56 protein-coding genes (1 of these 56 only partly in view) are annotated in these 56,499 nt (G+C 56.3%); 25 read left to right on the plus strand and 31 right to left on the minus strand.

The genetic code is table 11. The features are described 5' to 3' along the window. Positions 1-173 precede the first annotated feature (173 nt). The 3 genes from holA to leuS all read right to left on the minus strand — a co-directional run bounded on the left by holA (position 174) and on the right by leuS (position 4,551). Entirely contained in the window at positions 174-1,211 is a 1,038-nt protein-coding gene (holA, locus tag QK296_RS07480) for a DNA polymerase III subunit delta (protein ID WP_192002552.1), read from the minus strand. A gap of 39 nt (positions 1,212-1,250) precedes the next feature. After that, positions 1,251-1,856: an LPS assembly lipoprotein LptE gene (gene lptE, locus QK296_RS07485; RefSeq protein WP_003194454.1), complete on the minus strand. Its 606-nt coding sequence runs from the start codon at positions 1,854-1,856 to the stop codon at positions 1,251-1,253. 88 nt (positions 1,857-1,944) lie between these two features. Continuing rightward, positions 1,945-4,551: a leucine--tRNA ligase gene (leuS, locus tag QK296_RS07490; RefSeq protein ID WP_032895163.1), complete on the minus strand. Its 2,607-nt coding sequence runs from the start codon at positions 4,549-4,551 to the stop codon at positions 1,945-1,947. A gap of 261 nt (positions 4,552-4,812) precedes the next feature. On the opposite strand from leuS, the gene QK296_RS07495 reads away from it, so the two are divergent. Continuing rightward, on the plus strand, positions 4,813-5,118 hold the full coding sequence (locus QK296_RS07495; RefSeq protein WP_120248784.1) for a hypothetical protein: 306 nt from the start codon (positions 4,813-4,815) through the stop codon (positions 5,116-5,118). Positions 5,119-5,215: 97 nt separating this feature from the next. Then, positions 5,216-5,977, plus strand: a complete 762-nt coding sequence (locus QK296_RS07500; protein WP_094774248.1) for a YdcF family protein — start codon at positions 5,216-5,218, stop codon at positions 5,975-5,977. Between the two features lie 112 nt (positions 5,978-6,089). Here the strand turns inward: QK296_RS07500 and lnt are convergent, their stop codons facing one another. From lnt to miaB, 5 genes are all read right to left on the minus strand, one after another. Beyond that, positions 6,090-7,613 carry an apolipoprotein N-acyltransferase gene (gene lnt / locus QK296_RS07505; RefSeq protein ID WP_003194446.1) on the minus strand — a complete coding sequence of 508 codons (1,524 nt, stop codon included), beginning with the start codon at positions 7,611-7,613 and terminating at the stop codon, positions 6,090-6,092. An 8-nt stretch (positions 7,614-7,621) separates the two neighbouring features. Beyond that, positions 7,622-8,461 carry an HlyC/CorC family transporter gene (locus QK296_RS07510; protein ID WP_003194444.1) on the minus strand — a complete coding sequence of 280 codons (840 nt, stop codon included), beginning with the start codon at positions 8,459-8,461 and terminating at the stop codon, positions 7,622-7,624. Between the two features lie 42 nt (positions 8,462-8,503). After that, positions 8,504-8,962, minus strand: a complete 459-nt coding sequence (ybeY, locus tag QK296_RS07515; RefSeq protein ID WP_003194442.1) for an rRNA maturation RNase YbeY — start codon at positions 8,960-8,962, stop codon at positions 8,504-8,506. Beyond that, complete coding sequence (locus tag QK296_RS07520) at positions 8,955-9,959, minus strand: PhoH family protein (protein WP_003194440.1); 1,005 nt, start codon at positions 9,957-9,959, stop codon at positions 8,955-8,957. The genes ybeY and QK296_RS07520 overlap by 8 nt, the downstream gene beginning before the upstream one ends. 230 nt (positions 9,960-10,189) lie before the next feature. Continuing rightward, positions 10,190-11,518 carry a tRNA (N6-isopentenyl adenosine(37)-C2)-methylthiotransferase MiaB gene (miaB, locus tag QK296_RS07525; RefSeq protein ID WP_003194438.1) on the minus strand — a complete coding sequence of 443 codons (1,329 nt, stop codon included), beginning with the start codon at positions 11,516-11,518 and terminating at the stop codon, positions 10,190-10,192. Positions 11,519-11,648: 130 nt separating this feature from the next. Here miaB and QK296_RS07530 point away from each other — a divergent pair, with 130 nt between their 5' ends. Continuing rightward, a complete protein-coding gene (locus tag QK296_RS07530; RefSeq protein ID WP_003194436.1) occupies positions 11,649-11,975 on the plus strand; it encodes a DUF1820 family protein in 327 nt (108 codons plus the stop codon). Between the two features lie 129 nt (positions 11,976-12,104). On the opposite strand, the gene QK296_RS07535 is transcribed toward QK296_RS07530, so the two are convergent. The 4 genes from QK296_RS07535 to QK296_RS07550 form a co-directional block, all read right to left on the minus strand. Continuing rightward, entirely contained in the window at positions 12,105-12,659 is a 555-nt protein-coding gene (locus tag QK296_RS07535) for a tetratricopeptide repeat protein (RefSeq protein WP_003194434.1), read from the minus strand. A 225-nt stretch (positions 12,660-12,884) separates the two neighbouring features. Continuing rightward, positions 12,885-14,168: a glutamate-1-semialdehyde 2,1-aminomutase gene (gene hemL / locus QK296_RS07540; RefSeq protein ID WP_098950283.1), complete on the minus strand. Its 1,284-nt coding sequence runs from the start codon at positions 14,166-14,168 to the stop codon at positions 12,885-12,887. 11 nt (positions 14,169-14,179) lie between these two features. Next, a complete protein-coding gene (gene thiE, locus QK296_RS07545; protein WP_034133769.1) occupies positions 14,180-14,809 on the minus strand; it encodes a thiamine phosphate synthase in 630 nt (209 codons plus the stop codon). A gap of 30 nt (positions 14,810-14,839) precedes the next feature. Next, positions 14,840-15,637, minus strand: a complete 798-nt coding sequence (locus QK296_RS07550; protein ID WP_003194428.1) for a hydroxymethylpyrimidine/phosphomethylpyrimidine kinase — start codon at positions 15,635-15,637, stop codon at positions 14,840-14,842. Between the two features lie 275 nt (positions 15,638-15,912). Here QK296_RS07550 and QK296_RS07555 point away from each other — a divergent pair, with 275 nt between their 5' ends. The 4 genes from QK296_RS07555 (at position 15,913) to QK296_RS07570 (ending at position 22,525) form a co-directional block, all read left to right on the plus strand. After that, a complete protein-coding gene (locus QK296_RS07555) occupies positions 15,913-18,312 on the plus strand; it encodes a hybrid sensor histidine kinase/response regulator (protein WP_169856606.1) in 2,400 nt (799 codons plus the stop codon). A 197-nt stretch (positions 18,313-18,509) separates the two neighbouring features. Next, the gene (locus QK296_RS07560; RefSeq protein WP_169856607.1) at positions 18,510-20,162 is read left to right on the plus strand and encodes an acyl-CoA dehydrogenase family protein; all 1,653 of its coding nucleotides are present in this window, start codon (positions 18,510-18,512) and stop codon (positions 20,160-20,162) included. Positions 20,163-20,345: 183 nt separating this feature from the next. Beyond that, positions 20,346-21,818: an AMP nucleosidase gene (gene amn, locus QK296_RS07565; RefSeq protein ID WP_161981173.1), complete on the plus strand. Its 1,473-nt coding sequence runs from the start codon at positions 20,346-20,348 to the stop codon at positions 21,816-21,818. Positions 21,819-21,889: 71 nt separating this feature from the next. Beyond that, positions 21,890-22,525 carry a pseudouridine synthase gene (locus QK296_RS07570; protein ID WP_003194421.1) on the plus strand — a complete coding sequence of 212 codons (636 nt, stop codon included), beginning with the start codon at positions 21,890-21,892 and terminating at the stop codon, positions 22,523-22,525. Here QK296_RS07570 and QK296_RS07575 read toward each other — a convergent pair. Next, on the minus strand, positions 22,520-22,729 hold the full coding sequence (locus tag QK296_RS07575; RefSeq protein WP_016773053.1) for a DUF2788 domain-containing protein: 210 nt from the start codon (positions 22,727-22,729) through the stop codon (positions 22,520-22,522). The two genes, QK296_RS07570 and QK296_RS07575, sit on opposite strands and share 6 nt — an antisense overlap. A 186-nt stretch (positions 22,730-22,915) precedes the next feature. Further along, positions 22,916-23,395 carry an Lrp/AsnC family transcriptional regulator gene (locus QK296_RS07580; RefSeq protein ID WP_003194418.1) on the minus strand — a complete coding sequence of 160 codons (480 nt, stop codon included), beginning with the start codon at positions 23,393-23,395 and terminating at the stop codon, positions 22,916-22,918. Positions 23,396-23,822: 427 nt separating this feature from the next. Between QK296_RS07580 and QK296_RS07585 the strand changes: the two genes are divergently transcribed. Next, on the plus strand, positions 23,823-24,704 hold the full coding sequence (locus tag QK296_RS07585; RefSeq protein ID WP_003194414.1) for a DUF6515 family protein: 882 nt from the start codon (positions 23,823-23,825) through the stop codon (positions 24,702-24,704). On the opposite strand, the gene QK296_RS07590 is transcribed toward QK296_RS07585, so the two are convergent. Further along, positions 24,701-25,594, minus strand: coding sequence for a cation diffusion facilitator family transporter (locus QK296_RS07590; RefSeq protein ID WP_034133765.1), 894 nt, complete (start codon positions 25,592-25,594; stop codon positions 24,701-24,703). The genes QK296_RS07585 and QK296_RS07590 overlap by 4 nt on opposite strands. Positions 25,595-25,603: 9 nt before the next feature. Beyond that, entirely contained in the window at positions 25,604-26,023 is a 420-nt protein-coding gene (locus QK296_RS07595; protein WP_003194410.1) for a hypothetical protein, read from the minus strand. Between the two features lie 253 nt (positions 26,024-26,276). Between QK296_RS07595 and QK296_RS07600 the strand changes: the two genes are divergently transcribed. The 4 genes from QK296_RS07600 (at position 26,277) to QK296_RS07615 (ending at position 33,252) form a co-directional block, all read left to right on the plus strand. Then, positions 26,277-26,747, plus strand: coding sequence for a DEAD/DEAH box helicase (locus QK296_RS07600; protein ID WP_282390737.1), 471 nt, complete (start codon positions 26,277-26,279; stop codon positions 26,745-26,747). Positions 26,748-26,786: 39 nt separating this feature from the next. Further along, the gene (gene hrpB, locus QK296_RS07605) at positions 26,787-29,309 is read left to right on the plus strand and encodes an ATP-dependent helicase HrpB (protein WP_282390738.1); all 2,523 of its coding nucleotides are present in this window, start codon (positions 26,787-26,789) and stop codon (positions 29,307-29,309) included. 137 nt (positions 29,310-29,446) lie between these two features. After that, positions 29,447-31,066, plus strand: coding sequence for a dsDNA nuclease domain-containing protein (locus QK296_RS07610; RefSeq protein ID WP_282390739.1), 1,620 nt, complete (start codon positions 29,447-29,449; stop codon positions 31,064-31,066). Continuing rightward, positions 31,063-33,252, plus strand: coding sequence for a DEAD/DEAH box helicase (locus QK296_RS07615; protein ID WP_282390740.1), 2,190 nt, complete (start codon positions 31,063-31,065; stop codon positions 33,250-33,252). Before QK296_RS07610 ends, QK296_RS07615 begins: the two co-directional genes overlap by 4 nt. A gap of 678 nt (positions 33,253-33,930) precedes the next feature. Here the strand turns inward: QK296_RS07615 and QK296_RS07625 are convergent. Beyond that, the gene (locus QK296_RS07625; protein ID WP_282390742.1) at positions 33,931-34,989 is read right to left on the minus strand and encodes a hypothetical protein; all 1,059 of its coding nucleotides are present in this window, start codon (positions 34,987-34,989) and stop codon (positions 33,931-33,933) included. Positions 34,990-35,343: 354 nt separating this feature from the next. Here QK296_RS07625 and QK296_RS07630 point away from each other — a divergent pair, with 354 nt between their 5' ends. Continuing rightward, positions 35,344-36,300: a restriction endonuclease gene (locus QK296_RS07630; protein ID WP_282390743.1), complete on the plus strand. Its 957-nt coding sequence runs from the start codon at positions 35,344-35,346 to the stop codon at positions 36,298-36,300. Between the two features lie 281 nt (positions 36,301-36,581). Further along, entirely contained in the window at positions 36,582-37,376 is a 795-nt protein-coding gene (locus QK296_RS07635; RefSeq protein WP_282390744.1) for a hypothetical protein, read from the plus strand. Positions 37,377-37,395: 19 nt separating this feature from the next. Here the strand turns inward: QK296_RS07635 and QK296_RS07640 are convergent, their stop codons facing one another. The 4 genes from QK296_RS07640 to QK296_RS07655 form a co-directional block, all read right to left on the minus strand. Continuing rightward, a complete protein-coding gene (locus QK296_RS07640; RefSeq protein WP_282390745.1) occupies positions 37,396-37,605 on the minus strand; it encodes a hypothetical protein in 210 nt (69 codons plus the stop codon). A gap of 459 nt (positions 37,606-38,064) precedes the next feature. Beyond that, positions 38,065-38,679 carry a hypothetical protein gene (locus QK296_RS07645; RefSeq protein WP_282390746.1) on the minus strand — a complete coding sequence of 205 codons (615 nt, stop codon included), beginning with the start codon at positions 38,677-38,679 and terminating at the stop codon, positions 38,065-38,067. Positions 38,680-38,919: 240 nt separating this feature from the next. Continuing rightward, positions 38,920-39,384, minus strand: coding sequence for a hypothetical protein (locus tag QK296_RS07650; RefSeq protein WP_282390747.1), 465 nt, complete (start codon positions 39,382-39,384; stop codon positions 38,920-38,922). 86 nt (positions 39,385-39,470) lie between these two features. Next, positions 39,471-39,872, minus strand: a complete 402-nt coding sequence (locus tag QK296_RS07655) for a hypothetical protein (RefSeq protein WP_282390748.1) — start codon at positions 39,870-39,872, stop codon at positions 39,471-39,473. 271 nt (positions 39,873-40,143) lie between these two features. On the opposite strand from QK296_RS07655, the gene QK296_RS29035 reads away from it, so the two are divergent. Continuing rightward, complete coding sequence (locus QK296_RS29035) at positions 40,144-40,659, plus strand: hypothetical protein (protein WP_348775205.1); 516 nt, start codon at positions 40,144-40,146, stop codon at positions 40,657-40,659. A gap of 61 nt (positions 40,660-40,720) precedes the next feature. Here QK296_RS29035 and QK296_RS07665 read toward each other — a convergent pair whose 3' ends face one another. After that, positions 40,721-42,010, minus strand: a complete 1,290-nt coding sequence (locus QK296_RS07665) for an RES family NAD+ phosphorylase (protein WP_282390749.1) — start codon at positions 42,008-42,010, stop codon at positions 40,721-40,723. 203 nt (positions 42,011-42,213) lie between these two features. Between QK296_RS07665 and QK296_RS07670 the strand changes: the two genes are divergently transcribed. From QK296_RS07670 to QK296_RS07680, 3 genes are all read left to right on the plus strand, one after another. Continuing rightward, positions 42,214-43,632, plus strand: a complete 1,419-nt coding sequence (locus QK296_RS07670; protein WP_282390750.1) for a hypothetical protein — start codon at positions 42,214-42,216, stop codon at positions 43,630-43,632. Positions 43,633-43,700: 68 nt separating this feature from the next. Beyond that, complete coding sequence (locus QK296_RS07675; RefSeq protein ID WP_282390751.1) at positions 43,701-44,177, plus strand: hypothetical protein; 477 nt, start codon at positions 43,701-43,703, stop codon at positions 44,175-44,177. Positions 44,178-44,255: 78 nt separating this feature from the next. Beyond that, positions 44,256-44,819 (plus strand): restriction endonuclease, encoded by a 564-nt coding sequence (locus QK296_RS07680; protein ID WP_282390752.1) that lies wholly within the window; start codon positions 44,256-44,258, stop codon positions 44,817-44,819. Between the two features lie 188 nt (positions 44,820-45,007). Here the strand turns inward: QK296_RS07680 and QK296_RS07685 are convergent, their stop codons facing one another. Both QK296_RS07685 and QK296_RS07690 read right to left on the minus strand, forming a co-directional pair. Then, positions 45,008-45,922: a hypothetical protein gene (locus tag QK296_RS07685; protein WP_282390753.1), complete on the minus strand. Its 915-nt coding sequence runs from the start codon at positions 45,920-45,922 to the stop codon at positions 45,008-45,010. A 77-nt stretch (positions 45,923-45,999) separates the two neighbouring features. Continuing rightward, on the minus strand, positions 46,000-46,497 hold the full coding sequence (locus QK296_RS07690; RefSeq protein WP_282390754.1) for a hypothetical protein: 498 nt from the start codon (positions 46,495-46,497) through the stop codon (positions 46,000-46,002). A gap of 183 nt (positions 46,498-46,680) precedes the next feature. Here QK296_RS07690 and QK296_RS07695 point away from each other — a divergent pair, with 183 nt between their 5' ends. From QK296_RS07695 to QK296_RS07710, 4 genes are all read left to right on the plus strand, one after another. After that, positions 46,681-47,076, plus strand: coding sequence for a hypothetical protein (locus QK296_RS07695; RefSeq protein WP_282390814.1), 396 nt, complete (start codon positions 46,681-46,683; stop codon positions 47,074-47,076). Positions 47,077-47,255: 179 nt separating this feature from the next. Continuing rightward, entirely contained in the window at positions 47,256-47,726 is a 471-nt protein-coding gene (locus tag QK296_RS07700) for a hypothetical protein (RefSeq protein WP_282390815.1), read from the plus strand. Between the two features lie 2 nt (positions 47,727-47,728). Then, a complete protein-coding gene (locus tag QK296_RS07705) occupies positions 47,729-48,118 on the plus strand; it encodes a hypothetical protein (protein WP_282390755.1) in 390 nt (129 codons plus the stop codon). Positions 48,119-48,767: 649 nt separating this feature from the next. Then, positions 48,768-49,076 carry a nucleotidyltransferase domain-containing protein gene (locus QK296_RS07710; protein ID WP_282390756.1) on the plus strand — a complete coding sequence of 103 codons (309 nt, stop codon included), beginning with the start codon at positions 48,768-48,770 and terminating at the stop codon, positions 49,074-49,076. Here the strand turns inward: QK296_RS07710 and QK296_RS07715 are convergent. The 4 genes from QK296_RS07715 to QK296_RS07730 form a co-directional block, all read right to left on the minus strand. Further along, complete coding sequence (locus QK296_RS07715) at positions 49,060-49,509, minus strand: 3'-5' exoribonuclease (RefSeq protein ID WP_282390757.1); 450 nt, start codon at positions 49,507-49,509, stop codon at positions 49,060-49,062. The genes QK296_RS07710 and QK296_RS07715 overlap by 17 nt on opposite strands. Positions 49,510-49,689: 180 nt before the next feature. Beyond that, entirely contained in the window at positions 49,690-50,061 is a 372-nt protein-coding gene (locus QK296_RS07720; RefSeq protein WP_282390758.1) for a hypothetical protein, read from the minus strand. Further along, a complete protein-coding gene (locus tag QK296_RS07725; RefSeq protein ID WP_282390759.1) occupies positions 50,048-50,830 on the minus strand; it encodes a hypothetical protein in 783 nt (260 codons plus the stop codon). The genes QK296_RS07720 and QK296_RS07725 overlap by 14 nt, the downstream gene beginning before the upstream one ends. 245 nt (positions 50,831-51,075) lie before the next feature. Continuing rightward, a complete protein-coding gene (locus QK296_RS07730; protein WP_282390760.1) occupies positions 51,076-51,843 on the minus strand; it encodes an NAD-dependent deacylase in 768 nt (255 codons plus the stop codon). Between the two features lie 74 nt (positions 51,844-51,917). On the opposite strand from QK296_RS07730, the gene QK296_RS07735 reads away from it, so the two are divergent. Then, complete coding sequence (locus QK296_RS07735; RefSeq protein WP_282390761.1) at positions 51,918-52,523, plus strand: hypothetical protein; 606 nt, start codon at positions 51,918-51,920, stop codon at positions 52,521-52,523. A 248-nt stretch (positions 52,524-52,771) separates the two neighbouring features. On the opposite strand, the gene QK296_RS07740 is transcribed toward QK296_RS07735, so the two are convergent. Further along, a complete protein-coding gene (locus tag QK296_RS07740) occupies positions 52,772-54,253 on the minus strand; it encodes a Shedu immune nuclease family protein (RefSeq protein ID WP_282390762.1) in 1,482 nt (493 codons plus the stop codon). Between the two features lie 158 nt (positions 54,254-54,411). Further along, the gene (locus QK296_RS07745) at positions 54,412-54,852 is read right to left on the minus strand and encodes a 3'-5' exoribonuclease (protein WP_282390763.1); all 441 of its coding nucleotides are present in this window, start codon (positions 54,850-54,852) and stop codon (positions 54,412-54,414) included. 14 nt (positions 54,853-54,866) lie between these two features. Between QK296_RS07745 and QK296_RS07750 the strand changes: the two genes are divergently transcribed. Next, the gene (locus tag QK296_RS07750; RefSeq protein ID WP_330205900.1) at positions 54,867-55,232 is read left to right on the plus strand and encodes a hypothetical protein; all 366 of its coding nucleotides are present in this window, start codon (positions 54,867-54,869) and stop codon (positions 55,230-55,232) included. A gap of 83 nt (positions 55,233-55,315) precedes the next feature. Further along, positions 55,316-55,651, plus strand: a complete 336-nt coding sequence (locus QK296_RS07755) for a hypothetical protein (RefSeq protein WP_282390765.1) — start codon at positions 55,316-55,318, stop codon at positions 55,649-55,651. Positions 55,652-55,907: 256 nt separating this feature from the next. Here the strand turns inward: QK296_RS07755 and QK296_RS07760 are convergent, their stop codons facing one another. After that, positions 55,908-56,499, minus strand: partial view of an arsenic resistance protein gene (locus QK296_RS07760; RefSeq protein ID WP_282390766.1) — the 3' portion only. 371 nt of this gene lie beyond the right edge of the window; the window shows 592 of its 963 coding nt (coding positions 372-963); the start codon falls outside the window, past its right edge; the stop codon is at positions 55,908-55,910.

Below are 56,499 nucleotides of genomic sequence, written 5' to 3' on the forward strand. Positions count from 1 at the left end.
ATCCCTGTCGAATTCCGGCCAGCGTGGTTTGACGGGGCGCCTGAGATCAAAAGCAAGATCAAAAGCGGCTCGCTTCGCATCGTGGTTAGCGTTGAGCGAAATGGGCCAACTGGCCCACCGCCATCGCAGGCAAGCCAGCTCCCCCAGGGGTTGTGGTGTGGGTACAGAGGTGGTTATTCGGCAGGCAACGCCAGGCGCTGGCCGGCCATCAGCAGCGACAGACGGCTCAGGCTCATCCACGGCGAGCCGGCTGCCTGGCCTTTGATTTGTGCGTCGATGCGCTGTGCTTCCAGCAGCAGTTGCGCCCAGCGTTGCGCCGAGTGCCGTTGCAGGGCTTTGCTCATCAGGGGTTTGCGTTTGTCCCACACCGGTGGCCGGGCCTGGCTGAAGCATTTGTCCAGCGGGGTGCCCTGGCTGTATTGCAGGGCAATGTTCGCCAGCACGCGCAGCTCACGGGCCAGGGCCCAGAGAATTACCGGTGGTTCCACCCCTTCGCCGCGCAGGCCTTCAAGCATGCGCAACGCGTGGGCGGGCTCGCCGTTGAGGATGGCGTCCACCAGGCCGAACACATCAAAGCGTGCGCTATCGGCCACTGCGCCTTGCACGGTTTCGACGGTGATCTGCCCGTCTTCAGCCATCAACTTGAGCTTTTCGATCTCCTGTGCGGCGGCAAGCAGGTTGCCCTCGACCCGAGCGGCGATCAGTTCCACGGCATCCTGTGTCGCCGCCAGCCCTGATTGCGACAGGCGCTGACGAATCCACTGCGGCAACTGGTTGCTGTCCACCGGCCAGATCTGGATGAACTGAGTCTGTGGACCTTCAACCAGGGCCTTACCCCACTTGGTTTTCTGCGCGCTGCCGTCGAGCTTGGGCAGGCTGATCAGCAACACAGTGTCTTCGGCGGGGCGCGAGCAGTATTCCATCAGGGCCGCCGCGCCTTTATCGCCCGGCTTGCCCGAGGGCAGGCGCAGTTCCAGCAGGCGTTTTTCGGCAAACAGCGACATGCTCGCGCCAGCTTGCAGCAGCGTACCCCAGTCGAAACTGGCGTCAGCACTGAACACCTGGCGTTCATCGAAACCTTGCTGGCGTGCGGAGGTGCGGATAGCGTCGGCCGCTTCCTGGCACAGTAGCGGGTCGTCGCCGCTGACGATGTACACAGGCGCAAGGCCACCTTGCAGGTGTTTGGCGAGTTGGGCGGGGGCAAGTTTCATAGGCAGGGCGAACGGGGCGCCAGGGGCGCCCCGTCTGGCTTACTCGACAGGGACTTCAACAGGCGACTGTTTCGGCGTGTTGTCTTCATATTCCTGCGCGGCTTTCAGGGCGTCGGCGTCAGCCTTGGCCTTGTTGTCGGCCACTTGCTGCAGCTCAGCCAGTTTTTCCGGGGTGAGCATTTGCAGGCGAGTCATCATGCGCTGGATCAGCTCACGACGCATTTCCTTGCGCACCTGGAGGGTCTCGGAGTCCGAACCCACCAGGTTGTTGCCATCGTGGCTCACCACTTTCTGCACCTGGATCTTGTCACCCATCAACGGCAACTGATCACGGCCTTGTATTTCGAACATCAGCGCCGTGTTCAATTCAACGTCGGACGCACGGCCAGCACTGGCGTAGCTGATATTGCGTTGGGTTTCGCGCTCATCCGTCAGGATCAGTTTGTAGGTGGCGCCGTTGTACACGTGCACACCGCTGTTTTCCAGGGTCTGGCGCAGTTGGGTGACGGTTTCGCCGTAGGCGTTGCGGGCGCTGACGTCGAGTTCCTTGAGCGACAGCTCATTGGTGCCGGTGCCGCGCAGCTGGAAGCCGCAAGCGCTCAACAGCACGGCAAGGCCCATAACCAGCAGATTGCGTTTGATCATTTTGTTGCTCCCCTTGAAACCAGGTGGGCCTTGTCGGGCCCTAAAGGTTTAGTTCGGCGCAGAGCCCAAGCCCTGCGCCCGATCCGATTTAGCTGGCGACGATATTGACCAGTTTGCCGGGCACCACGATCACCTTGCGGATGGTCAGGCCTTCGGTAAAGCGCAGCACGTTCTCATTGATACGTGCAGCTGCTTCAACCTCTTCACGGCTGGCGCTGGCCGGCATGTCGATCTGGCCACGCAGTTTACCGTTAACCTGGATGACCAGTTGCAGCGTGTCCTGTACCAGGGCGCTGTCATCCTGCACCGGCCAGGCGGCATCGATGACGGCACCGCTGTGGCCCAGGCGGCTCCACAGTTCATGGCTGATGTGCGGCGTGATCGGCGCGAGCAACAGGGTAACTGTTTCCAGGCCTTCCTGGATCAGCGCACGGTCTTGTTCGGTCGCCTGCGGGGCTTTTTCCAGCACGTTCATCAGCGTCATCACCTGGGCGATGGCGGTGTTGAATTTGTGGTTCTGCCCGACGTCCTGGCTGGCCTGGCGAATAGCCAGGTGGATGCTGCGGCGCACGGCTTTCTGCTCGTCGTTCAAGGCGCCGAGGTCCAGCTTGCCCGGCAGGCCCTGGCTGACATGGGCGTGGGCCAGGCGCCAGACGCGCTTGAGGAAACGGTGCGAGCCTTCGACACCCGAGTCGGACCATTCGGCGCTCATATCGGGCGGTGAGGCAAACATCATGAACAGGCGGCAGGTGTCGGCGCCGAACTGATCGATCATCGACTGTGGGTCGACGCCGTTGTTCTTGGACTTGGCCATCTTCTCGGTGCCACCGATTTCCACCGGCAGGCCGTCGGCCTTCAACTTGGCGCTGATGACCTTGGCTTTGCTGTCACGCTCAAGCTCGACATCCGCCGGGTTGAACCAGGTGTAGGCGCCATTGGCTTCGCGACGATAGTAAGTGTCGGCGATCACCATGCCCTGGGTCAGCAGGTTCTTGAATGGCTCATCGGAGCTCACCAGGCCTTCGTCACGCATCAGCTTGTGGAAGAAACGCGCGTACAGCAGATGGAGGATGGCGTGTTCGATGCCACCGATGTACTGGTCCACCGGCAGCCAATGGTCGGCTGCGGATTTCTCCACCAGGCCACCTTCATAGTGCGGCGAGGCATAACGAGCGTAGTACCACGAGGACTCGACGAAGGTGTCCATGGTGTCGGTTTCACGCTTGGCCGGCGCGCCGCATTTAGGGCAGCTGCACTCGTAGAACTCCGGCATGCGTGCCAACGGCGAGCCAGCGCCGTCTGGTACCACGTCTTCTGGCAACACGACCGGCAGTTGGTCTTCCGGTACCGGCACGTCGCCACAGGTTTGGCAGTGGATGATCGGGATCGGGCAGCCCCAGTAGCGCTGGCGGCTGATGCCCCAGTCGCGCAGGCGGAACTGGGTGCGCGAGGCACCGAGGTTTTTCTTGATCAGGGCCACTTCCATGGCGTCGAACGCACCCTGGAAATCCAGGCCGTCGAATTCGCCGGAATTGATCAGCGTGCCGTGCTCGCCGTAGGCGTCTTGCCACGGAGCAGGGTTGGTGTCACCCGAGCTGGTGCGCACGACCGACTTGATCGGCAGGTTGTACTTGGTGGCGAACTCGAAATCGCGCTCGTCGTGGGCCGGCACCGCCATGACGGCGCCATCGCCGTAGTGCATCAGCACGTAGTTGGCGACCCATACCGGCAGCTTTTCGCCGGTCAACGGGTGCTCGACGAACAGGCCGGTTGGCAGGCCCTTTTTCTCCTGGGTGGCGACGTCGGCTTCGGCCACGCTGCCGCCTTTGCATTCAGCGATGAACGCCTGCAGCTCAGGGTTGTTCTGTGCGGCCTGGGTGGCCAGCGGGTGTTCGGCGGCCACGGCGACGTAGGTCGCGCCCATCAGGGTGTCGGGGCGGGTGGTGAAGACCTTGAGTGCGCCCGCTTCGCCGATGGAGTCGACGTTGTACGGGAACTGCACTTCCATGCCCTTGGATTTGCCGATCCAGTTGCGCTGCATGGTCTTGACTTGTTCAGGCCAGCCCGGCAGATCGTCGAGGCTCGACAACAGTTCATCCGCGTAGGCGGTGATCTTGAAGTAGTACATCGGGATTTCGCGCTTTTCGATCAGCGCGCCGGAACGCCAGCCGCGACCGTCGATAACCTGTTCGTTGGCCAGTACGGTCTGGTCGATCGGGTCCCAGTTCACGGTGCCGCTTTTTTTGTAGATCACGCCTTTTTCGAACAGGCGCGTGAACAGCCATTGTTCCCAGCGGTAGTAATCGGGCTTGCAGGTGGTGACCTCGCGGGACCAGTCCACCGCCAGGCCCAGGCTGCGCAGCTGGGTCTTCATGTAGGCGATGTTTTCGTAGGTCCACTTGGCGGGCGCCACGTTGTTTTTCATCGCGGCGTTTTCTGCCGGCATGCCGAAGGCGTCCCAACCCATGGGTTGCAGCACGTTCTTGCCGAGCATGCGCTGGTAGCGCGAAATCACGTCGCCGATGGTGTAGTTGCGCACGTGCCCCATGTGTAGCTTGCCGCTGGGGTAAGGGAACATCGATAGGCAGTAGTAAGTCTCCTTGCCTGGCTGTTCACTGACTTCAAAGGACTTTTGCTCGTCCCAGAAGGTTTGGGCGGCATTTTCTATTTCACGGGGCTGATATTGTTCGTGCATGGCTACTTTTGAACTGGATAGGGGTGGCCTAATCCTCTTCGGTGCACTGTCCGGGTTGTTCGACACCAAGAAGCGGCGCGTCCGTGCCCAAACCCTGCGGGAAGTGGAGTTACAGGAAGCGCCGTAGCATACATGACCCCACTCTATCGAGGGAAACCCTGATTGCGCGGCAAGGGCCGTCTGTCGCGGCACCGGGCAGGCGCAGCAACGGGGGCTACGCTGTTTAGTGGGGAGCAAGTATTTCTTCAATGAGGTGAGGGGATGGTTGAATCGCAGCGAACTTTAACGAAACCGCAATTGTACGAGGGATTGATCGACCGTTTGGGTCGGGCATTGGATGCCGCAAGAACCGCAGGCCGATTGCGTGATGAGCGGCCTCTGGAGCTGGAGTTGCGAGGCTTGAGCCCGGCGGAGCTTGAATTGATCAATAACTACCTGGCGTTGAATCACGACCGCGCCTCCCATGGGCAGGCTTCCCCGCCCGCTCATTCGGCCAAGGTCATCTGGCTCAAAGACCTGGCGACCGGCCGCGGGCCAGAGAACTTCCGGTCCGTGCGGTGCAAGTGAGCCACGCGTTATCCGTTAGCGTTATCAAAATGTTGTCGGTAAGGATTGTTGCAAAACCCCGTTGCATCTAGGCTTCGGGCATCTTTGGAGATGCCCGATGCCTTTTCGTTATTTCATTAAACAACTGATGTTGCCGCCCGGTATTTTTCTGCTGTTGTTGGCGTGTGCCTGGTGGTTTCGCCGCAGCCGTCCGCGCCTGGCGGGCTTGTGCTTTGCCCTCGGGCTGGGCGGGATGTGGTTGATCAGCCTGCCAGTGATGGTGCAGTGGGGCGCCCGTGCCCTGGAGACAGAGCCGCCTTTGGCCCGGGAAGACTGGGCCACCTTGGCCCAGCGCGCCGACGCGATTGTGGTGCTGGGCTCGGGGCGCGAGCGCGGGGACATTGCGTGGGGCAGCGACCAGCCCACCGGTATTGGCCTGGAACGTGAGCGTTTTGCCGCGCGGCTGGCCAAGGCATCCGGTTTGCCAGTGCTGACCAGCGGCGGCTTGCACTACGGCACGCCGCCCAGTGAGGCCGAGTTGATGGCCGTGTCGATGCAGGATGACTTCGGTGTCACCGTGCGCTGGAAAGAAGAACGCAGCCGCACTACCTGGGAAAACGCCCAGATGAGCGCCGAGATTTTGTTGCCGCAAGGCATCAAGCGTGTAGTGGTAGTGACCCAGGCCTGGCACATGCCGCGTTCGGTGTGGAGTTTTGAAAAGGCGGGTTTCACCGTGGTGCCAGGGCCGGTGGGCTTTCTGGGTGTGGACCATGGCCGACCGCTGGGTGGCTGGATGCCGGAGGTCAAGGCGGTGTGGCAAAGCGGGCAGTTGATCAATGAAGCGGTGGGGCAGGTGGGGTATCGGTTGTTTTACCGGTAGGCGCAACACAGGAGATCAAAATGTGGGAGCTGGCTTGCCTGCGATGGCGGTGGGTCAGTGAGCACTTAGGGCACTGATACACCGCCATCGCAGGCAAGCCAGCTCCCACAGGTCAGAGCGTTTTGGACATTCGTGCAGCCAGCAGAGCCCAGCCAAACAATGCCAGGCACACAATGATCAACGGCCACGAACGCCATTGCAGGTACGGCGTGAGGTTATGCATCGGCACCACCTCCCCATAGAGAATGCCGCGCTCAAACTGCGGGATCTGCGCGGTGATCTGCCCGAACGGGTTGATCAGCCCGGTCACGCCGTTGTTGGTGGCGCGGATCATCCAGCGGCCAGCCTCCAATGCACGCATCTGCGCCATTTGCAGGTGCTGCAGCGGGCCGATGGAGCGGCCGAACCAAGTGTCGTTGCTGATGGTCAGCAGCAGGTCGCTCTGGGCCGACAGGCCGGCGGCGAATTCGGGGTACACCACTTCATAGCAAATGAACGGCGCAATCTGATAACCCTTGGCCTGCAGCATGGCCTGGTCAGAAGGGCCGCGGGCGAAGTCCGACATGGGCAGGTCGAAGAAGGCAATCAGCCCGCGCAACATGTCCTGCAACGGCACGTACTCGCCAAACGGCACCAGTTTCTGCTTGAGGTAGGTGCCGTCGCCTTCACCGACCACGGTGATGCCGTTGAAGTAGCGCTTCTGGTGGTGCACTTCCTGGCGAATCGGTACGCCGGTGATCAGCGCGGTGTCCCGGTCGGCGGCAAACTTGCCCATCATGCCCAGGTAGCCCTCAACGGACTCCTTGAGCACCGGCACGGCGGTTTCCGGCCACACCAGCAGGTCGACGCGCTTGGAGCTCAGGCTCATGTCGCGGTACAGCGCCAACTGTGCATTGAGCTGGTCGGGGTCCCACTTCATGCTTTGCTCGACGTTGCCCTGGATCGCGGCCACGCTCAGCGGCGCGCCAGACGGCGATGTCCAGGCGTGATGCTTGAGCGCCAGGCCAATGGCCCAGGGCGCAACCAGCAATAACAGGCCCGCGCCGATGAAGGCATTGCGCTTGCTCGCCAGCAGGCGCGGCAGGTTGCACAGCAATGCGGCAGTGAGTGCCAGGGCGAAGGAAATCAGCCACATCCCGCCCACTGGCGCGAGGCCGGTCAACGGCCCGTCGAGTTGACTGTAACCGGAGTACAACCACGGGAAACCGGTGAGGAACCAGCCACGAAAGGCTTCCTGGCCGACCCACAACGCGGCGAACGTCAATGCGTCCGCCAGCGGTGCTTCGTTACGGCGCAACCAGCGCGCCCACAGCCAGGCGGGCAGGGCAAAGAACCAGGCGATGGCGGCAGTGAATAGCAGCATCAGGAACCCCGCCAGCAACACCGAAGCGCCGCCGAAGTGGTGGATGCTGTAGTAGATCCAACTGGTGCCGGCACCAAACAGGCCGAAGCCGAAACACCAGCCACGGCCCAGGGCCTGGCGGGGTGAGAGCTCCCGCAGGCCGATATAGAACAGGCCGACCGCTACCAGCGCCAACGGCCAGATATCGAACGGCGCCAGCGCCAGAGTTGTGATGGCGCCGGCCACCACGGCCAGCAAATTACCGGGCCAGCCGGGTGCGATCATACGGCGCATGTCAGTCCTTAGCGGGCGATAGGTGTCAAACGGATCAGATGGATACGACGGCTATCGGCATTGAGGATGCGGAAGCGATACGCACCGATCTCGGTGGTTTCATTGCGCTTGGGCAAATGCCCGAACGCACTCATCACCAGGCCGCCGACGGTGTCGAACTCATCGTCCGAGAACTCGCTGTCGAAGAACTCGTTGAAGTTCTCGATCGGCGTCAGCGCCTTGATCAGGAAATCACCGCTGGGCAGCGGCTTGATGTAGCTGTCTTCTTCGACGTCGTGCTCGTCTTCGATGTCGCCGACGATCTGCTCCAGCACGTCCTCGATGGTGACCAGGCCGGCCACGCCGCCATATTCGTCAATCACAATGGCCATGTGATTGTGGTTGGCGCGGAACTCGCGCAGCAGCACATTCAGGCGCTTGGACTCCGGCACGAAGGTGGCCGGGCGCAGCAGGTCCTTGATGTTGAAGCTGTCGCCGTTCTCCTTGAGGATCAACGGCAGCAAGTCCTTGGCCAGCAGGACACCCATGACATCGTCATGGCTTTCACCGATCACCGGGTAGCGCGAGTGCGCCGAGTCGATCACGGCCGGGAGGAACTCCCGTGGGGTCTGTGTCGCCTTGATGCTGATCATCTGCGAGCGCGGGACCATGATGTCGCGTACTTGCAGGTCAGCCACCTGGATGGCGCCTTCGACGATGGCCAGCGCTTCGCTGTCCAGCAATTTGTTCTGGTGTGCATCGCGCAGCAGCTCCAAGAGCTCCTGGCGGTTTTTCGGCTCGTGGGCAAAAGCCTGGGTCAGTTTACCCAGCCATGACTTCTGCCCGTTGCTCGATCGGTCTTCGCTCATAGCGATTACTCTAAATCCTTTGATATGACAGTTGAGTGTTGATCAGCTTTCGTCGTCTGCATACGGGTCGCGGTGACCCAGTTCTGCAAGCAACGTTCGTTCCAGTGCTTCCATTTCCTCGGCTTCGTCATCGTCTATATGGTCGTAACCCAAGAGATGCAAGCAGCCGTGGATGACTAGATGGGCCCAATGGGCCTCAAGTTCCTTGCCTTGTTCCGCCGCTTCGCGTTCGACCACCGCGACGCAGATCACCAGGTCGCCCAGCAGCGGGATATCCAGCAATTCGTCGGGCACGTCGGCGGGGAAGGACAGCACGTTGGTCGCGTAGTCTTTCTGGCGCCAGGTGTGGTTCAGCTCACGGCCTTCGGCCTCGTCCACCAGACGAATGGTCAGCTCCGAGTCAGCGGTGCGCTGGCGCAAAGCCAGTTCACACCATTGGCGGAACTGGGCTTCGCTGGGGGCGGGCGCGTCGGTGGCCAGCTGCAGGTCTAGCTCAAGCATCGTGGCGAGCGTCCTTGGCGGGCGCGTCGTCGCGGTGTTCGAAACGCTCGTAGGCCTCGACAATGCGCTGCACCAGCGGGTGGCGTACCACGTCCTTGGGCATGAAATGCGTGAAGCTGATACCCGGCACGTCCTTGAGCACCTCGATCACCTGGCCCAGGCCAGACTTGGTGCCCTTGGGCAGGTCGACTTGGGTGATGTCGCCCGTGATCACGGCAGTGGAGCCGAAACCGATACGGGTGAGGAACATCTTCATCTGCTCGACGGTGGTGTTCTGGCTTTCGTCGAGGATGATGAAGCTGTTGTTGAGCGTACGGCCGCGCATGTAGGCCAGCGGGGCGATCTCGATCACCTGGCGCTCGATCAGCTTGGCCACGTATTCAAACCCGAGCATCTCGTACAGCGCGTCGTAGAGCGGGCGCAGGTACGGGTCGATCTTCTGGGCCAGGTCGCCGGGCAGGAAGCCGAGCTTTTCGCCGGCCTCGACCGCAGGGCGCACCAGCAGGATGCGCCGCACTTGCTCGCGCTCCAGGGCGTCGACGGCGCAGGCCACTGCCAGGTAGGTCTTGCCGGTACCGGCCGGGCCGATGCCGAAGTTGATGTCGTTGCCGAGGATTTCCTTGACGTACTTCTGCTGATTCAAGCCGCGTGGGCGAATCATGCCTTTTTTGGTACGCAAGGCCACGCTGGCTTCGGCCACCGGGTTATTGGCCAGGTCTTGCACAGCCGATTCCTGCAGGTACAGGTGCACGGTCTCCGGCGACAGCTCGCTACCCTTGGTTTCACGGTAGAGACGGCGCAGCAGGTTTTCTGCAGACGTGGTGTGTTGGGGTTCACCAATGAGCTCGAACTGATTGCCGCGGTTGCGGATCTCGATGCTCAGGCGTTGTTCGATCAGGCGCAGGTGCTCGTCGAACTGTCCGCACAGGTTGGCGAAACGGCGAGCCTCAAAAGGCTCGAGGATAAAACGATGGGGTTCTGCTATGGGTGCGTTCAAGGTTGCTTTTAGCCGCCCTTTGGCTGATGAGGTGAGAGAGAGAATAACGCCAGGCGCCGGTGTGCGAAAGCACTTAAATAGCCTGGCCCCACTCTCGATAACCCTGAAGAACCCCTGTGGGAGCTGGCTTGCCTGCGATAGCGGTCGGTCAGTTGGCACATAGGGCACTGATACATCGCTATCGCAGGCAAGCCAGCTCCCACATTTTGATCTTCATCCGGTCAGCGAGATCAGTTGATCAACGAGCCACGCAACGAGTGTGGCTGCGCCGCATCTATGTGCACATCGGCAAACTGGCCGATCAGCGTAGGATTATCGCAGCGGAAGTTGACGATTCGGTTGTTCTCGGTACGCCCCTGCAATTCACCCGGGTCTTTCTTTGAATAATCGGTGACCAGAATGCGCTGGATCGAACCGACCATTTGTCGGCTGATTTCAAAGCCTTGCTGATTAAGGCGATGTTGCAGCGCGTTCAAACGCTCTTTTTTCAACGCTTCCGGGGTTTCATCCAGCAGGTCGGCAGCCGGGGTGCCCGGGCGCTGGCTGTAGACGAACGAGTAGGAGAAGTCGAAACCGACGTCTTCGATCAGCTTCATGGTCTGCTGGAAGTCTTTCTCGGTTTCGCCCGGGAAGCCGACGATAAAGTCCGAACTGATGCAGATGCCCGGCACGGCGGCGCGCAGTTTGCGCAATTTGGATTTGTATTCCAGCGCGGTGTGGTTGCGCTTCATCGCCGACAGAATGCGGTCCGAACCCGATTGCACCGGCAAGTGCAGGTGCTTGACCAGCTCTGGCACTTCGGCGTGGGCCTGGATCAGGCTGTCGGAAAACTCCAGCGGGTGCGAGGTGGTGTAGCGGATGCGCTCGATGCCGTCGACGGCGGCGACCACGCGGATCAATTCCGCCAGGTCGGCCAGGCGGCCGTCATCGGTCTGGCCACGGTAGCCGTTGACGTTCTGGCCCAGCAAGGTGACTTCGCGCACGCCGTTTTCAGCCAGGTGGATGATTTCTGCCAGCACATCGTCAAACGGCCGGCTGACCTCTTCGCCACGGGTGTAAGGCACCACGCAGAAGGTGCAGTACTTGCTGCAACCTTCCATCACCGACACATAGGCGCTCGGTCCGTCGATACGCGGTTCGGGCAGATGGTCGAATTTTTCGATTTCGGGGAACGACACGTCCACCTGCGGCAGCTTGGTGACGCGTGCGGCGTCGATCATTTCCGGCAGGCGGTGCAGCGTTTGCGGGCCGAACACCACATCGACATAGGGCGCGCGGTCGCGGATCGCGGCGCCTTCCTGGCTGGCCACGCAACCGCCGACGGCGATTACCATGTCCGGGTTGGCCAGTTTCAATTCGCGCCAGCGGCCCAACTGCGAATACACACGGTCCTGGGCCCGCTCGCGGATCGAGCAGGTATTGAGCAGGATCACGTCGGCATCTTCGGCGCGGGCAGTGACTTCCAGGGCCTGGTGTTCGCCCAGCAAGTCGACCATGCGCGAGCTGTCGTACTCGTTCATCTGGCAACCGTGGGTTTCGATGTAAAGCTTCTTGGCCATGGGAATCGTCAACTGGTGGTAAAGAACCGCGCATTATAGGGGGCATGCCCATTGGTTCCTAGCGCTGTGCATCGGGTGCCATGCTATAGTTCGCGCCCTCTTTTATATCCCCATGTGTTGTTCGCCCACCATGACCAAACGTGAAGCTCCAATCTATAAGGTGATTTTCCTCAACCAGGGCCAGGTGTTCGAAATGTACGCCAAGCAGATCTATCAAAGCGATCTGTGGGGCTTCCTGGAGGTGGAAGAGTTCGTCTTTGGCGAGCGCACCCAGTTGGTGGTCGATCCGGGCGAAGAAAAGCTCAAGGCCCAGTTCGAAGGCGTGGTACGCAGCTTTGTGCCGATGCATTCGATTGTGCGCATCGATGAAGTCGAGCGCCTGGGGACGCCGAAGATCAGCGAAGCACGGGGCACGAGCAATGTGATGCCGTTTCCGATGCCGATGCCTGAGAAGTAGGGCTTTAGACCGAGTCGCGCCTATCGCAGGCAAGCCAGCTCCCACAGTTGACTGCATTCCAACATTGAAACGCGGTCGAATGTGGGAGCTGGCTTGCCTGCGATAGCGATGTAAGGTCTACAAAAAAAATCAGGGAAGGGGTGAGAACGGCGAACGCCCATCGGCGCTCTGCAATTCCTGCAGGTAGTTGCGGAAAATCTGCCCCAGCACCTGGGTCGCCACTTCCAGTTCATCGCGCTGCATGTGCTCGGCGACTTCGTCGGCGGTGTCCAGTGCGTCTTCAGCGCCGTTGACCGCGGCCATTTTCAGCACGATGTACGCCTGGACGTTGTTGGCCGGCACGCCTTCGCCTTTGAAGAACATGTTGCCCAACTGGTATTGCGCTTGGGCGTGGCCCTGCAACGAGGCTTTCTCGAAGTAGCTCAACGCTTTGTTGAGGTCAACGGCCGGGTTCTTGCTGTCGTGGTAGTACTCGCCCAACTCGTATTGCGCCTGTGCATCCCCGTCCTCGGCCTGTTTCTGGCACGCGCTCAGGGCTTCGGCCTGGCTGTCTGGCTGGGTATTGAGGGTGCAACGACCCATCGCTGGGATTAACAACGAGTTGCCGCCGGCCTGGGCATGTGCCAGTAGCGGTTGAAGGAGCAACAGGCAGCCCAGAACCAGGGTGCGGCCGGTGCGTTTCATGGGAATCGACTTACCTCTGACGGGGCGCGGGACCCTCGGGGGAGTCCAATAAGCGCGCATTATGAAATAAGCAGGCCTCTGCTTACAAAGTCTTTACTCGTTTTTCTGCTGCTTGGGCAAGTTATCTGCCGGATTGCAGGGCAATTCTCGAAAAAACCAGGAATTGTCTGTAAGCAAAGTAGCAAATCTGACGCTGCCAGGGGCAACGTCAGAGGTTGCCGTCACTTATTTCAGGGCCGCGAAGGCGCGCTCGGCAGCATCCAGGGTCAATTTCAGTTCGGCTTCGCCATGGGCAATCGAGGTGAAGCCAGCTTCAAAGGCGCTCGGTGCCAGGTACACGCCGCCTTCGAGCATCAGGTGGAAGAAGCGCTTGAACAGCTCGGCATCGCTGCCCATCACGTCATCGAAGGTGACGATATCGTCGGCGCCGCTGAAGTACAGGCCGAACATGCCACCGGCCTGGGTGGTCACGAACGGGATGCCGGCGGCGTCGGCGCGTTGTTGCAGGCCGTCGAGCATGCGTGTGGTGTAGTCGGTGAGCTCGGCGTGGAAGCCCGGGCGGCTGATCAGGCGCAGGGTGGTCAGGCCGGCGGCCATTGCCAGCGGGTTACCCGACAAGGTGCCTGCCTGGTAGACCGGGCCGAGCGGGGCGATGTGTTGCATGATCTCGCGCTTGCCGCCGAAGCAGCCTACCGGCATGCCGCCGCCGATGATCTTGCCGAAGGTGCTCAGGTCTGGCGTGACGCCGTAGTAAGCCTGGGCGCCACCGAGGGCGACCCGGAAACCGGTCATCACTTCGTCAAAAATCAGCACCACGCCATGCTTGTCGCACTGCTCGCGCAGGCCCTCAAGGAAACCCGGGGCCGGTGGCACGCAGTTCATGTTGCCGGCAACCGGCTCGACGATGATGCACGCCACGTCCTGGCCGACTTCGCTGAGCATCTGCTCGACGGCTGCGATGTCGTTGAACGGCAGGGTCAGGGTGTGCTTGGCGAACGCCGCAGGTACGCCAGCGGAATTGGGTACGCCTTGGGTCAGCGCGCCGGAGCCGGCTTTTACCAGCAGGCTGTCGGAGTGGCCGTGGTAGCAGCCTTCGAACTTGATGATGTTGTCGCGGCCGGTGAAACCACGGGCCAGGCGGATCGCGCTCATGGTCGCTTCGGTGCCGGAGCTGACCATGCGTACCATCTCCATCGACGGCACGATCGAGCAGACCAGGTCGGCCATCTCGGTTTCCATAGCGGTCGGGGCGCCGTAGGACAAGCCGTGTTGCAGTTGCTGGCGCACCGCGTCGAGCACGTCCGGATGGCTGTGGCCGAGGATCATCGGGCCCCAGGAGCCGACGTAGTCGACATAGCGCTTGTCGTCTTCATCGGTGACGTAGGCGCCTTCGGCATGCTTGAAGAACAGCGGCGTGCCGCCCACGCTCTTGAACGCACGCACGGGGGAGTTCACACCGCCGGGGATGTGTTTCTGGGCGTTGGCAAACAGGGTTTCGGAACGGGACATGGTCGGGCTCTCTAAACTGAAGATTTAAGAAGGACGTTGAACGCGCGGGCGCGGCGTGTGACTTCCTGGGTGCTGTCGGCACCGAACAGGCCGTGGACCACGGCGAGCAGGTCGGCCCCGTGGGCCACCAGCGGCTCGGCGTTTTCCAGGGTGACGCCGCCGATCACGCAGATCGGCAGGTGCAGGCGCTTGCGGGCCTGGGCCAGCATGTCAACGGTGGCGGCAGGTGCGCCGGGTTTGGTCGTGGAATTGAAGAAGCGGCCAAAGGCGACGTAGCTGGCGCCTTCTTTGGCGGCCTGTTCGGCCAGTTCGATCTGGCTGTGACAGGTAGCGCCGATGATCGCCTTGGCGCCGAGCAGTGCCCGGGCCGAGGTCAGCGGGCCGTCGGTCTGGCCCAGGTGCACACCGACGCCCAGGCGCGCGGCCAGTTCGGCATCGTCGTTGATGATCAATTGAGTCTTGTAGCGCGAGCACAGCTCATACAGCTTTTCGGCTTCACGCAGGCGGCGTGCCTCGTCGCTGCTTTTGTCGCGGTACTGCAACAGGGTGACGCCACCGTCCAGCGCCGCCTCGACGTAGGCGAGGAATTTGCCGGCCAACAGCTGGCTGTCGGTAATGGCGTAAAGGCCGCGTAGTTTCATCGGGCAAACCCCTTGCTGACGAGCGATAAGTTACGAGCAGAAATCCAGCGGCAATCGGCGCGGCACGAACTGGCCCTGGCCGAGTTGTTCGGCATCGCGCAGGGTACGCCACGTGTAGTTGAGGGCCGTTTGCACGGCGCTGGCCAAGCCTTCGCCCTGGGCAATGCGCCCGGCCAGCGCACTGGCCAAGGTGCAACCCGAACCGTGATAACTGCCGGGCAAGCGCTGGCAGGTAAAGGTGTGGCGCGTGCCGTCGCGGCTGTACAGGCGGTTGTGCACTTCGTGCTCGTCGCCATGGCCGCCGGTGATCAGCAGGTGCTTGATGTACGGCAGCAGCTTCTCGGCGCAGTCGTCGGCGCTGCCGTCGGGCAGTTCCGCAAGGATGCGCGCTTCGGGCAGGTTGGGGGTGGCGATCAATGACAGGGGCAGCAGCCGCTCGCGCATCGCATAGCCGACCTCGTCCTTGCCCAGGCTACCGCCGCCGCCGGCGCGCAGCACCGGGTCGCAGACCACCGGCAAATGCGGGTGCGCCTGCAGCAGTTCGACCACGGTGTCGACCATCGCGGTGGAGCCGAGCATGCCCAGCTTGACCGCCGCGACGTCAGAGTCGCCAAGCACGGCATTGGCCTGGGCCAGTACCCACTCACGGTCAAGCACGCGGAAATCACTGACATTGACGGTGTTTTGCACGGTCAACGCGGTGACGGCCGGGGCCGCGTGGCAACCCTGGGCGAGCAGGGCTTCGATATCTGCCTGCAGGCCGGCGCCACCACTGGGGTCGTGGCCGGAGAGACAGAGGACAACGGGGCGAGAGCAGTAGATATTCATGGTGCGCGAGCTTACCACCAAACGCTTTTTGCGTGGCTGTCTGGCGATGGCAGAAGTTTGCCGCTGCGGCGCGACTTGCCGTGGCTGCGCGCTGCACGGAAATGAGCTGAAAGCATTGCCCTAGAGCTGTCCTAAAAAAAGATCCAGCAGTGGCTAATGGCTTTTACTGGCTATGCTAAAGTGCATCCAAACAACTTACTGTATCGCCGGTGTACGTCTTCTCAAAAGGAATGGGGGGCTTTTGACACAACCGGACCAGGCTACGCTGGGGCTCTATGCGCTATTTGCTGATTTTTTTATTGTGCGGGCTGCCGATGCTCGCCAGCGCCGTCGAGTTCAACCAGGACACGCGAAGCCTCCCGTTGGGCCGGGTCATGCAAGTGCTCGAAGACCCAACCGATGTCCTGACCATCGCCGATGTCAGCTCCCCCGCCTATGCCGCCCAGTTCAAGACCCATGACAAAGACACCCTCAATGCCGGCTATTCACGCTCGGTGTTCTGGCTGAAGGTCAACCTGCACTACACCGCCACAGACCCCCGCGCGCCACGTACCTGGTTTCTGGAGCTGGCCTACCCGCCGCTCAATCGCCTGGACCTTTACCAGAACGACGGTACCGGGAATTACCGCCTCACCGCCCGAACCGGCAGCGCGTTGCCGTTTTCCAGCCGAGAGGTGAGCCAGAGCAACTACCTGTTCAAGCTCAGCTTCTTGCCCGAGCAGCAACAAACCGTCTACCTGCGCTTGCAAAGCCAAGGCTCGATCCAGGCACCGCTGACATTATGGGCCGGCACCGCCTACATGGAGGAGCAGCCGCTGCGCTTGTACGTACTCGGCGCCATCTACGGTGTGTTGCTGGGCATGCTGATCTACAACCTGTTCATCTACCTGAGCGTGCGCGACACCAGCTACCTCTATTACATCCTCTATATCGCCTCGTTCGGCTTGTATCAGCTGTCGGTCAATGGTGTGGCGGTGGAGTACTTCTGGCCGAACAACCCGTGGTGGGCGAATGCGGCGGTGCCCTTCCTGATCGGCTCGGCGGCTTTGTTCGGCAGCCTGTTCGCGCGCAGCTTCCTGCACACCGCGCAGCACAGCCGCTGGCTCAACCGCATCCTGCTGGCGCTCGCAGCCTGTGGTGGGTTGGTGATGGCGCTGGCGTTGTTGACCAGTTACGCCGTGGCCCTGCGCCTGGCCACTGCGCTGGCGCTGGTGTTTACCGTGACCATCTTCGTGGCGGCCATCAAGGCCTGGTACTGCGGGCAGCGCATGGCGCGTTATTTCATCATCGCCTGGTCGGCCTTTCTGCTCGGCGGGGTGGTCAATACCCTGATGGTGCTGGGTTACCTGCCTAACGTGTTCCTGACCATGTACGCCAGCCAGCTCGGCTCGGCCATTGAAGTGGCGCTGTTGTCCCTGGCCCTGGCCGACCGCATCAACGGCATGCGCGAACAACAGGCGCAGATTCTGCTCGATGCCAGCCAGAAACTCGAAGCGCTCAACCAGCAACTGGCCCGCAGCAACCGCCTCAAAGACGAATTTCTCGCCACCCTGACCCACGAATTACGCACGCCGATGAACGGTGTGATCGGCTCGCTGGAGCTGATGCAAACCGTGTCATTGGACGATGACCTGACGCAGTACCAGCAAACCGCCGCCGGCTCGGCGCGGGACATGATGCGCATGGTCAACGGCATCCTCACCCTCACCGAATTGCAGGCCGGTCGCCTGGTGGCCCAGCCGCAAGTGTTCAGCCTGCGCGGCACGCTCGATACCTTGCGCCAGCAATTCACCGGCAGCGCCCAGAGCAAAGGCCTGGCGTTCTCCATTGATGTGGCCGATGAGGTGCCGGACCGGCTGATCGGCGATGCCGACAAACTGCTCCAGTGCCTGGATTGCCTGCTCGATAACGCCTTCAAATTCACCCACGTCGGCGCGGTGCGCTTGCGAGTGGTGGGCGTGCCCCAAGGGGATGGCGCCTTGCACCTGAGCTTTATCGTCACCGACACCGGTATCGGCTTCGCCTTTCTCGATGAGGCCACGCTGTATCAGCGTTTCTTTCAGTTGGACGGCTCGATGACGCGTGAATACGGCGGCCTGGGCATTGGCCTGGCGATCTGCCGGCAGTTGATCGAACTGCTGGGCGGGCGCCTGACCCATCATTCTGAGCCCCGTAAAGGCAGTCGCTTCCAGTTGGAAGTGGACGTCAGCGCCGTGCCGCAGCAGGTGACGCCCGCCACGCAAACGCTGCCTGCACAGCGTGCGCCTCAGGAGTGCACGGTACTGTTGGTGGACGACAACAGCGTGGGCCAACTGGCGGTGCGTGGCATGTTGCTCAAGCTCGGTTACCGGGTCAAAACCGTGGACAGCGGCCCGGCGGCACTCGCTGCATTGCAAGGGCATAGCTTCGACGCCGTGCTGCTGGACGTACCTGAGGGTGGCTTTTCGTTGTGCTGTCAGATTCGCGCATTGCCTGGCTGCGGTGAATTGCCGGTGATCGCCCTGAGCTCTTCGCCCAATGGGCCGGAGCGTGAGCGCTGCCATGGCATTGGCATGACGGATCGGCTGGCCAAGCCGGTGCGTTTCGATGCTTTGCAGGCGGCACTTGAACGTAGCGTGCTGTGCGCGGATGAGGGTGAAAGCGCCGAACATTCGGCGCGTATGCCACTTTTTTAAGCGCGATGGCGATGCTTAACTGGAAAAACCGGCCTCAATCGATCTGTGTTTTTTTGTAGGAGCGAGCTTGCTCGCGAAGAACCTCAACGATAACGCGCCCCTCCTGGGTTAGCGCGTTGCTCTCAGGTTTTTCGCGAGCAAGCTCGCTCCTACAGGCAGCCTGAAATCGATGCGGCCTTTTTTCCAGGAGGCCTGTCATGAACCTGCATCAGTTTGCCGAAACCCACGACGTCACCAACCAGCCACCGTCCCTGGACGGCACCAACCTGTATCGCATCGACTTGCCTTTGCAGGAATGGTCGCGCCGCTTTGGCGCTGGCTGGGCCGAGTCGCGCATGGATGCCTACGGCGCGCTGGCGGGTGGGCCGTTGATGGCAGCCGGGTTCCTGGCCAACCAGAACAAACCGGTGTTCAGCAGCCATGACCGTTATGGCCATCGCATCGACCTGGTGGAGTTTCACCCGGCTTATCACGAGCTGATGCGCACCGCCGTCGAACATGGCCTGCCGTCGCTGCCGTGGGCCCATCCGCAGGCTGGCGCCCATGTGGCGCGTGCGGCGATGACCTACCTGCACAGCCAGGCCGAAGCCGGCAGCGGCTGCCCGTTGACCATGACCTTCGCCTGCGTTCCGGCCCTGCGCCTGCAACCGGAGCTGGCGGACCTCTGGCTGCCTAAAGTGCTCAGTACCCAATACGACCCGCGCAATGTCGGCATCGCGCACAAGGCCGGCGCCACTATCGGCATGGCCATGACCGAGAAGCAGGGCGGCACCGACGTGCGTGCCAACACCACCCGTGCTTACCCCGTGGGCGCGGGTGGTCCCGGCCAAGCCTACGAACTGGTGGGGCATAAATGGTTCTGCTCGGCACCGATGTGCGATGGTTTTCTGACCCTGGCCCAGACCGACAAGGGCCTGACCTGTTTCCTGCTGCCCCGGCACCGCCCGGATGACACGCGCAACGAGTTCTACATCCAGCGCTTGAAGAACAAACTCGGCAACTGCTCCAACGCCTCCAGCGAAGTGGAATTTCGCGGCGCCCTGGCGTGGATGGTCGGTGAAGAAGGCCGCGGCGTTCCAACCATCATCGAAATGGTCGCCATGACCCGCTTCGATTGCATGGTCGGCTCCAGCGCCTTGATGCGCCAGGCGCTGACCCAGGCCAGCCATCACTGCGCCCACCGCCAGGTGGGTGGCCGGGTGCTCAGCGAGCAGCCGCTGATGCAGAACGTGCTGGCCGACCTGGCCCTGGAAAGCGAAGCGGCCCTGGCCTTGAGCCTGCGCATGGGGCGCGCCCTGGATCATCTTGATGATGCGCATGAAGCCAAATTCGCCCGGCTGGTCACTGCCGTGGGCAAATACTGGATCTGCAAGCGCGCGCCCACGATGATCAACGAAGCCGCGGAATGCATGGGCGGTGCCGGGTATGTGGAGGACAGCATCCTGCCGCGCCTTTACCGCGAGGCACCGGTGAATTCGACGTGGGAAGGTTCCGGCAATGTGCAGTGCCTGGACGTATTGCGTGCACTGTCCAAAGAGCCCGGTGTGCTTGAGGTGCTGTTTGTCGAACTGGGCGATGGCCACGGCCACAAGCAGTTGGCGCGGCATATCGAACAGTTGAAGGCGGCGTTCATGGACACCCAGGATATCCAGTATCGGGCGCGGCAACTGACCGAGGACATCGCCCTGGCGTTGCAGGCCAAGTTGCTGTTGGAGGCGGGTAATGCGGCGGTCAGCGATGGGTTTATTGCCAGCCGGCTGGGTGAATCGTCGGGGCGGGTATACGGCACCTTGCCGCGTGGCGTCGACGTGGAAGCGATTGTCGCCCGCTCAACCCCGCAATCCCTCTGAATAAACACAGTCCAAATGTGGGAGCTGGCTTGCCTGCGATAGCGGTCTATCAGCTACATAATTGCTGGCTGGACCACCGCTATCGCAGGCAAGCCAGCTCCCACCTATCAACGCATTCCACTTCCGGTGTTTCGGTGAAGCCTGGATACAGGCAAGATAAAGGCCTGCAAGTCAGAACACAGGATGCTTACCGTGACCGAAGCTTTTGTTGTCGTTAAAACCGCCGAAGAGGCCGTGGACCGGCTGGCGGCGCTGCATGAGCGTGCGACTGGCGCGCTCAACCAGGCGCTCAAGCAATACCTCAAGGACCGCGTGGAGCCCGACGCCGAGCAACGCGCACTGTTTCGCTACCCGGAACTGCGCCTGACCTACCACTGCCACGGTGAAGTCCCCCAAACCACTCGGGCGTATGCCAAGGTGCAACTGCCGGGTACCTACAGCGTCACCGTGACCCACCCGGCCGCGTTCCGTAAGTACCTGCTGGAGCAACTGGTGCCGCTGATGCACGACTTCACCGTCACGGTGGAAGTGGGCGTCAGCCAGCAGAACATCCCGTACCCCTATGTGGTGGAGCAGGGCGATGAACTGGCCGGCTCCGGCGTCACCGCCGCAACCCTGGCCCGTGTATTCCCCAGTACCGACCTGTCCGCCGCCACCGACGGCATTGCCGATGGCCTGTACGACTGGGAAAACACCGACCCACTGCCCCTGGCCCTGTTCGATGCCGCCCGCGTGGACTTCTCCCTGCGTCGCCTGGTGCATTACACCGGCAGCGACTGGCGCCATGTGCAGCCGTGGATCCTGCTGACCAACTACCACCGCTACGTGGACCAGTTCATCCTGCATGGCCTGGAGCAACTGCGCAGCGACCCGCGATTTATCCGCATGGTGTTGCCCGGCAACGTGGTGATCGACAAGAGCATGGACCACGGCGAAGCCTCGGCCATTGCTGCCGGCGTGGTGTGGCACCGCTACCAGATGCCGGCGTATCACCTGCAGGCCACCGACGGCCATGGCGTGACCCTGGTGAACATCGGCGTGGGTCCGTCCAACGCCAAGAACATCACCGACCACCTGGCCGTATTGCGCCCGCATTGCTGGCTGATGATCGGCCACTGTGGCGGCCTGCGCCAATCCCAGACCATCGGCGACTACGTACTGGCCCACGCCTACATGCGCCGCGACGGGATTCTCGACCGCGTGGTACCACCGAACATCCCGATTCCGGCCCTGGCCGAAGTGCAGTTGGCGCTTCAGCAGGCGGCGGCCAAGGTCACTGGCGAAAAAGGCGAAGAGCTGAAAAAACGCCTGCGCACCGGGACCGTGCTGACCTATGACGACCGGAACTGGGAACTGCGCTGGGCCCAGGAGCGCCCGCTGATCAACCTGTCCCGCGCCGTGGCCGTGGACATGGAAAGCGGCACCATCGCCGCCCAGGGTTACCGTTTGCGCGTGCCTTACGGCACCTTGTTGTGCGTATCGGACAAACCCTTGCACAGCGAAATCAAACTGCCGGGTTCGGCCAATGCGTTCTATGAGCGTGCGGTCAGCCAGCACTTGAAGATCGGCATCGAGGCGGTCGACCTGTTGCGCACCGAACTCAACTCGTTGCACTCGCGCAAACTGCGCAGCTTCGACGAGCCGCCGTTCCGCTAAGCGGTTGGGATGGTCATTTAGCGGTCAGGCCACTAGCATTGTCGGTCCTGACCGTTAGATGTTCCTTTGCCATGTCCCGTCCCACTCGTCCCGATTCACGTCGCCCTGGCGTGAAACCTCCGCACTCTGCCGCTCGCCGCGTTGCCAAGGCGCCTCCGGCCGAGCCGAAGTTGATCCTGTTCAATAAACCGTTCGACGTGCTGACCCAGTTCAGCGACGAAGGTGGGCGTGCGACGCTCAAGGATTTTATTGATATTCCCGGTATTTACCCGGCGGGGCGCCTGGACCGTGACAGCGAGGGCCTGCTGCTGTTGACCAACGATGGTCAGCTACAAGCGCGGATTGCCGACCCCAAGCACAAGCTGGCGAAAACCTACTGGGTGCAGGTAGAAGGCGAGCCCACCGAAGAACAGCTGCAACGCCTGCGCCAAGGCGTGGAGCTCAACGACGGCATGACCTTGCCCGCCGAGGCACGGCAACTGGATGAACCGGCATTATGGCCGCGTAACCCGCCAGTGCGTTTTCGCAAAAGCGTGCCCACCCATTGGCTGGAATTGGTGATTCGCGAAGGGCGTAACCGCCAGGTACGGCGCATGACCGCGGCGGTAGGCTTGCCGACCCTGCGCCTGGTGCGCGTGCGTATTGGTGAGTGGTCGATCGACGGCCTGGATCAAGGCCAGTGGAAGGCAGTGCCGGCGCGCTTATAAGGCGCCGGATTCAATCAGGCCGATCACCACGCTCTTGATGATGAACGCGGCCACGCCCAGGCCCAGCACGAAAAACAGAATGAACGAACCAAAGCGCCCGGCCTTGGATTTCTTCGCCAGGTCCCAGACGATAAAGCCCATGAAAATGATCAGAATGCTGACCAGGCCAGTCATCATCCATTCTTCAAACAGGGCGGGATCGATGTTGTTCATGGGGCTCTTCCGACAAGACAAGCGAGCAGTATACGGCAGCGTCGCAGACGCAACATTGACCTGAGTCCTACACCATCGAACTGTGGGAGCTGGCTTGCCTGCGATAGCGGTCTGTCAGGTACCGTGATGCAAATTGGCCCGCCGCCATCGCAGGCAAGCCAGCTCCCACCGTTGTTTTCAGGTGCGCAGGTGGGTCAGGGGCAGTTCGGTGCTGTTGAGCACCTGGTTCAGCACAAAGCTGGAACGCACGCTGGTCACGCCTTCAATCCGCGTCAGGTGGCCCAGCAGCAGCTTCTGATAATGGTCCATGTCCGGCACCACCACCTTCAACTGATAGTCCGCATCCATGCCGGTCACCAAACTGCACTCCAGCACTTGCGGCAGGGTGCGGATGGCGGCTTCGAAATTCTCGAAGCGCTCCGGCGTGTGACGGTCCATGCCGATCAATACATAAGCGGTGAGGCTCAGGCCGAGCATCTTGCGGTCGAGCAAGGCGACCTGGCGGGCGATGTAGCCGTCGTCTTCCAACTGCTTGACCCGGCGCGAGCAGGGCGAAGGCGACAGGCCGATGCGTTCGGCCAGCTCCTGGTTGGAGATCCTCGCGTCGCGCTGCAATTCCGCCAGAATACTCAGGTCGTATCGGTCAAGCTTGCTCATTGGGTTGGCCTTTGTCGTAACTATTGCGGTGAATTATCCATGAAGGGTTAAAAATTGCGCAAGCACTGTTTATTGACGCAATCTTCGCAATCCTCTGCCCGCCCGGCACGCCTATGATTACCAACAGAATCACCGCCTGGACAACAGTCCACAGCAACGCGCCCAATCAGGCCCGTTGCGGCCGCCGCCCCAGCAGGGTTGAGCCGGCCTCCAGGCTGCACACTGTCCACAAGACGGCGTGAGGTGAGCCAACGTCAAAAGCGTTGAGCCAGGACGAAATTCTCAAGGGGTGGCCGACGGGTCACCCCTTTTTCTTTGTGCGCGTTTTGCCTTCAGAAAATAGTTCTCGTGACTGATAACCTGTCTCAGAACCGGGCGAGGCTTTTCCAGTCTCATGATCAAGCCCCAATCCGCAGTGAGGAAAAGCATGAAGCGCATCTGGCGTATGGCAGGTGTTGGTTTGCTGGTGGTCAGCGTCGGCTCCCAGGCGATGGCCGACGAACGTGATAACTCACCGGGACAGGGGCATGGGCCGCAAGGGCAGCACGAACGGGGCCCCGAAGGTGGGCCGCGGCCTGAGCATAACCTGCCGATTCAGGGCCGGCCCGATACCGTGCGCCAGACCCAGGAGCCGCGCCAGGGTTATTACCGTGATATCCCCCGACGCAACGATGACAACAGGCATTGGGAGGCCGGTGGCCCTGGTTCGCGTCCGGGCAATGACCATCCCAACGATAACCGTTGGCCCGGTCGTCCTGACGGGCATGGCAATGGCTGGGGCCCAGGCCCGCAGCATCGCCCTGGTTATGTCATCGACCGTTTCCCCGACCGCAATTACCGCGTGCCTTACCGTGGCCAGGATTACTTCTTCTCGGGTGGCTACTGGTACCGGCCCCAAGGCCCTCGCTACGTAGTGGTGACGCCGCCCTATGGCATTCGCGTGCATTACCTGCCGGACTACGCGCGTGAAGTGTGGGTAGGCGGCTCGCTGTTGTTCCTCGCCGCAGGCGCCTATTACGCCTACGAGCAAAGCACCCAGCAATACGTGGTGGTACAACCACCGACGCAGGTGCCATCACCCCCGCCGACGCCTCAAGGCAACGGTTATGACGTGGTGGCTTACCCGGCCAACGGCCAATCGCCAGCCCAGGTACAGCAGGACGGCTACGACTGTTATCGCTGGGCGGTGCAGCAAAGTGGCTTCGACCCCCGCACCGTGACTTACGCCCCCGACCCGGCAGTGGTGCAAACCTACCGCCAGGCCCAGGGCAACTGCCTGGGCAGTCGCGGGTATCAGGTGCAGTACTAGGTTTTGTTGCCGGTGACCACTTCCCGTGGGTCGGCGTGCACCAGCACTTCGGCTTTCGGGTATTCCCGGTGAATGGCATCGGCGGCCTGGTCGCTGATGCCGTGGGCCACCGACAGGGTCAATTCCCCTGGCAACTCCAGGTGCAACTGCACAAACCAGTGGTTGCCGGAAACCCGCGTGCGCAAGTCGTGGGCACCCAGTACGCCGGGCACGCCGCGGGCCAGTTCCAGCATGTGCTGGCTGACATCCGGCGGTAGCTCTTCGTCCATCAACACCGCAAAGCTTTCCCTGGCGATCTGGATCGCGCTCCACAGAATGTAGGCGGCGATCCCCAGGCCAAACCAGGCATCAACCTGATGAAAGCCAAAACCTGCCAACACCAGCGCAATCAGGATGCTGCCATTGAGCAGCAAGTCTGAGCGGTAGTGCAGCGAGTCGGCACGCACCGCATTGGAGCCGGTCTCGCGCACCACGCGGTGTTGCAGCATCAGCAGGGCCACGGTCAGCGCCAGGGACAAAATAATTACGCCGATACTCAACCACGGTGCCCCGACCGGCTCCGGATGCTTGAGCCGTTCATACGCCTGGAGCGCAATCAGCACCGCACTGCCGGCGATAAACAAGGCTTGCGCCATACCCGCCAGCGACTCCGCCTTGCCATGCCCATAGCGGTGATCGTCATCGGCCGGGCGCAGGGCGTAATGCACCGCCAGCAAGTTCAACAGCGAGGTTACGCCGTCGAGCAGTGAGTCGGTCAACCCGGCGAGCATGCTCACCGAGCCGCTGAGCCACCAGGCGATGGCCTTGGTCACAATCAACACACAGGCCACGCCCACCGAGGCGCGGGTGGCCAGGCGCAGAAGCCTTGCGTGTTCGGGGCTGCTGGTCATGAGCAGTCCTTACGCGGCAGGCTGCAGGCCCAGGGCCGCCAGTTGCTGCACGCTGCCCTTGAACTGGATCAGGCGCGGGTCGTCCAGCGGCAAGGTGCGGCCGGTTTCTTTCTGGATGATGCTTTGCAGCTTGGCGTTATCGACCGTGCCGTCGGCGCCGATGGCTTCGTGCAGTTTCTCGGGCGCGACCTGGGCGGTCTTGCCCGGTTCGAAGTAAATGGCGCCCGTGGCGAAGTCGACACCGAAGGCGATCAGGCCGGGGATCACATAAAACAACAGGCCGAGGGCATCGAGTACCGCGATGGTCGGGTCGATCTTGCCGTCGATCTGGCCACGGCGGTCAGGGTAGAAAATCGACCCGCAGGCGGTGAGTTGGCTCAGCAGGGTGACGGCGAGGACACCGCCGATGACACGGGAAGCGATACGCATGAAAAAGTCTCCTGAACATATTTATGGGTGACTATAAGCCAGATCGGCCAGGCGCCGATGAACCAATGTGGGAGCTGGCTTGCCTGCGATTGCGACGGTTCAGGAAATACAGCGGCAACTGTCACACCGCTATCGCAGGCAAGCCAGCTCCCACCCTCGACTGCATTCACAGCCCAAAGCGTGGGTGTTTTTGAGACCCGCATCGGCATCCGGCAGTTCGCCGTTATACTCGCCGCTCTGCTTTGGAGCCAGTATGAATTCGTTGCCGATCGATGATGTTTTACCCGCCCTGCGTGACGCCTTGGCGCATCGCCATGAAGCCGTGCTGGAAGCGCCCCCCGGCGCCGGTAAAACCACGCGAGTGCCCTTGGCTTTGTTGAATGAGCCCTGGCTCGCCGGGCAAACCATCCTGATGCTCGAACCCCGGCGCCTGGCTGCCCGTGCTGCTGCCGAACGACTGGCCAGTGAACTGGGTGAAAAGGTCGGTGAGACCGTGGGCTACCGCATCCGCCTGGACAGCAAAGTCGGCCCCAACACGCGCATCGAGGTGGTCACCGAAGGCATCCTCACCCGCCGCCTGCAGGACGACCCGGCACTGGACGGCGTGGGCTTGTTGATCTTCGACGAATTTCACGTTTTGCTGAATGCACAGAAACCATCACTTTCTTGTCAAAAACTCTCAAACAACGCCGTCTCAGTCTGGGGGCTTAATCTCCTCGCTTGATCCCCCGTCGTATACTGCTTCCCTGATTTGGGAGCCTCGATGATTTCACTACCTATTGACCTCGTATTGCCAGACCTACGAGAGGCCCTGGCCAACCGCCACGAAGTAATCCTTGAAGCTCCTCCTGGTGCTGGCAAGACCACTCGAGTGCCCCTAGCACTACTGAACGAGCCTTGGCTCGGTGGTCAGAAGATCCTGATGCTCGAGCCTCGTCGATTGGCTGCTCGGGCCGCCGCTGAACGTTTGGCGAGTGAGCTTGGTGAGAAGGTTGGTGAGACTGTCGGATACCGCATTCGTCTCGAAAGCAAGGTAGGCCCACGAACCCAGATTGAAGTAGTGACCGAAGGCATCCTGGCTCGCCGGCTTCAAGATGACCCCGCGCTTGATGGAGTGGGTGTGGTGATCTTCGACGAATACCACCTGCGAAACCTCGACTCCGACCTTGCACTGGCTCTGTGCGTGAGTGCTCGTGAGCTTCTGCGTGAGGAGCCGCCACTGAAGTTGCTTCTGATGTCCGCAACGCTGGAAGGTGCTCGCCTTTCAAAAGTGCTGAATGATGCGCCTGTGGTCACCAGTGAGGGCCGGATGTATCCGGTCGTACCGGTTTGGGGCAGTCCATATCAGCCGGGCGAGCGTATGGATGCGCGAGTCACTGACACCTGTTTGGCTGCCATCAACGAACAGTCGGGAAGCGTTTTGGTTTTCCTTCCTGGGCAGGCAGAGATTCGGCGGGTGACTGAGGCGCTCAAGGAGCAGTTGAGTAGTCGTCCAGAGGTAATCGTATGTCCTCTATACGGCGACCTCGACTTAAATGCTCAGCGTGCTGCGATAGACCCGGCACCCAAAGGCTCCCGGAAGATCGTACTGGCCACGAACATCGCGGAGACCAGCTTGACCATCGAAGGTGTCAGAGTGGTGGTGGACAGTGGTCTCGAGCGAGTGCCGAAATTCGATCCTCGCAGTGGAATGACCCGGCTCGACACACAGCGTATTTCGAAGGCCAGCGCTACTCAGCGTGCAGGACGGGCAGGGCGATTGGAACCAGGTATCTGCTATCGCCTTTGGTCTGAGTCGCAGCACGAACAAATGGCTGGCTACAGTACCCCTGAAATTTTGCAGGCTGATCTTGCAGCCCTGGCTCTCCAATTGGCCCGGTGGGGAATGAAGCCGGAGGAGATGACCTGGCTCGACCAACCTCCATCAGCTCCCTTCGGCCAAGGTAGAGACCTGCTGAAGCGCCTGGGCGCACTCGACGATGCTGGACAGCTCACACCACACGGATCAGCCATGAGCAAGCTCCCAGCGCATCCACGGATCGCTCACATGCTCATTAAAGGCAACGCGATGGGGCTGGATGACCTTGCTTGCAACATCGCGGCGCTGCTCGGTGAGAAAGACATCTTGCGTGGTGCGGGTGCTGATCTTCACACCAGGCTGAGTGCATTATCCGGCGAACAACATTCACGTCGAGGCGATGGCTCATTTCAGCGCGTGAAGCAGTCTGCTCGGCAGTATCGATCCCTGCTACGTGGGAGTGCCGTCCATCCAGTCAGCGAACCCGATCACCCAAGATGGGTAGGGTGTCTACTGGCATTCGCCTACCCTGACCGAATCGGTCTCCAGAGGCGTGCAAGTGCTTCTGAGTACCGTCTCTCTAATGGGCGGGCTGCTGTATTTTCAGAGCCCGATGCTCTCACTAAACATGAGTGGCTAGTAGTGGCCGATCTGGGTAGTCGGCAAGGGCAGCGCGAGGAGCGGATCTACCTAGCGAGCGATCTCGATCCAGCCTTGTTCGATGACGAGCTGGCTGACCTTGTAAGGTCAGTCGATGAGGTTGACTGGGACGAGAGGGAGGGGGTACTCAAGGCTGAGCGGCAACTCAAGGTGGGGCAGTTGGTGCTGTCCGCAACCCCTTTGCCAAGTCTTGATGAGCAAGCTCGTTCGCTAGCCTTGGTCAATCTGGTGAGGCGCAAGGGCATCGAGCTTCTGCCTTGGAACCCTGAGTTGCGCCAATGGCAGGCGCGGGTCAATCTGCTGCGTCAGTTGGATATCCAAAATGGCCAAGCAGAAAGCAAGTGGCCTGATCTCAGCGATACCAACCTTCTGGACACGCTGGAAGAGTGGCTCACACCGTACCTAGGCAAAGTCACGAGGCTCAGCCACTTCAGCCATCTGGATCTGTCATCGATTGTCAGAAATCTTCTGCCTTGGCCGCTTCCACAGGAACTAGAGGTTCAAGCACCCCAGACGATTCAGGTGCCATCTGGGTCGAATATCCGAATCGACTATTCGCAGCATCCTCCGATATTGGCTGTGAGGCTGCAGGAGCTTTTTGGTCTGTCAGAAACACCTCGGATTGCCCAAGGTAAACAGCCCCTGACGTTGCATCTTTTGTCGCCGGCGCGGAGGCCTGTACAGGTTACCCAAGATCTAGCCAATTTCTGGCGTAGAACCTACGTGGAAGTGAAGAAGGATCTTAAAGGCAGATACCCGAAACACTACTGGCCCGAAGATCCATTAGTGGCTGAGGCGACTGCCAAAGCCAAGCCTAGGAAGCCCTGACTTTCGGGCCAAATCAGCCTCACGTTCTGCCCGCTTTTTCTCCTCACGTCGCAGGCGAAATAGCCTAAGGCCATTAGGCGTGGACGCCACATGTCTTTTCCCATAGCCTTGGGCATCAAAAACCATGGAAGTAGGTGATGGACTCAAGCAATGCGGGGGGCGTAGCAGCCAAGCTTGGATTCTTGTATCAGGACTGTGCGGCGGCGCTTTTCGTAACCCAGATGCTACTCAACAAGAAGATCCAGGCTGTCAGATGCGAAGTTACAGACGACATCGATATCCTATACGATACGCATACTGAGTTCGTTCAAGTTAAGACTTCTGACAAGCCTCGCTGGTCTATTAGCACGGTTACAAGTCGTACTCGTGGAGCTGATAAAAAGCTTATTGCCAACAGTTCAATTGTGCACAAGTCAATGCAATGTGCATTCACGCCTATTGAGAAATGCAAGTTTCGGATCTTATCTCCTAGAGACTGTAAAGCGCCACTCGACTACTTAGAAATTGAGCTCTCAAAGCGAGACGGTAAGCCTGGCCGACAAAGCCTGATCGATGAGCTCGACGTAAAATTGCGAAAATATGTTGCGCCAGCAGGCAATTCTATATCCGACTGGGTTGACTCTTGTTCGTGGGAGGTTATACCTAGCTTAAGGCAAGTAGAGCTTACAGGTCTTAGTAATATCAGAAATGCTGCCCTTAACCTGTATGGCGTAATTCTAAGTTCGGATTCAATGGTTGAAAGTATCTGGGTTAATATTTTAGTAGCTATGACTAAAAGAAGTGCACTCGATAGGCGTGTGTACGTTGAAGATGACAAAACCTACCATAGAGATAATTTTCTTGCTTGGTTCAAGGCAGAGGTCTTATTTTATGATCGCGGAAATTCTCATTGCAAAGTTTATGTTCATCGCAAACTGCCAGATATATTAATTCAACTTCAGGCGCCTTTTTTAAGTCCGATTCCAACCAGGAATGGGCTTGCCCTACATCAGCGTTATCAGATGGGGCAGTACCGCTATGAGCACATCGCCAAGAATATTTGTTGTTGGTTTGACGAGCTCCTGTTGAGACCAGGTGAAATTGCCGACTTCATCAGTTCGACTGCTACGGAAAAATACAAATTATTAAGGTCACGTCTCGCTGATAATGCCAGAGACCTTGAGCGGTTTCTTGGAAATGCATTGCTGCATTCGGTCATGAGGCTAAGACATAACAGTCAGCCTATTCCGGCTACCCTATACCTTGATTCTAAAGATGAAATGCGGATTTTTGAGAATGTTCACATCGTACAGCGTGCTAAGGGAGGTGATGAGTTATGGCTTGGGATCAGCAAGTTAACAAAAGCCAAGACGTTATCACAGGTTTTAAATGATCTTAGAGATACGCTGTATAATGATATTGTAAGTGGTCTGGACGGAGTTAGAGAAAAGGTTCTGGATGTCAAGGAGGATTCATATCTACTTAATCACGATATCGATGATATTCTAGATACCAGCAATTCGTTTGAAGATCATTTGGAACGCCTTCGATTTGTAATTTTTTTCGGCTATGAGTCAAGTTTTCTCACTATTCCTGAGACTAAAGGTCATGAGGCTAACCTGTATCAGGAAGCTTATGATCTCTTCGTTGATTTTATTTCCGATATCACCAAGAGCCCGGAATATTCACAATTTAATTTTGAGCTCTATCTCTATCCTGCCCCAAGCTTTGACGACTTATGTGGGTTGGTGGAAAAGAAAATGAGGGATGACATGTGAATAGGATTTACGACACTGCTCGGCTTCTGCTCGAAACAGAAGGAACATCAGCATTTAGCTATCTTCATGCTGCTGACAAGCTGTTGTCGAATCCCGTTTCATTGCATATGGGTAGGGATTTAGTTATCCGAGCCTTGGACGCTAGGCTGAAGTTTACGAGCTATACGCCTTTGCTTCGCAACCTGGTACGCAAGTCTGGGCTGTATCCGTATTTGAAGAAAGAGTTCCAAGAGGTAACGGTCAGCGAAAAAGCGGCTTTAGGGATCTATCAGACTCCTTTTTCGGATGAAATTGTTTTCCATTCAATGCAGTTTCAGATTTTTGAACTGCTTCGATCTGGACGCAACGTTGTTCTAAGTGCACCGACCAGCATGGGGAAGAGCGCAATCGTAGATTCGATAATTGGCTTGGGAATAGTGAGTAGAGTGGTTCTAGTTGTTCCTACTATCGCGCTAGCCGACGAAACGCGCAGGCGCCTTCAGGAGCGGTTCGGCGAATTCTATCAAATCATCCATCACAGTTCTCAGGAAGCGAATGGTGATAAGGTGATTTACGTTCTCACGCAGGAAAGGGTTAATGAACGACAGGATATTGTTGGAATTGATTTCTTCGTAATTGATGAGTTCTACAAGCTTGCATTTCAGCAGCGGGCCAGTGGGAAGATAGACTATGAAAATGAGCGAGTTATCGAGCTTAATATCGCTTTGAGTAAGCTGTTGAAGGCATCTAAGCAGTTTTATATGACCGGGCCTTTTATTAACAGTGTGACAGGCTTAGCGAGTCTCGGCCTCGAGTATACCTTCATCTCCTCCGATTTTAATACCGTGGCTTTGGATGTTGAGTCCTTCGACCTGTCTCCTAATGATGAGGAGGGTAAAGAGGAAGCGGTTCTCTCTATTGCAGACCTGTGTCGTGGTGAGGCGACAATAATTTACTGTAAATCCTCTGCTGTTGCTGGAGGAGTTGCAAGGTCTTTAGCCAAGCATGGGTTTGGTGCTGAGTTTCATAGCCCTCATCTCGACTGGGTCGCCCAAGAGTACGATTCTGATTGGGATTATTGTGTCGCTCTACGAAGCGGAATCGGTCTTCACTTTGGGGGGTTGCCGCGTGCTTTGCAGCAGTACACTATTGATCTTTTTAATCGGGGAAAAATTAACTACCTTATTTGTACTTCGACGATAATCGAGGGGGTGAATACTATTGCAAAAAATGTTGTGATACATGACAACAGGGATGGCAATTTTAGCATTGATAAATTCACACATGGCAACATAAAGGGGCGCGCTGGTCGCATGGGTGTCCATTTCGTAGGAAAAGTTTATTGCCTAGAGTCGATTCCCCAGGACTCATTCAACCAAGAGGTGGATATCCCTCTCGGAATTCAAGATGATACGACGCCAATGAATCTTCTGGTTGGCGTTCAGCCTGAGCACCTTAGTGATTACTCTCAGTCCAGATTCGAACGAGATGAAAATATCGATGAATTTGGTGTGGACTTGTTGAAGCGCCATAGCTCATTCACTCTGGAGGCATTCAGAGAGTTGTACTCTTATGTCGAGATGTTATTTGAGGAATCCTTTCAGTCCACCATCTTTCATTGGATGCCTTCAGGTGAGTTTCTCAATGTTTTGGCTGAGGCACTAACGAGGTTCCAATCCGGCGCGCTTCGCCGAGTGCGGATCCCAACCAAGAATAGTTCGGTTATCCATGCAAAACTCACAAGTTATCTGTATACCCCTCAGTACGCAGAATACTTTAAGTCACAGATTGTTCAGTCGAAGGCGCGCTTAGAGAAGGGCGAGGTCGATAATCTCTCCACATGTATTAATGATGACCTCAAGGTGGTGGTCAATATTCTGGGGCACACAGTTCCAAAACTACTCGGTATTCTTGAGGATGTCGTTAAGTTGCATGCTAAAAGGCGTAATATTAATGCGAAGATTGATTATTCAAAACTTCGTGGGGTTTTTGAACATTACCACCTCCCATCTGGCCTGGCTGGCTTGGAGGAAATGGGCGTGCCGGTACAGACGCTCCAGAGGCTCAACACTCTCATGGATGTCCCTCATGACCTAGATGTGGATGAGATGGCTGAATACCTAAGAAACAACGAAGACCGTTGGCGGGTCTTGGGCACTGTGGATCGTTCCTTTTTGATGAGGACGCTTTATCCAAGCTCGAGATGATAAACGTTCCGGGGATGTATAATTGAGATCGGCTCATCCTTGCTAGGAATGTCTTTGAAGCTCCTAAATAGTATTCGGAACCTAATCAGCCCCGACCGCCGCCCCGAGCGAGAGAAAACTCGAGAACGTGAGTTCATCCTGGCAGCGAACAGCCTGAAGACCCTTTCGGTCACCGACCGGGGCGGCATGTCTATCGACCCCGAAGAGCTCCGCGACCAGATAGTCGCCTCGCGTGAGCATTTGAAGCATCTTGTCCACAGGTCAGAAGCGCCTAACCGATCATTCAGAGCAGCGGAAGATGCCCAGGTGGAACCGTTAGTGAGTTCCACCGTAGAGGCTCCGGTGAGCACCATGGACTGTATCGAGGTAGTGGCTTGGCGTCGGTTGCTGAGTGGCGCTGTAGTGCGGTACGTGTGCCTCCAATCTACAAGTACGGGGCGATTCGCTGTCGCGACTGCAAACCTGTTCTCAGAGGGCTCGCATAGTCTTCCATCTTGGATCGAAGCCAACACAGCCAGGCACGTCGCCCATGCTATACAGAACGATCATCGCCGCTGGTTGGCTACCGTGAGTGAGGCGATGGATGCATGGGATGCGGAGCTCTGATTGTCCTCGCTTGACCATTGATTTCACGGTCATCGATGCGGGGGGGGGCGCGCATCAAGTGCTGTTCGGTTGTCACTCATAGTGCAGCTCTCCAAACAAACCGATCATGAGGTCTCCTTCCAAGATTTCGAACGGAAGGGTGACATATTGATCTCGATGACGAGGTAGAGCTTTTCCGTCATGTGGCGCGTTCTTAGTGTGCCCTTGCACCCGCTCGCCATTTTCCTTGATATATGGAAGCACTACGATCCGACCATGATTTTTGGACAAAATAGTGCCTTCATGCCATAGCGTCGAACCTTCTTCGTTATTGGACTCGCCCCCGGTGTTCTTGATGACCCACCTCGGCTGCCCATCATCCTCGAACCAGAACACGAAGCCTCCACAGACCAACACCCTCTGGCCGCGCATCCTGGCTTCGGCAAGCATTTGTTTGACGCTGGCCAGTTGAAGCAGTTGGTTAGCTCTTGGGAGCAGCAGAGCACGAATCTGTGCCTTGGTTCTTCCCCAGTGATCAGCTGCCGAAAGACCAAAACCCTTGGCAGTAAATTCTCTAAGGCATATCTGTGAGCGCTTCGGGGTTAGAGCGCCGATCTCTTCCCATTCCATGTCTCCGGTACGACGAAGACAAGCGTTAAACCTCGGGATTGCAACCACTTGCAAATATGGGGCACGTATAAGCTGTTCGTGTAGCGGCTCCCGCACACTGTCCATCTTACTGGGCAGATTTAGATCTCGGATGGCTGGGCGGGGCAGATGAGCATTACGTTTGATCGCCTCGCGCTCCATTAGCTCCTCTTCGTCCTGAATGCGGCGAGCCGCAGTCAAAGCCTTGTCGACCTTCAGGGTGACTGAGGCTTGGAGCACGGGATCAAGCACCGCTGTGCCTATGCGCTCAGCGGTGGTCTGGTTGAACGCATCTGCCGCAATCATGGCTTCTGCAAAGGTGCTAAATGAGGAACCACGTGCATGCCCCTGGCCGTTATCGTAGAAATAGCGTTTCCAGGCAAGCAGGGAGTCGGGGAAGAGCTTCAGGGCTCGCAGTTGCCATGACCAGCCGATTCCAAATTGACGGAATGGGAGTACGGCTAGAGTAGGCATCGAGTGGTACGGCATCTGATCGAGGCGCATGGTTCTTCCTTGCAGATAGGCAATGGTCGCGCCGATAGATGCGCACCGGTGGGATACCCTGTTTTCAACGATTGCGTATATACCCAATGGATAGCACATCGCCAGGATGATTCAACCTACTAGGGAGTCTGATACGAAACTCTGACGCCCCGTGACGAGGTTAAGTACCAGTGGGCACCACTCAACGCTTGTGCCACATGCCCCAAAGTCTAATCAGCTGAGGCCGTAGCTTGCGCAGGCGCTTTGCCTGCTAGCAAGACATGTCCGTCGTGAGCTTTTTTTACATCCACCGCTGGTGCCATTGTGGTCTCGGTAGCTACTCTTGCATTTCACCACCACGTGCTGGGCTGGAACATGGACGCGCGCTACCACTATCCCCCTGATGTTTTTAACCTGCTGGTCGACACCATCCCGCTACTTTGCAAAAGTAAGGCTGATGTGCTGCTATTTTTACGGGGAGCAGGAGTGCCTCATGATGATCTCGCGCTGATGGACGTCACGGTTAAAACAAACCGTGATTCAGTCAGTACATTTGCCATAGTTCGCGACGTTCTTGAAAAGCTGAATAAGCGAGGGGATGGCGGCTTGGCGGCTAGGCGCGAAATCATCAAACGGGTGGTGGAGTTCGAGGAGTTTTCAGGATGCTGGCCCAACAATGTTCACAAGGCCAAAGCTAACGTGGGAGACCTGGCGCGCATCGTCAATGTCAAAGACTCGTTTACCCGAATGAACCAGCAACGAGAGGCCGCTCAAGCCGAGGTCGCCGCCAAGGCACGAGCCGAGCGTCAAGCGACTGCAGAGAAGGATCGTAAAGTTGAAGACGTTCGTGATCGGCTGAGTGCTCTCTTTGGTATGGATGGAGAACCTCAAAAGCGCGGCAAGCTCTTGGAAGGAGTATTGAACGACCTGTTCCGGGCACACGGAATCCTTTTACGAGAAGACTTCAAACGACTAGATCAATCTGGAGGCGCCGTCGTTGAGCAAATAGATGGAATCATCGAGTTTGAAGGACACATTTACCTTGTAGAGATGAAATGGCTCAAGGATCCAGTAGGAGTGAATGATCTCGCGGCGCACATGGTTAGACTGTTTGCGAGAGCTGACGCTCGAGGGATTTTTATCTCGAACTCAGATTTTGCCTCTACCACTATCGCCGAGTGCGTCACTCACTCAACCCAGAAAACGATGGTGCTTTGCACGCTAAGGGAAATCGTGGTGCTGCTCATGAACAAAAGCGACTTAGTCAGTCTCCTGCGAAGCAAGGTGCGTGCTGCAGTGATTGATAAAAAGCCCTACCTCGAAAGCCTATAAGAAGGCGATGTGATTAGATCAGCTAATTCTGGTGGTGACGTATAAGATGGTTTTCCAAGGACATTGATCGACGATTCCTGTTGCGGCTGGACGTTGGGAACGACGTGCAGAATCGATCCTGGTTTCATCCCAAGGCATTTGCACATGAGTAGCCTGTCCTCATTCGCGATCAGGCCACACCGCAGCCGCCACTGGTCTCAGAACAAGATACAAACCACAAATAGTCATGGGCCATCACTGTGGATAGGATGAGTTTTCGGACGAATGAGGGAATATGAAATATGAGCACTGAATTGATGACCACCGCAGTGTGCTGGGAGGTGGGCGCCAACGTGTCGGCAGAGTACGCAAAAGACAACTCCACTTTCTATTATTTTTGTCCTGAGCAGAACTGCTTGGAAAAGGTCGTCCCAGCGCAAAGGAACAACAAATTTTTTAGGGCGCCGAACAAGCATGTCACGGGATGTAAGAATGAAAAGGAATCCATTGAGAACTCCAATGTACAGGGAGAGCAAAAAAAAGTTGCAATGGCGGTAGCACCCATGATCATCCCAAGCCACTTAGGCGCAGTTCCTAATACGAAAAAAAAGGCCATGCCTACGCGAGCACAAATGCTTTCGCTTGCCCAACAAGTTCAGAGCTCTCCAGCAATCCACCCTGGCACGCTACAGGAAGTTGTCGATGCTTGGAGAGTTTTGAGCATGAACGAACGAGTCGAGCATCAGCTCTATATAGAAAATGAGCCATTCAATTACTTTGATGCATTCGTTCCGTTGAGTCACGCTGGGGAGGATATCAACTCAGTAAACTGGAGCAATACCATTTTTTTTGGAACTGCATCGGTTGAACTGTTTAACGGATCGTTCTATATCAAAACATTCAGCAAATTCTCCTGTAGTGCAAACAGGGCACAAATCCGGGTTAGAGTAAGGTCGAGCGAACCCTATTTTAACTTCCTGGTAGATGGCCAAAAAATGACGCTATTTCTGCGCACTTCTATGCCGACCCTAGACGCCAGAAATAAATTTTTTGAAATTCAACCCTCGACGTTATATAGCGGCTTTGCTATTGGCTAGTAACACCGCGATGAGGGACTCATTCGCGCCAAGGGCCCCAATTCGGCGGGTTTTCGACTATATCAATAGACGTGCTGAGCTCGTACTGCATTTGCTCAAAGACCCTGTTGAGATTCGGGTGAGCATTTGACTCTCTCTGAGTCCTTACCAGCTGCAGCAGCTCGCGGCCCTGCGCTAAGGGCATTTGAATGTCGCAATAGACTGTGTCGTCATCGTCCGTCATTCCCATCGGAAAATCCTCGCGGTATGGTCTTGGTCTTCTGTTCCTTCTACCTGGCGTTGGGCCGTGCCCCTTCGGGGACGAGCTGTCGTAAACCGAGCCTGCGTCTCGGCCCTTCGGGCTTCCATCCCGCACGCCTGCGCGCTCCGCTTGCGTGATGCCGAGATCAGCTCCTCTCTGACAATGCCTGCAGCTCCCACATACTAATCTCTAACGAATTAAACATGAGGCCGCGATGGCCTAGTTTTTTGAGATAAACGCCCTGACTAGGGCAGGCCGTCGAGCGAACGTTTATCGGAGCTGTGAACAGTTTGGAAACGCTTCAGACTAGCCTCGCGGGAGTGTGAAGATTGATCCAAATTAAATCCGGGAAAGGATGATCGCTTTCGGTCTACAAGCTTACAGCCTGGCGCAGGTAAGTTGCTGGTGCTCATTTGAGGCCGAAACGGCACACGCTGACTCAAGCCGCTATCCGCGAGGGTCAATTGGCTGGGTGGCTCTACGCGTCAACGCTTTACTTCTGACCTGTAAATATTCACTTTCCCTTAGCGTCCTTTCTTTTTTCCTTCGCCGCTTAATATCGTTAAAAAGATCATCCCGATGCTTATTGAATTGCATCCTCTCCTGGAGCATCACTGAAGTCGATGAGGATGGCCACGTCAATAGCTCACCCTCATTGAAAAGGTGCCCGTTGTCTATCATGTCTAGGGGCCACAGATTTTCGACGTAATGATCAATCGAACGACACGTGTACGCAAATTGGTAGGTCTTATATCCGAGGCAATTGGCGACAAGGTTATAAGCAAAGCTCAGTTTCATCGGGTTGCCAGAAGTCCTAACTAACTTTAGGAGTTTTTTTGCTCGGTATTTGATTTGTGCAATACTCATTCCTTTAGCCGTACCAAGAAAAACCAAAACATCAGCCAGTCTGTCCTCTCTTAGGACGTAATCATCCACCGGCGCCCAGCTTGAAATGTTATTTGCATTAAGAAACGCTTGGAGATGATCTCCCAAGTTTACAATGGCAACTCTTGCAGTGAGGGGGATGTCGACTTCCTGCGCCGGGTACACGGTGTAATTCATGCTGGCTAATGCTCGTTGGTCATTTCCTTTCAGTCATCATAATCAAAAAAAGCCAAGTTGCAAGTGTCGGAAAATCCCAGCTGTCAATACATGTTTAATCTTTTGTTTATATATTGACAGTGCTCTTTAGAATGCTGGGGTGCTCATGTGTTGCAATCATTGGTTGGTGTTCAGTAGCACTCAAAGTGCCGGCACTAAAGATGCAGAGAGGCGACATCCAAAGTTTAATGTGCTCATTGTTCAAGCGTCGAAGAAAGCACGGCTGGCCTCCATCAAAGCAGTAGCGTCATGCAGAGCTCGATGGCGCCTGGTTGTTGGCAGTAGGCGATAAATGTCACTAGCCGCCTCCCGGCCAACTAAGACCTCCAATGGCTTCAGCTCGAAGGTGGGCATCAGATCTGCTGCCTCGTAGAGGACATCGAGCCAAAACCCGTCTTGCGGTGAATCGCTGCAAAGCACCTGCCCTGAAAACAGCTGATTCATATTTCTCGCCACAGCGACCGGGGTATCACCTTCCTGATGTAACTGATCTTGTGTGAGACCGTGCATGTCTTGCGCGTCAAACGACCAGTGCGTCCAGTACCGGACGGGCTTGATAAGCGAGCTGAAAGTGGTATCACTCGACACGACGGCAACTTCAATCGGATAGCTGTCAGGAGCTATTCCAGAAGCTTCAAAATCAATAAAAAAAGAAGGCCGTTTCACCTTGCTGCTCCTGTTTGAGGCTGCGCTTTTCAGCGGCTACACCGACTGCTTATGTGTTTGCGCCGCAATTGCTCGAACCAGCAGTTCTAGCTGTTAGCAGCCTTTGCAAGTCGATGGTCTTGCAGATGCTGCATCTCACGCTCCCATTCAACCAGAAATTTATCCCAATCCGAGGCGTATGGCCCATTAAGCAACCTGGTCGAGCCGATACTTGCCTGGTTGAAACGCTCCCTCCAGGGTTGCGGAATAGTCTGCTCCAGGATGATGTCGATTCCGGAGTAGTGATGCTGCACCGTGACACAATCCCGAAGTTGGTTGAGATCAAGTGCCTTGTCAGCATTGGGGGGATATTTCCGTTCTTGAAGGTCAAGGTCATCAAGGATGGATAAGGCATCGAACGCCTTCGAATCGCCTGGAGATATGTTCGCAAGCATCCACAAAGCCTTTCGTCTCTTGGCCTCCAGTTCGCGGAGTTCATCGTCGGGCATTTGAGTTACCTCTTGTTGGCGTTGATGGCGTGCCGCCTGCGGCGTCAGGCTGCTGTGAATCGAGCCCCGCCAAGGCGTGTCTCGCCCCTGCGGGCTCGCATCCCTCACGCCTGCGCGTCCGCTTGCTTGGTGTCTGAGCCTATGTGAAGCATAGATCGCAACGCATCCTACCCTCATGATTCGGAGCTCGGCATCGCTATTCGAAGCGTTCTGTTATCGTTCTAAAAGTAATTTAGTCGCTCTTATTCATCAGCCTTCTGGGGAGCAGAGAATGGACACAACTCGACGCGTACCAGGCAGAACCTACCAAGTCGCTCGTGATCCTGAGCGCCTGCTCATTGAGGCGCGAGCCGAAGCGCTCTCAGCTGCAGGCTATCCGCTGCCACATGATGATCCGGCTATGTACGCTGAGCAAAGGCTGAAAGCTGCCAGAACGGCAGGTCGTTCATCCCAGGTAGGTAGCGTTAGCGAAAACACTGCGGCTGAGCTATCCGCAAGAGAGGTATCTCAGGTACTGAGGGAGGCGATTTTCGGTCGAAGCGTTATGAGTAAGGTTGGTCATGAATCGTGGGACGAGATTTATTCCGGCCACTTCCAGATCAATGTAGATGATTGGCAGATGTCGATTTATAACGACTGCGATCAGCTGGATTACTGCGAAAAATGTATCAGCCCGGATGGGCGACACTGGTCGTTTGACTCCGGAGATCGCTTTGGTACAGACCCCATTGCACTGCTATCTGTATGGGAGCATCAGATGCTTGAGAACCTGCTGAAGGCTCTCTAGCGGTCGACTTTTAGTCGGCAACGACGACTGCCGCAACCGCGCATCTTCTAAAACATTGCCTTTAGTAATCATCCCAGTCGTCGTAATGCTCGTCGGACTCTGGCTGACCATCATCGCGCTGCAGGTCTTCAGTTATGAATTTGACACGACAAACCTTATGCCTTACCAGCGTGTCAGGCACGTACTCAATCGCAGGCGTCTGCGATGAGGGGCTGCTAAGCAAATCATCCAAGTTCGTGAAAGCAGTTCTAGGCTCGAGTGAAGCCACCACGGCATGATTAAAAAGGGTTAGGTTTGTACCTTTCCGCACTTGAGCGGATTCGAACAGCACACCGTCGAGCGGCGGGTCGAATTGTGTAGCTAGGTACTCCGCCATGACTTGTGTAACTAGGTATTCTTGTTCCTGATTCGGAAGCACCGGGACGGTAATTTTTGCGTGGAGTGTTTTCAAGAAGATGCGCCTACCCATTTGCTCTTCGTAGCTGGCTTCAAACGCACTCAACGGCCTCGCTTCGTAGGCTTCATCCAATGCAATGAAATCCAGGACGCGAACGGGTCTTGTGAGTTTGAATTCGCCGCTGACGACTCGTCCTCCTACTGGTGGGCGAAGCTCGGCAACACAGGTTTTTCGGTCAAAAGCTCCGTAAAAAGCGGCCAATCCTTTAGGGTTCATTCGGCCAGCCCCTGCGACCTCCTTGGGTGGCGGGCCAAGTTCTGCTGCAGGGTTGCTAATGATCGAGTCGTATTCTGAAGCGGAATCACAGCGCCTGGCACGAAAGAACTGATCGTCGACAAGCTCTTTGACAACGGACATTGATCCATTAGGGCTTTTGAAGGTTGAAAGCCCTCGAAACAGCCAGTCCAGAAAATCCTTGGCATGCTGACTAAAAAACCGATTTCCATGCTTCATTTCGTTCTGAAAATTCAGCCATCGAGCTTCTGCATCTCTTGGTCGAATCACTCTCCACTCATAGTTTTCCTCATCGCTGTACCTCGCTTCGCCTCCTTGCATGATGTCGTAATGGGAGCTTTCGTTCAGGTCGCAGAGCACACGCTCTACGACCGGGTCATCCTCATTCAAGCCAAGCAATTCTGCGACATGGAAGACAAGGGGATCCCCGGTCTGCTCGGTCTCAGAGCGCTTACCATTGTCATCGTACTGATCGTATATCGCTCCAGGGTGGCAATACTTCTGGAGGACATCGTCGACCATGTTGATCAGGTCATCGAATGGGATAGCCTTACGCTTTTTTAGGCAGAACGAGCACTCAGCAGTCACGCCGGTTCGCCTGATCAACCTAATGAGATAGGCTTCGTTCAAGCATTGGTGGCAGATCAGGTCTTCGTCCATGGGGCTGTGCCTAGCAGAGTTCAGATGGCGGTGATTCTAAGTCACCATAGAGGCTCGGTTCGATGAAAACCTGCTGCCCACAGGCTCTGCCCTCAAGGAGCCCGTGGGAGACCAAGTGTGGACTTGGGCTTCTTAGCCACCAAGTGTTGCAACACCATGGCTTCACAGCGTTAGCACTGACAAATGGAGTTGATTTTAAGGTTATGACCGCACCACATGCCTCGACCTACCGACGTCCCGCAGACTGGAAGCAATTCGAGCGCCTGTCTTTAGCAGTGATGAGTTGCGTCTTTAAAAGCAGGTTCGATCAGTACGGTCGGGAAGGCCAACGGCAGCATGGCGTGGATCTGTATTGTCGCCTCAAAGATGGTTCTCTCATCGCCGTTCAGTGCAAGGGACGAAATGAGAACCTCGGCAAAAATCTGACCCTGGCTCAGGTAAACCAGGCGGTTCTCGAAACAGAAGACTTTCCGTTCAAGATCGATCACTTCTTCATCCTTACCACCAGTCCGCATGACAAGTACCTGACCAATCGTGCCTTAGAGCTCACGGAAGAGCGAGCTATCGTTGGAAAGGGAACAGTGGACGTATGGGGCTGGGCGGCCCTGGAAGCTGTGATTCAAGAGAACGCCTCGCTCCAGGAGTCATTTTATCCTGACTATAAACCGAAGATTTCTCTTCGTGGCTGGTTCCTCAGGGCCGGGTTGGCTAGCTGCGTTTTCGTAGCTGCCGTCGTGGGGACTCATAAGTACCTTACCTATCAAGCCGATACAGCACAGATGAACCAAGCGACTGTCGAGGGCCTCACTGAGTATATGGATCTGAATGATCGGTTGATTCAGATCTATGAGGGTTGCCTAGGGATGCTGGACAAAGAGACCTTTGCCTTCTCATATTCTTTTCAGCAATTTTGCATCGTTCCTGTGGAAAAGACTCTGAATGCAATGGAGCATCAGGTGCAGCACGCCAGTTTGAAGATTGATATTGCTGCGATTGATCAGCTGGATGTGCTGCTCGATCTTTTGCGAGAGGATTATCGACAAGGATTGATAGCCAATCAGATGACTGATTTTTTTGAACAGGGCATCAGGGATAGCCAGAAGGCACTGTGCATTCCAAACAATTCTGACGCGTCCGCTGAACGCCTGAAGCGGCTGCGCAAGCCTGCTGACGATGCGATGAACCGGCAGCTGGAGTTCTACTTTATCCTCCGCGACTTTATCCTGCCTGGGCTTCAATCCATGCAGGCAAATGTGCTGGTCGCAGCTCGGCAAAGTAACCGCAGCGGCCTATCAGAACAGATGTTGAGTGACGCGCATCAGCTAAGCGAACTGCTGAAACAGCGCCACCAGTATCGAATGGAGGAGCCACAGCAGCCTTTCACTCTGTCTGCTGTGAAGAATTTGAGCTCCCGAGGGATAACAATATCAGGCGAAATGGACACCATTATTGAAGATGCCCGCTATGCCCACGTTTTGCTCAAGGGGATTCGAGCATCATTTCTTGGCAAGCACGAGGACGTGAGTGAGCTAATTGAATGCGGCGTCTATGTTAAGGATGCCGGAGTAAGGTTCCTCAAGGATGAGGAAGCCATCAGGGCCTCCGCTGTACCAAACGCCTGAGATGAGCAGTCAGGCTCTTGCTTACCGAGGCAGTGCATTGGTAGCACCGGTGCACAGAGGCATGCCACATGACGCAACCGCTCTTTGATTTTGACCTCAAACGCGTTTCTCGCCGGCACTACATAACTGGTAAGGCCGCAATCAATTTCCCACACCCAGGGTGCAGCACCGGTGGCTGGCATTTCCTGTCTTACTTCGACCGAGATTCGGGCGTTGCAAAGGTGTCGCTTGCAGGGATTCACTACCCAGACACCGATGTGTTTCTTGGCGACACGGGCATCACTGACGTGACCGATCAGCTCAGGAAACGTGGCTGGCCCGTCGAGGACAAAAAACTCTTCATGGCTGACCACTACAGAGCTGCAGCAGACATGGTCGTGAAATGGGCATTGAGCGAATCCAATCAGTGTAATGTCGAGGTGGCTGACTGGTTCCCCTCCCCAACGGACAGGCAAAGGCTCCTTGAGCTTTTAGATTTGGCTAAGCCAAAGCTTCTTGAGGTGGGCAGGCTGGCAAAATTGGAAGCTTGGCTCAGCTCGCAGTAGCCGCAATGCAGCAGTTTGTGCAGGAACACCACGCGCTAGCTGTAAGCTGGAGGGTAATTTCAAATTCAAGGACGACAAATGTTCCCACCGATGGCAAACCCCAATCTTGAAATCTCATCTGCGGAATTTGAGCTATTGGTCAGAGACTGGATCCTCAAACAGGGTGGTGAACTGACATCGCTTGAGGTGAAGCATGACGTGAAGGTGGAGGCCTACGACTCAACCTACCAGATCGATGTGCTGGCGAAATTCCAAGCCTTTGCGGGTGCCGAATTCATCGTCCTAATTGAGTGCAAAAAATACCGTAACGCAGTCGAGCGTGAGCTGGTTCAGGTACTCCACGACAAGGTGAGATCCGTTGGTGCTCACAAAGGCATGTTGTTCACCACAACAGGATTTCAATCCGGCGCGATAAAATACGCCAAAGCGCACGGCATAGCATTGGTGTCGATAATTGAAGGCGCAGCCACCTACGAAACTCGCTCCGCGTACCCAGTCGCGGCGCAGGATCTGGCCTGGCTGAACCTTCCAAAATTTGCACTCTGGCATGTCGACGAGAATGACGCAGGAAACATCTCAATGAAGTCACTGGGCCGTGCCAGCACGGAAATCAACGAGATGCTGGGTGATGAGACCTCGTAGCTGTCGGACTAAACACGCGAAGACATAGCCGTATAGTCATGTTCCGCAAACCGGTCTCGGCAATACTTTGTGTAGGGCTTTCGTACTCGTAATCCTTAGCTGCTCTTTGATTGGCAGTTAGCACGCTGTCTAGCAATGCCTGCCGGCAGGGGTTGAGGTGCCGTGCCATAGGTCTGGTTGTTGGCCTGCTATTCAGAGTCGATTGAGATAGTGGGGAGTTTCATTGGAGCTAAAATTTCATTCAACAGGCGCACCGCTTCAGATCTAAGCTCGTTAAGTTTTTCTGCAGTTTCCCTGTCCCGAATTTCAATTACAGAGGCATGCTCAATAATTAGCTTATCTGCTAGAGCTTTTGTTGAGATATCTCTTGCGCGCTGTAATAGTTTTGCCGCAGCGCTGAGTTGTCTTGGTTTGTTTTTTGGAACTATTGCCTGATCAATAACATGGTTGTCCCGGTCTTTTAAACACCCAGTAGCTATTGCATTTTGAGTTGCGGCCAGTGCATCAATGAAGTCTTTCGCCCTATTTTCAAGATGAAATGAAGTCCTTATTGCTGGGCGATTAAATGCCATATGTAGAAGCAGGTAGTAATGTTCGACTGGGTCGTAGGTCTGGCGGTACTTAAGCACGTTCTCATAGTATCTATACATAAGCTCTTGGTTGTTGTTCAGAAACTCAACGTAATCTTCCCAGAAGATTAGCGATACAGAAAATCCGCTTTTTTTATTTCTGTTGAACTCACGTACATATTGTTGAAGCTCCGCGTCCTTTGGCCCAGTTGTGCTGATGACAAAACGATCCAATTCAGGGAAAAAACTTCTAGCTGCATTTATTTCATCGTCGATCTCTTTTCTAGTTAGCGTGCTGGAGGGGGCATCAGCTCCAGGCTTCGTTTTCCAGATGCGTTTTTTACACTGAATACCAGTTTGTTCTTTCTGCGAGCTGTTGTATCCGGAGACGTCAACGCCTGCTTGTGCCTGGCCTTGTCGTCCATTTCTCTCCGCATAGTCATCCTTCCACACGGTTCTAGCATAGTCTAAGGTCAGTCGCTCGAAATCCTGCCAGTACGCAGGAGGCATGACATCGACGAAAACATTACCCATCAATTATTCCTTCAACTTTATATTTGGAGTGACATTGAGGCTTTGGACTGCTTAGTGCCTAATTAAAGCGAGCCGCTTTAAAGCGAAGTATCAGAATTCTCGTTGAGTATCCGCTTCCAATGACGATTCACTAGGCTAGGCGACAAGCCCAACTCCTGAGCGATCCGCGCCTGTGTCATGCCGGTTGCCTTTAGCCTCCTGACTGCGTCGAGGCTTTCAGGGTTCTGAGGCTTTCCGCGCGTCCGCCGAATTAAGGCTCCATCGGCGAATTGCTCTGCTAATAGCTCCATGCCCCCATCAGCTTCAAACGCGCGAAGCTGCTCTTGTGCATTTTTCATAAGGTCTTGATATGGCGTCCCTAGCCGTGCGGACATACACAAGGTCAACAGCGCGAGCGGATCTATCTCAAGTGCTTCAGACAGGCTTTCGAATTTCTCAAGCGTAATGCTGGTTTCACCGCGCTCCAGAGCGCTGATCTTAGACTTGGCGCTGGCATCCGAAAGCTTCTCATACCGGAAGCGTTTGTTCAGGCGTAGAGCCCTGAGGGTGCCTGCTAAGGCGATTTTGAGATGCATGGCTCTGCCAAAAGTCAGGATATAGCCATACCACTGGGTTTCAGATAAACATCAATATGAGGTATTATTGTAAAGATCGGGGCGGCTCCAGTCCCTCTCTTCAGGCCCGACGCCAACAGGGGGGAGCTGACAGCGACCACGGCCTGACAATTTATGATAAATCCTGAGGATGGAGAGATGGACGTGGATAGTCCCATTCAAGACGGTCTATTGGGCGATCCTGGTGTCAGCCTAATGGGCGCGGAGCTTTGCCTTGATGACGCCCTGCAGGCGGCAAGAAGGCACTATAAGCACCTTCCACTATGCGTCGTCGAAGAGTGGATCATCCTGGACGCCGTGGTCACTGACGCCGAGCGCGCAAAGGTAGTCGCCGCAGGCTGCCAGCCAATGTTTCTGTTTGCCCACCAGGTGGTGCACGACGAACAGAGACGATTCGAACCCGGTAACTGGGTGCGCTCCAGTATGGGCACCACCTTCAAAGAAGGCTTCCTGTTCGCCACGCGGAACTCGGTTTACGTTCTTCTCGGCCCTGGGCACCGGAAGTCGTCTTCCATCGACGCAATATTTTCCCTTTTCTGATCGTCAACCGGCCCCTGCTGGGTAGGGTGTCCGCAGCAGCTCAATGCGACGAAGCTCAGAATCATAAGTTTCGTTGGAGCACTTGGTAAGGCTTCAAGGCAACGGCTTGCGACAAGACAAAGATCCCTTCAAGTCAACTGCAGGTGCGCCTGGTGGGCCTGCTTCATACGAGAAACAAGATGTTCAGGATTTGCATGCAAGACCAGGCCGGGCCAGCCGGAATGTTTGGCGACGGCCTGGCTCACTTTCACGCTGTGTCACGATCTCTCGCAACGCACTGGTATCACGTCAGTCTCAAGCGCCGGCATGAAGGGCGATTTGTGGCCTTTGAGGAGATGATCAGCGATGAGCCTCGTCTTGTAGAACTGCTCATTGCTCAGGATGAGAACTTGGTTGTTCAGGAAGTCCAGGTCGTAACTCCTGGCTGGATGAACAAAAGCCCGAGCTGGAGGATGGAGAAGTTGAGCACCCTATCCATGGGCTTCAACCGAGTAGACGTACCGATCTGCGTCTTGGAAGTTGAAAGCGGTGAGGTGTACGTCAACACGCATCAGCGTGACCTCGATGTCGGCTCCCTGAGCGACGTGAAGGAGTTCTACCGGCGCACTGCTGCGACCACTGATATGGCTTCAGCGGCGGAGGTTGTGTAGCCATGGCCGAGATCAACACTGTTGCAGTCGACCTGCACGTGAAGCGCTATTCAGACTTTGACCTCCTTCGTATCGCAAAGGCTGTCAGCCAAGATTACGAAGGTTTGATCACTGCGTACCTCGTGAATGTGCATATCCATGCGTGCAGCGCCGTTGGCGTTGTTTTTGGCCATATCCTTGCCTTGGCGGATCCGCGATTCTCGGATGGTCGACTACTCCGGACTTCGGACATTCAGAGCGTGAAAAAGGAGGGCCGGTTTTGGGTGATCACCACTGTCAACTCCACGTACGCCATTGCGACGTTCCGTCGTGATGTAGGGCGGCGAAGCTTGCGTGAATTCCTGCGCATTGCAGGGGATCGGTACATCCCAACGCCTCGTCGGCTTCAGTAGCCATTGCATTTTTGTTTGGGCTTGCCCTGCTCCGGGGCCGGCTGTCGTAAACCAAGCTCCGCCACGGCCTTGCGGGCGTCCATCCTCAAGCCTACTGCCATCCATGGCCTGCGCGCTCCGCTTGCCATCAGTGCAGCGAGCTTGATGCCTTGGCTTTTACGTCGCTGCGAACTTTGGACACTATGAATCAAGACACTGAAGCTCTACCTGAGATCGACATCAATAAGTTCCGAGAGCGCTTCCCTCAGATGTTCTCAGACCCTGCTGTCGACGAGATTTATTGCGATCCGGGCTGGAGGGGAATCCTGATTGCGCTTTGCGAGACCATTCAGGATTACCTGAGGCGACACCCAGAGGTCACCCCGGTAAACGTCGCGCAGATCAAATCCAAGTTCGGCGAACTGCACTTTTTCTACGATGCCGGGGACGTGTACTGCAGGGGAGCAGTAGACGTTGCGATCCAGCTATCGACGAAGACCTGCTCTTATTGCGGTGCCCCAGGCAAGCTGGTGGGCAGCACCTGGGTGAATACATTGTGCTCGAGGCATGACGGCAGCACTCGGTCGAGATGCAGTGACTGACGGGTTTGCGCCCTTTTTGGAAATTGTACTGATTTCACGACCTACCTGGATCCGACTTGGAGACAACAGTGAGGCCCGCAGACGCGATACGAGGAAAGGAAGGGAAAATCCGACGTCTCATCGAGACCTATGGCTTCATTGAGCCGAAACTGTTCGGCTCAGTTGCTCGAGGTAATGATCACGAGGGGAGCGACCTTGATCTGCTCGCGACCATCCCTTCAGCGTTGGTCGGCAAGATTTCATTGTTCGATATCTTCGAACTCGAAGACGAGCTTCAGGCCTTGACGGGGGTGCCGGTCGATTTTCACGTGCACAACAACATGCCTGAGCACCTCAGGCAATCCATCGAGCGTGAGATGGTTACGCTCCAGCTGTGAACATGCTTGCGATGATCCTGGCGTCGAGCAGGGCGTGATGAGGCAGTTCTTCCCCGTCGTTCGTCGCGGTCAGGGTCGTGGTATCAGTGGAGAAATTCCTGACGTTCTTGGGCCATTTCCCATCGTGATAGGCGAGCTCGCAAAACAGCTCCCAGTCGTAGACAGGTGCGTCTGTGACAATCTCGAGCTCTTCGTCGTAGGTTGCCAGGAACCGCAGGAGAGCCGCTCTGGCCTCGATAATCGGCATGGCGTACTCACCGCCCCAGAGCTGCGGCAGTACGATGTTCTTCACGAAGTCACTGCAGTCATCAACCTGCCACGTATCCTGCAATTCAACGTAGAATTCCCGGCGATCCTGGCCAACCAGAGCCAGGGAGATCAGCTTCGCTGCTGCTGAGAGCTCGGTGAATTCGCAATCAAGAAAGAGCCTCATGCATTCAGAATCCTGTAATGACTAGACGTCGCCTGAATATAGCGCAATGACCTAAACTCGCAGCAATCTATGTCAACAAGAGATCGTGGCTAACTATTTAAGGCTAGTGCCGAGTTATCGTGCTTACCCTCTTAAGGGTTTCAAAATCATTAAGTTAGCCCCTCTAAACCAGATCAATGATCAGAGGCGTTCCATACGATCTATCAGCAATCGAGCTTCCAATACTTTCATTTTTGCACGTTTTGCTTTGACACTTTCACCTAAATGATAGTCGCAAAGGTGTCTGAATTTTTTCATTGATCGAACTCCTTCCGCCACTGACTTGGCATTTACGGTTCCGATACTATACAGTGTCGCTATAAGCGATTCATGGCTTCCAGAATTATCTATCATAACAGTGGGGAGTTTTTTCTCCTCAATAATTTCCCTGGCCTTATGATAAACGCCGTAATAAGCTCGACTACCAGCGGATCTTATGTTGATCTCGCTGGTATTGTCCGACGAGAGTGCGACTTCAGCCAGTTCTATAAAGTCCGAGCTATTTACTGTCATGGTGATTCTCCATCGGCGCAGTACCCACGCTGATATGCTCAGAGTAAGCAAAATCAAACTGGCTAGCAAGAGTGTCATAGGTGGTCAGATTTAGAAGTGCAAGTTTTTCGATGTCATCATCAATAACAACCTCATAGATAATTCCAAATTCGTTAGTTAGAACTCTAGAGGATCTCAGCATGTAGCCTGAATCATTAACTAATTTTGTGAGCATCAAAATTCGTTCGGAGATCCTTACTTCATCTAGGTTGTTTTCATTAATGTATCGGGCTGCGGGCAGAATTCCTGGCATAACTTTAACCAACTGCCTAGCGCGAGAAGGGTTAATCTCTTCAATTTTCAGCAGGATTTCATAGGCGCTTCGGTAGAAGCCAGAGCCTTCGCAGACTTCTAGGACGCTTTGCAGTCTCGTTAAATTCCCGTGAGGAAACGCAGACGTAAGCATCTCGGAAATAAGAAGTGGATTGCCGAACATCCTCCCCATGCTTGCTCTGACTATATACCACTCCGAGGTCTCGCCGTAAATATCGAAATATTTGTCGATGACAGCTTTTGCCTGTGCGGCGTCGCCTTTAACTTCATGCATGTTCGCTTGCATCAATAGCGACGGCGCTAAAAACTCGCTGCGCTCACCCAGTAACTTTATTTTATTGAATAATTTTTTCCAGCCTACCTCATTTAAGTGTCCGGCCTGCTTCTGTGCAACGCTGAACTTCACGATATCATCGCCAAGCTCGCTCAGTATTGTTTTCGGGGCTGATCCTGCCAAGGTTAATCCCTAAATATTTCATGATTGTTTTTTCGTTATGTACATCATGTTTCTGGAAGCCTTGATGTTATCATGGAGTCAAGCTTCTATGCCTTACCTAAAAAGAGCAGGGTCGTTTCACGTCACGCTGCACAAATGTAACGTAGCGTAAATTCACGTTTTTACCATCAAGCGACGTGTAGAAACCGAGAACCCGCCCGCCAAGGGGGCAAGCTCAACATAGAAGTGATGCGAATCGCCAGCTGCTAAGAGACAGTATTGTCGCCGAACGCCTCGCGAAGCAGGCTCTGTATCATCACTGAGGCAGGGCCTTCGAGAAAGTGCTCCTCACCGCTGACATCAAACCGCGCAGGGTTGATGTGAACAACGGTCGCCCCATGACCAAGTGCACGTAACGGCAGCTCTGCAGCAGGGTAAACGATGCCGGACGTACCAATCGACAGGAACACATCGCACTCCTGCGCAGCTGCGAGCGCGGTGCTCCATGCATGCTCAGGAAGCATCTCACCGAACCACACGACGCCAGGCCTAACATACCCATCACACGCACCGCATCGCGGTGGCTCAATCCGACTTCCATCCTCAGACAAGGCGTCAGAAGTGAGTGGCAAGGTATGCGCCTGCCCACAATCGATGCAGCGGGGTGAATGCAGGCTGCCGTGCAGATGGATCACACCCCGGCTGCCGGCGCGCTCATGCAGGTCATCAACATTTTGTGTCACCACGGTCAGCTTGGGCACACGATTGGCAAGCTCAGCGACAGTGAGATGAGCACCATTTGGCTGTGCCCGGAGAACCTTGTGCCGACGCCATTCGTACCATCCCCAACACAGTGCTGGATCGGCTCTGAATGCTTCGCTGGTGGCGAGCTGAGCAGGATCGAAGCGCTCCCACAGTCCCGTCAATGCGTCTCTGAAAGTCGGGATGCCACTCTCAGCTGATGCTCCCGCCCCTGTGAAGACAACGACATGCTGAGCTTTCCTTAATTGCTGGGACAGGATACTGGTGGTCATGTGTATGCTCCTTCGGGCAGGGTCTACTTTTTAGGGCGTGTGACGATCTAGGCTACACGCTCACTGGAGGAAGAATGGATCAGCCTAAGCGTGAGAGAAAGAAACCTCGAGGCACTGCGTTAACGTTGCAGGTCGGCCCGGAGGGTGCTGTATGCGTAGAGAAAGAGCTGCCAGCGGGGAAGCCCGAAATTGAACAGCACTTTGCTGAGATGTTCTGTACAGATAACCAAGGGATGCGGCCTCATTTTAAACGGTTTGGGCGTTTTGATAATCTGCTCCCCCAGAAGGAAAACGATCTCGATTTCACAGTAGACACTGACCTGGGGGTGAAGTGGCTCGAGCTCGCCGAGTTCGCTCCCATTAAAGAGGTGGGTCACTACCAGGATTCCACCGGTTTTTGGAACGGTGGTGAACTGGCAGAACTATTCAAGAAACTCGTCAAGAAAAAGAACGACAAGCTTTATGGCGGAAGCGTAATTCTTATGGTGTATGCGACCCACGATCATTTCTGGGTTCCACCACCCATTATTAGAATGATGCCGTCGTTGCTCAGAAACGAAGGGCTTACGTTGGAAGCGGTTTATATGGTCTCGCCGCATGGAACCGTCGTAGAAGCGTGGCCGGGCGATCCATCCCGTGAAGGCCCAGTGGAGTTGGGGAACGTGCGCCTTGGCGTTTAACCCATTGCCGGCAGGGCGGCGACAGGTTGATGGCCTGAGTTCGTTTGCCCAGATCTAGACCGCCGAGCACGTGCTCAGGGATAACCTCTGCGCTTTTGTTGGTTGGGAGTGCGAGGCTTTGGGGACAGATACCGTGACATGAGAATCGCAGAATTTGCACTTTGCTCGCAGCTCCCTAACGCGCCTCCTGTGAGCGCCCCAACGCGACTGCCCAGCCTCAACCATAACTATATCCAGTGACGGACATTTTAAAAGGGCAAGTCTTCATCACTGAGGGGCAAGTGCGCTACTGGCGGTTTTGGCGTCAAAGCTTTATGAATGCCCTCAAGCCGACCTAGCATCTCGTCGAAGGTAATCACCAAAACATCCTTGAGGCTGTTCCGGTACTGCTCGAATGCTCGCTGCTCACCAATCTTTGATGGGGTACGGCCAATGATGACAATGGCCGCCACGGCATGTGCGTGGACACGGTCATCAAGATCCTCGCTCAGACCGAGAATGTTCTTCTGCAGAACGCTTCGCTGGCTAATGACCTGGGCCACGGATCCACCGAGTTCGTAAGATGGTACGTAGGTCTTGCGGTAGGCTTTTCCGAGTAGGTCGTGCTGAGGGTGTTTGATCTCGATCAGAGCAAGGTTTCCGGTGGCCTTCGCAGCCATCAGGAAGTCGGAATACTGGCCCCCTTGACCTCTGATGTCCTTACCGCCTACATAGGGCTGTTCGGCAATCATCTTGACGGGATAACCGAACGCCATGTCGAGTACGAAAGAGTGCTCAAGCAAGAAGCGTTGCCACTTGTTCTCGGCGGCGTTGCTTTCCAGCATTTTCCGGTACACCTCAATGAGTTCGCCGAGCGTTATGAGCTCGATCTCAGACTTCAGCTGATACAGGGTTTTCGGTGCAGATTTCGCCAGCGCGGAGACGCTTTGCTGGGCAAGCATGACTGCCTGCTTTTGATCTTTGGGTGATAGACGAGGTGCCACTGACCCCAGCGCTACAAGATTTGCAAGAAGATCTGGCGGGAGCTTGCGTTCACGTGGAGGATGAAGCTCGGGGGCCGCTTTGTGCAGGAGCCCCATGTAGCAAACAAGTTTTTTGTCGGCAGCGGTTTCTCGCTGATGCCGTTGAGTTAGCCGATCAAGGCTTCGCTCCATTTTCTCAAGCTGAGCAACGCCTAAACAGAATTGATTGCCCTCGATTTTCGCATCAAAATTCCCTAGCCCACCATGCAGAAACAGTGTGTCGACCCCCTCCAGATCATTTAAAGCCTGGACGATATATCGGTACTCGTAGTGGAAGCCAAGACCGTAGCGCCAGTCTTTGGTGAGCCCTACAGGGAGAAGTCCTAGTAAATCCTCTAGCTCATCCTGATTGTTAGGATGTGGATATTCCTGGAAGACGGGGCGAGTGATCACTATCGACTGGATGGTGTCGTACTTGGGCTTACCGTACTCAGAGTGTTCCGAGCGGGCGTTGATCGGATAAATCGTCAAATACTCGGAGGTGACCATCAATAGGAGATGCCAGCCTGACCCATTGTCCGGCAGGGGTACATCGCTGTAGAAAACGAGTGTGGGGCCATAGTAGTCATTTTCGTCGTATTCGCCCGACTCCAGTGCTTCGAGTTCTTCCTCGCTCAATCCTCTCGCTTCACCATTGTCGAAACGAAGGAATGGGCCGCCATCCGCGCGCTGTTGCATGGCGTACTGTGAGGGGCGCATGGATGGCATGTGCTTTCGTCCTTGATCGAGATATGGTTTCTACTTGCCCACGCACTGGCGGGCCGAGTGCGAGTCTAGCGAGCCGCTAGTGTTTTGGAGAAGGGATTGATGAGAGCTTGTCTGGAGAGAGCGGTATAACACTGCGAAGGCTCCAAGTCGTTTATATTTTAACTGAATATGCCAGCGATAATCCTGTCGTCGAGCAAGGCGTGGTGAGGCAACTCTTCACCCTCGCTGGTTGGAGCAAGCGTCGTCGCATCGGTAGGAAAATTGCGAACGATTCTGGGCCATCGTCCGTCCTCATATACCAGGTCGCAAAAAAGCTCCCAATCGTACTGAGGGGCATCCGTGACGATCTCGACCTCATTTTTGAACAACGTCAGAAACTTGAGCAGAGACAACCTGGCTTCAGCTGTGGGTAGCGAGTAGCTCCCTCCCCACAGCTGCGGAAGGACGACTTGTACGACGAAATCGCTACAGTCTTCTTCTCGCCATGTGTCGAGCAATTCCACGTAGAATTCGCGCCCATCCTCAGCCACCAATGCGAGTGAGATCAGCTTCGCTTCTGCTGATAGCCGGGTAAACTCGCAGTCAAGAAAGAGCCTCATGTTAGAACTCCGCAATGGCTAGGGCTCGCCTGGATATGGCGCAGGAAGGTCAGCTATGGGAAATGGCCCTCGAGCATCTTGGCTCAGACGGACTCCTCCAAGCGGTCATCGAAATGTGGAGCCGCGCCGCGCCTCCGCCCAGACCATTGGTTGAGCACCTGTCCATCAATCAGGTGAGTCAGGACGTCTTGAGCATACTGAAAATTGCCCAGCAGCGGGTAGGTGCCATCGTGCCAGGTCGAACGCCTGATGCAGGCACAGTCACGCTGTACGCACGTCACGCTAGCAACTTAGTTGATGGGCTCATTACACTGCTGCCAAAGGTGAAGCTTTCGCAAGCCTTACGAGGCTCTTGTCTTGAAATCGAACTGGGGATTTGACGTCCGCGCAGGCTCCTCGAACACCAGTCAGCAACAATCTTATTAAAACTTGCCCAGCGAAATGCGTCCCTGTGAGATGCTCTATGAACTCTGATTTAACTGAAGAAGAAATGCGTCGTGCCCTTTTTGGTACGCCTCAGCCAGAGGAGCAAGTTTCTACTCCGCTAGTGCAGGAACCTGTGCCAGAGATCGTTTTAACAAAGCCAGCAGAGGCTCCAATAGCCAAGAAGAAAGCGGCGAAAGCCTTTACGCCAAGGCTCAAGGTTACGCTACGCGTTGGAAACGAATTCGAAGGGAAGATGCATGAGTTGATCCACGAGGCCGACACGTTGAGCTCGTTGCTTGCTGAGCAAGAGGCTGTGAGGGCTGCAAGGAAGAAATACAAGTACGTGGAAGTGGAATCCGTTAAATCGATGTAGCAAACGCCTCAAGTTTAGGTCGGACAAGTGCAATGTATTTTCAGATCGTCCGCCGACAAGTCACCGTAGAACCCGAGGGGTAGAAGGTTAAAACTTTCTGAAGCGACTGTTCTTTGGTATTTGAAAACCACCAAACCCGAACAGCCGTGATTTTTTAATGATCAGTGGCTGTCTAAAAAATGGCACAGGAGGGCTTCTTGGGGCGCTGCTCGGCGGTATCTCGGCCCACTTCGCCCCCACCAAGTGGTGGTTGACGCTACGCTTTTCGCCAAACCATTGCAGGAATTACCCGGATGTAAATTAGCTCGCTGACCAATTCAATCAGCGTTTGGGTGATTACTGCTACCGCAGCTAGCCCTCTGATTTCTTCGGGTAGAGCAAGTGCCAAGGGCAGAACCACCAACGAGTTCCGTGTCGAGCTACTGAACGCTACTGATCTTGCAGTGATGGCCGGCAATTTGAATGCTCGCGCAACCAGCGCACCAACCAATGGTGCCAAGAGCATGAAACCAATGTAGACAGGAATGACGGGCAGCAGCTTGTCCATGTCTCTGACCACCGCTGAAATCTGAGAGCCGATCACTACGACTAATACAGCCGCCATAGCCGGTACAGGCATCCAAGCCCAAGCATTGTTCCAACCCTCAACGACGCGTGACCTTTTTGCACCGGCAGCTGTTGCTACCGCCAATACCAAGGGCAAAGCAATCAGCACTACGAAAGCCTCAACAAATGGGCCGACAGATATAACCACTGCCGAGTCATTACCCAGCATGAAGGCCAGATACAGGGGCAGTAGAACAAGCTGTAGCAAGAGTAGTAATGGCGTTGCCGCCAGAGTCAGTTTG

The organism is Pseudomonas sp. AL10 (assembly GCF_029960685.1).
Lineage (GTDB): Bacteria > Pseudomonadota > Gammaproteobacteria > Pseudomonadales > Pseudomonadaceae > Aquipseudomonas > Aquipseudomonas lactis.

Excerpts from the sequence above, each read along its gene's own strand:
- QK296_RS07635 (WP_282390744.1), top strand. The coding sequence starts at position 36,582 with ATGAGCACTGAATTGATGACCACCGCAGTGTGCTGGGAGGTGGGCGCC.
- hrpB (WP_282390738.1), top strand. The coding sequence starts at position 26,787 with ATGATTTCACTACCTATTGACCTCGTATTGCCAGACCTACGAGAGGCC.
- leuS (WP_032895163.1), bottom strand. The coding sequence starts at position 4,551 with ATGCACGAACAATATCAGCCCCGTGAAATAGAAAATGCCGCCCAAACC.
- QK296_RS07640 (WP_282390745.1), bottom strand. The coding sequence starts at position 37,605 with ATGGGAATGACGGACGATGACGACACAGTCTATTGCGACATTCAAATG.
- QK296_RS07715 (WP_282390757.1), bottom strand. The coding sequence starts at position 49,509 with ATGAGGCTCTTTCTTGATTGCGAATTCACCGAGCTCTCAGCAGCAGCG.
- QK296_RS29035 (WP_348775205.1), top strand. The coding sequence starts at position 40,144 with ATGGACACAACTCGACGCGTACCAGGCAGAACCTACCAAGTCGCTCGT.
- QK296_RS07690 (WP_282390754.1), bottom strand. The coding sequence starts at position 46,497 with ATGCATCTCAAAATCGCCTTAGCAGGCACCCTCAGGGCTCTACGCCTG.
- QK296_RS07610 (WP_282390739.1), top strand. The coding sequence starts at position 29,447 with ATGGACTCAAGCAATGCGGGGGGCGTAGCAGCCAAGCTTGGATTCTTG.
- QK296_RS07680 (WP_282390752.1), top strand. The coding sequence starts at position 44,256 with ATGTTCCCACCGATGGCAAACCCCAATCTTGAAATCTCATCTGCGGAA.
- QK296_RS07580 (WP_003194418.1), bottom strand. The coding sequence starts at position 23,395 with ATGAGCAAGCTTGACCGATACGACCTGAGTATTCTGGCGGAATTGCAG.
- QK296_RS07730 (WP_282390760.1), bottom strand. The coding sequence starts at position 51,843 with ATGACCACCAGTATCCTGTCCCAGCAATTAAGGAAAGCTCAGCATGTC.
- QK296_RS07600 (WP_282390737.1), top strand. The coding sequence starts at position 26,277 with ATGAATTCGTTGCCGATCGATGATGTTTTACCCGCCCTGCGTGACGCC.
- QK296_RS07720 (WP_282390758.1), bottom strand. The coding sequence starts at position 50,061 with ATGACAGTAAATAGCTCGGACTTTATAGAACTGGCTGAAGTCGCACTC.
- QK296_RS07495 (WP_120248784.1), top strand. The coding sequence starts at position 4,813 with ATGGTTGAATCGCAGCGAACTTTAACGAAACCGCAATTGTACGAGGGA.
- QK296_RS07530 (WP_003194436.1), top strand. The coding sequence starts at position 11,649 with ATGACCAAACGTGAAGCTCCAATCTATAAGGTGATTTTCCTCAACCAG.
- QK296_RS07645 (WP_282390746.1), bottom strand. The coding sequence starts at position 38,679 with ATGAATTACACCGTGTACCCGGCGCAGGAAGTCGACATCCCCCTCACT.
- QK296_RS07755 (WP_282390765.1), top strand. The coding sequence starts at position 55,316 with ATGAACTCTGATTTAACTGAAGAAGAAATGCGTCGTGCCCTTTTTGGT.
- QK296_RS07625 (WP_282390742.1), bottom strand. The coding sequence starts at position 34,989 with ATGCGCCTCGATCAGATGCCGTACCACTCGATGCCTACTCTAGCCGTA.
- QK296_RS07550 (WP_003194428.1), bottom strand. The coding sequence starts at position 15,637 with ATGAATATCTACTGCTCTCGCCCCGTTGTCCTCTGTCTCTCCGGCCAC.
- ybeY (WP_003194442.1), bottom strand. The coding sequence starts at position 8,962 with ATGCTTGAGCTAGACCTGCAGCTGGCCACCGACGCGCCCGCCCCCAGC.
- lptE (WP_003194454.1), bottom strand. The coding sequence starts at position 1,856 with ATGATCAAACGCAATCTGCTGGTTATGGGCCTTGCCGTGCTGTTGAGC.
- QK296_RS07560 (WP_169856607.1), top strand. The coding sequence starts at position 18,510 with ATGAACCTGCATCAGTTTGCCGAAACCCACGACGTCACCAACCAGCCA.
- QK296_RS07630 (WP_282390743.1), top strand. The coding sequence starts at position 35,344 with ATGGACGCGCGCTACCACTATCCCCCTGATGTTTTTAACCTGCTGGTC.
- QK296_RS07750 (WP_330205900.1), top strand. The coding sequence starts at position 54,867 with ATGGCTAGGGCTCGCCTGGATATGGCGCAGGAAGGTCAGCTATGGGAA.
- QK296_RS07590 (WP_034133765.1), bottom strand. The coding sequence starts at position 25,594 with ATGACCAGCAGCCCCGAACACGCAAGGCTTCTGCGCCTGGCCACCCGC.
- amn (WP_161981173.1), top strand. The coding sequence starts at position 20,346 with ATGCTTACCGTGACCGAAGCTTTTGTTGTCGTTAAAACCGCCGAAGAG.
- QK296_RS07670 (WP_282390750.1), top strand. The coding sequence starts at position 42,214 with ATGACCGCACCACATGCCTCGACCTACCGACGTCCCGCAGACTGGAAG.
- QK296_RS07740 (WP_282390762.1), bottom strand. The coding sequence starts at position 54,253 with ATGCCATCCATGCGCCCCTCACAGTACGCCATGCAACAGCGCGCGGAT.
- thiE (WP_034133769.1), bottom strand. The coding sequence starts at position 14,809 with ATGAAACTACGCGGCCTTTACGCCATTACCGACAGCCAGCTGTTGGCC.
- QK296_RS07585 (WP_003194414.1), top strand. The coding sequence starts at position 23,823 with ATGAAGCGCATCTGGCGTATGGCAGGTGTTGGTTTGCTGGTGGTCAGC.
- QK296_RS07700 (WP_282390815.1), top strand. The coding sequence starts at position 47,256 with ATGTTCAGGATTTGCATGCAAGACCAGGCCGGGCCAGCCGGAATGTTT.
- QK296_RS07675 (WP_282390751.1), top strand. The coding sequence starts at position 43,701 with ATGACGCAACCGCTCTTTGATTTTGACCTCAAACGCGTTTCTCGCCGG.
- QK296_RS07535 (WP_003194434.1), bottom strand. The coding sequence starts at position 12,659 with ATGAAACGCACCGGCCGCACCCTGGTTCTGGGCTGCCTGTTGCTCCTT.
- QK296_RS07655 (WP_282390748.1), bottom strand. The coding sequence starts at position 39,872 with ATGCCCGACGATGAACTCCGCGAACTGGAGGCCAAGAGACGAAAGGCT.
- QK296_RS07705 (WP_282390755.1), top strand. The coding sequence starts at position 47,729 with ATGGCCGAGATCAACACTGTTGCAGTCGACCTGCACGTGAAGCGCTAT.
- QK296_RS07595 (WP_003194410.1), bottom strand. The coding sequence starts at position 26,023 with ATGCGTATCGCTTCCCGTGTCATCGGCGGTGTCCTCGCCGTCACCCTG.
- miaB (WP_003194438.1), bottom strand. The coding sequence starts at position 11,518 with ATGGCCAAGAAGCTTTACATCGAAACCCACGGTTGCCAGATGAACGAG.
- QK296_RS07685 (WP_282390753.1), bottom strand. The coding sequence starts at position 45,922 with ATGGGTAATGTTTTCGTCGATGTCATGCCTCCTGCGTACTGGCAGGAT.
- QK296_RS07665 (WP_282390749.1), bottom strand. The coding sequence starts at position 42,010 with ATGGACGAAGACCTGATCTGCCACCAATGCTTGAACGAAGCCTATCTC.
- hemL (WP_098950283.1), bottom strand. The coding sequence starts at position 14,168 with ATGTCCCGTTCCGAAACCCTGTTTGCCAACGCCCAGAAACACATCCCC.
- lnt (WP_003194446.1), bottom strand. The coding sequence starts at position 7,613 with ATGCGCCGTATGATCGCACCCGGCTGGCCCGGTAATTTGCTGGCCGTG.
- QK296_RS07735 (WP_282390761.1), top strand. The coding sequence starts at position 51,918 with ATGGATCAGCCTAAGCGTGAGAGAAAGAAACCTCGAGGCACTGCGTTA.
- QK296_RS07510 (WP_003194444.1), bottom strand. The coding sequence starts at position 8,461 with ATGAGCGAAGACCGATCGAGCAACGGGCAGAAGTCATGGCTGGGTAAA.
- QK296_RS07555 (WP_169856606.1), top strand. The coding sequence starts at position 15,913 with ATGCGCTATTTGCTGATTTTTTTATTGTGCGGGCTGCCGATGCTCGCC.
- holA (WP_192002552.1), bottom strand. The coding sequence starts at position 1,211 with ATGAAACTTGCCCCCGCCCAACTCGCCAAACACCTGCAAGGTGGCCTT.
- QK296_RS07500 (WP_094774248.1), top strand. The coding sequence starts at position 5,216 with ATGCCTTTTCGTTATTTCATTAAACAACTGATGTTGCCGCCCGGTATT.
- QK296_RS07745 (WP_282390763.1), bottom strand. The coding sequence starts at position 54,852 with ATGAGGCTCTTTCTTGACTGCGAGTTTACCCGGCTATCAGCAGAAGCG.
- QK296_RS07570 (WP_003194421.1), top strand. The coding sequence starts at position 21,890 with ATGTCCCGTCCCACTCGTCCCGATTCACGTCGCCCTGGCGTGAAACCT.